This window comes from Bacillus sp. SKDU12, from assembly GCF_010093085.1.
Lineage (GTDB): Bacteria > Bacillota > Bacilli > Bacillales > Bacillaceae > Bacillus > Bacillus mexicanus.
In genome coordinates this window covers 1-41,346 of sequence record NZ_MSRC01000014.1, presented here as the reverse complement: position 1 = coordinate 41,346, position 41,346 = coordinate 1, and the positions used below count along the sequence as shown (strand labels likewise).

Below are 41,346 nucleotides of genomic sequence, written 5' to 3'. Positions count from 1 at the left end.
TAATTTCTGCATGGCATTTGGAATGCATATCTTTCGCAAACCAAAATAACAGCAATCATTTGAATTTATAATGGAGATCGATTGTGCCGTCTTCATGAATGACTATTTTATCAATAAGGACATTAAATGCCTCAAATAAATCTTGATCAGTGCTTTGTAATTGAGCAAAAGCATTCTTTATATTAGAAATATCAATCCGTTCTTCTTCTTCACGCTCAAGTAAGAACAGTTTGTCATTTAGTTGCTGAATTTGTTCTTCAGTCTCTTTTCTCTTCACCTGAAATTCTGCTTTAGTGATCAGCTGATCTTCCAGATATAATTCGATCAAACGTTGTTTCTTTTTTTCAGCGTTTTCAATTAGTTTTTTCGTTTGTTTGATACGGTTTTTCTTACGCTCTTCAAAATCAGCATTAATATTCAGTTTCAGTTTTCTTCCCTTTTGTTTCAGCTTTCTAATGACAAATGCCCGCAAGTCTTTATATTGGATTGGAGCATGATTTACACAGAGAGCCGTTCCTGCTCGACGATAAGCGCTGCATTTTAAATAATTGAACTCTTTCTTCTCTCGTTTTGAATTGTATTTGTATGATGGCAGCACAACCATATTACAGCCGCATACAGCACATTTCATAAGGCCGCGCATCTCATTTTTAGGATTAAATCGTTTTTTACGCATCTTGTGTTCTCTGTTGTTAGCTTTCTCGTACTCTTCTTCTGAAATGATTTTAGGACACCAGTCTCTATAGATGGTCCACTTTTCTTTTGGGTTTCTGATGAACTTTTTTCTGCCGCCTACTTTAACATGAGTATGCCTGTTTGCGATAAAAACACCACAGTAAATGGGATTCTTTAAGATTGTTTGAACAGTAGACAATTGCCAAAACTCCGCTTGTCTCGGCTTCTGAAGATTTCCGAGCGCTAATTCTTCATTAAGCTTCAGGACGATCCGCTTATGACCATAACCTTGATTGTTATAGAGATCGAATATATATCGAACAACCTTTGCTTCCTCTTCATGGACAGCAAGGAATTTCCCCTCTTTTTTATAGCCATATGGGATACGGCCAGAATGCTCACCACGTCGAGCTTTTGCTGCAAGCGCCCCACTTACTCCAACTGAGATTGTCTGCGGATATTGGGCTGCAAACATGGAAAACATTTCGAATTTCATTGAGTTTTTACCTTCATAAAGGCTGTCGTACCCTTCTTCAAGCGTTACAACCCTTACACCGTGCGCCAGCAAAACCTCACGAATTTCAAGAGCATCTTTCAGATCCCGGGCAAGTCGGCTGATTGACTTAAAGACAACCATTTTCAATTTTCTTCTTTGAGCCTTATCTAAAATAAGCTGCATCGCTTTCCGATCAAGCAGAACCGTTCCGCTTATCCCATCATCTAATTGAATTGCTTCCTCTTTCCATTCGTAATTATTTTTCTCTATCCAGTGATGACAAATATCAATTTGGTTAGCTATTGATGTCACCTGTTCATCTTTTTCTGAGGAAACCCGTGCGTAAACTGCATAAGGGTAATCTTCATATTTGATGATCTCCTGTGTTTCTGTCTCTTTGAAGAACACTAAACCACCCCATTATTTTGCATATGGTACATTTTAGTGTGATTATAGCATAATGATTACGAACCTCCTATACTTTTCCGGTTGATTTACGAACATTTGTTCCTGTATAATTTGTTCAAGGAGTGGTCAGAATGAACGAGGGTATCTACGACAAGAGATGGGAACAAAAATTTATTTTGCCTGAACAAAAGGCAGCGTTGTTAAATAGGAAGAAACAAGTCCAAAAAATTGAAAAACCCATCCTAGATGAATACCAACTGGAAGAAATGGCCCATGTTATTTGCGAGGCAATGGAGTTCAACTCGGTTCTGGTCTTTAGTGTATACAGAGACGGTTTTATTGAAGAAGTCACAGGACATGTTCATTACATAGATGAAGTTAAACAGAGGCTGCATGTGAAGAATTTAAAATGTGATACAAATTTTATTGCATTTGAGTCTCTTTTAACTGCCGAGACATATGAAGGTGAAGGATGAACAAAAGTAAGTATGTAATATATAAAGTCCCTCTCTAATGAGTTGGGACTTTTTTGTTTCATAAATCAGGAATAAAGACTCAGTTCGAATGAATCATTTTCTTGTAATACAAAGACTTGGCAATTGTTCTTCTTTTCTTCGTGATAAAATTTTGAGTGTGAAATTCCAAAAGAAGGGATATGAACATGAAAGTATTTGAAGCCAAAACACTGCTTTCAGAAGCAGATAAACGAGCAAAAGAATACAAGGAATTAAGAAGTCAGATGGTCAATCTAAAAAAGGCTTTTAAAGCTGTAGCTGATTTAGATGACAGTGAGTTTTCCGGAAAGGGCGCCGACAACATTAAAGCATTTTATCAAGATCACGCTGGTGTAGCTGACAATTGGATTGACTTACTTGATATGAAAATTGCTTTTTTGACAAGCATTTCCGGCACTTTAGAGGACGCCAGTTTATCTGATGCTTACATAGAAGAATCCTTCTTAGAACATGAGCTGGCTAATGCTTACACAAAATCAAAATCCATCATGTCTGAACAAAAGGAAGCGATGAAAGATATCCTACATGATATCGACGATATTCTTCCGCTTGATTTGTTCTCGACAGAAACCTTTAAAGACGAACTCGCCGATGCGGAGAACCAACGCAAAAAAACAGTCAATAAAGTAGGCAGCATTGACGAAGCACTTGTTTCTGAATATGTCCAGTCAGAGCCAAACGAGCAATTCATCAAGAAGGACTTTCAAAAGCTTGAGGAATCCACAGGCAAAGGCAAAAATGCTACGCCCATTCATTACAACGCCAAGGCGTACCGCGAAAGTGATATACATAAGAAAAAAGGCGATATGGAGAAACAGACTGAAGCCTATTTGAAGATCAAGAAAGACGAAGCGAAAGAACGAGAAATCGATAAACTGAAGGAAAGACTGAAAAATTACGATTATGCGGATGCTAGTGAGTTTTATTCAATTGCCCAAACCATTGGATATGAAAATCTCACTAAAGAACAGCAAAGCTATTTTACCCAGATTGAAAACACACGAGAGTTAATGGCTGGAGCAAAAGGCGCTGTTACTGCCCTTTATGATATGACAGCTGAAACATTGGACTATTTGGCACACAATGAACCAGTTGACATGATTATCGATTCTGCAGTTGCACTTTATCATTATGATTCCACATTCAACTCAATTAAAGATGCAATTGTCACTTCCTATATTAGAGACGTAAAGAACGGAGACGCAGAATCAACAGCTCATTGGATTACATGTGCAGCAGTAAACATCTTCGCTTTAAAAGGTGCTGGTTCAGTTGCTAAAATTGGAGTAAAAACAGCCGGAAAAGCAGCCGTTAAAAAAGTGTCTAAAAAACTGGATGAAACTCCTGATCCACTAACAGCAATTAAACCGTTTATCATGCGAGAAGATGTTGTTGTAGCAGGCGGCATGCCTTATAATGTCATCAATGATGTGAGCGCAAAAGACAGGCTGCTTCAGCTTGCTAAAAAACTAGATGAAACAAGAAAGCCATTTACAGGTCAGAAAGTAAATGTCCCTTGGTTAAATAAAGAAAAATATGAAGCATACGAAATAGGCGGCAAGGTAAAAGTTAAAGGGCAACCTAGAGATGTAAGCCGTAGAGTCTATACAATGAAAGATATTGATCTTAATCAAAAAAATCGGAAAGGCCTTACGAATCTTCAACTAATGAAAAATGGTAATGCTCCTTTTGCAAAAGATGGAACCCAAATTAATTTGCATCATTTAATTCAAGAAGAGCCTGGCAATATGCTCGAGATACCTGAAAGCTGGCACAATAAGTACAGTGATGTTTTGCATGGATTAAAAGAGAATGGACAGAGTTTTAGAAACGATCCAGTACTTGATAAACAATATAAAAGCTTTAGGAGAAGGTATTGGAGATGGAGAGCTCAGCAGTTTGAGAACCAAGAATAAGAGGTGAATTTTTAATGGATTATTCAAAAGTAAAAACTTTCTTCGATGAAAATAAAGAAAATTCAATTCTCACCGGGGGAGTCACTGAAGATCAGATTAGAGAAATAGAAGAGGATCTTAATGTAACCCTTCCAGACAGCTATAAATGGTTTTTAACTGAGTATGGTTCAGGGGGAGCATACGGGACAATGATACTCGGATATGACTCTCACGGTGCTGAAGTTGTCGAACAGACCGATGAATATAAAAAATATTATAACCTTTCCGATGGTCTTGTAGTGATCGAATATGTTGATGAATTTTCTTATTGTCTTGACACTAACAAGATGAAAGAAGGAGAATGCCCTGTCATCCTTTGGGATAACCAAGAAGGATATGGTAAACAAGTTGGTAGCACATTCCTAGAGTTTTTAATAGAAGAGCTTGAAGAAGCGAAAGACGACTGGATCGATGATGAAGACTGGGACGATTAAGTCAAAGGATTACAATTTAGAGCCCCTCATAATATGAGAGGCTCTTTTATTACTTTAATTTCACTTCAATTTTCGCTTTAGTCTTAGGTCCATAAATACCGTCAGCAGTCAGGCCATTTACTGACTGGAACCGTTTGACCGCGTTTGCTGTTTTCGGGCCGTACACGCCGTCAATGCCGTTATTCTTTGCCCCTTTATCCGGGTAGAAATAAAGAGCAACCAGAGCATTTTGAATCTGCCTTACGTCATCCCCTTTTCGCATAGGGCTTGTTACTCTAATGACACCAGATGGCAGCGCATATGACGTTTTTTTGCTGCTTGGTTTAGCGCTTGAAACACTTGAGCCTGTGAGCTTTAATACTTGGCCGACCTTGATCAAGTTCGGGTTCTTAATTCCGTTCAATTTTTGAAGGGTTGCCATACTTACGCCTGTTTTCTGTGCAATGACAGAAAGAGCATCACCTTTCTTGACGGTGTACGTTGCCCCGTTGGTCTTTGCGATTGTTTTCGCCGGAGAAGATACTTTTTTACCACCAAGGCCTTCTAATTCTGCAGCAATAGCTGCCTTCACTTGTTCCCATCTTCCCTCTGACAAAATACGGTGCGGGCAATACTTTCCGCTCCAATCTTGGTGCTTCCGCACTCGATCAATACCCCATCCGCGTTCTTTAAGCAGCTGAGCAACAAACTTGATTGCCAACTTTTCAGCAGCGTAGTATTTAGCCCCTCCCGACTTGCTGTAGCAGATTTCAACGCCGATAGATTTACGGTTCCCAGTGCCGTTTGTTCCGTCTCCTGTGTGCCAAGCATTGCGATCTGTTGGGATGCCCTGCCTTACCTCTTTGTCATCGACTGCAAAGTGAAAACTCGTTGAATTGGTATTTCCGATCATATAGCTGACCTCATTAGCAGCAGGTGCATCATTGTAAGTGTTATGAATGGTGATGTATTCAGCGTCCATATGATTAGGGCATTTCAAGCCATATTTTGATGTTGATACAAGATTCTTTTTCAATGTGATTGTCATGAAAATCTCTCCTATTCTGTTTTTGAAATAGAAAAAGCCGCCAGCTGGCAGCTCATTTGGTTAGATCGTGATTTTTCAGGACGGCTTTTTGCTTGTGTCCTTTTGCTGTCACGTAGTTGTTTTTGAACCATGCAGCAAGTGTCGTACCGATAGTGAAGATCAGAGAGCCGGCAGTGTATAGCGCATCCGCCAGTTGGTTCACCTGTGCATCAGTGATATCCAAGGGTGATTTACCGAACATCAGCATTGTTTGATTGATAAGCGCAATTAAAAGAAGCGCAGTCCGAACGACTGTGCCTTTGTCAAAGTTTTTCATATGTTATTTTCCTCCTTAATGTTGCAACACGTTATAAAAAATAGCGATTAATCCCCCTATAACTCCGGTGGAAATCGCTGTAATGATAGCGCCTGTGATTGTGCGCTTGATCCAAGTTGTATTCTCTTCAATTTTGTTGAGCTTTTCGTTCAGCGTCATGATTTGCTGATCTTGTCGGTCAGATACTCTTTCCAGTGCGGAAACTCGCTGCTCAAGCGATTTATGCTCACCTTTCATGACTGTTAAATCCTGCTGAAACACATTCATATCTGGTACCTCCGTCAATTGTGACATTAGTACGCCCCCCTTTTATCTATTTCATTCGATTTCACCTCCTTTGAGGCAAAATAAAAACACCTACTCGTTTACAGGTGTGATTTCTGGTTCACTTACATTGTCTTGGTCTAAATGTCCTTTATTTAGCTGCTGTACCAATGCATCTCTTTTCTGTGCTGTAAAGGTATAAAGGGCCTTATATTCGGCAAGCTCCTTATTCTTTTGATCCAATTCTTGTTGTAATGAGGCAGACTTATAGATTTCAATCTGCAACTGCTCCTGAAGTTGCTCTTTCGTCATTTCTTCCATTCTGAACACTCCTTTATGCTTGATCTGGATACGCGTCGCCGCGTTCCATAGCAGTGATTTGATCGTATTCTGATTGAGTTATTCTTCCTTTTTCCACGGCTTGTTTCATTTCGATAGTTAAGACAGTGCCATTCCTCCAACAATCCTCAAAAAACCCATAGAGTGTGCTTCGACTTTCCATAGGGCTCCCTCCGATTATTGTGATTGATTCGCCATTAAGACATTGCATACACGTTGAAGATCTAGAATCTGCTCTTTCAACTGTTCAACTTCTGTTTTTTCGCTCTTTGGATCTGGTTTAGGATTTACAACTGTTGGTTCAAGTTTCATTTTTCTTCTCCTCATCTTCTCTGCACATAAATATTGTGCCTTCTCTGGTGCCATCTGGTGATACCCTCACTGATACAGGAAAAGAAATCAAGATGTTTTTGCCTTCATAAGTACAATAACTTTTCCCGTCAAGGTAAGCTTTACTTAGAGAAAGGGACGCAATCTCTTTTTCTCTATTTAAATCTAACCATAGGACATATTCGACCCTGAAAGTGTCGTCCGACGTTAAATCAAAATACGCAGCATCAACAGGATATGTTTTCCCTTCGATCTCCGCATCCCTTAGTTCTCCAGCCGTAATTTCAATACCTGTTTCGCTCTCTTTAATTTCCGCAGTATAAAACCAACCTGGATTAGCAAAAATTATTTCAATCATATAGTTTCCCCTTCTTACTTCGGTTCTATGAAAACAGCAAACCTGACTTTAAACGTCTTACCAAGTATGGCTGTTGAACTTCCTGTTCCTCTCAACCAGACCCGGAATGCTGAAGATGATGACTGGCTAGTAACATGTGCTTGAACATGATCAGCATAAGAGCCGTATACGGTAGGAAGTATCAAGAATACATTCTCAATACTAGAGATGTCTAACAAATAAACATCAGCTCCAACTCCTGTATGGGCATCTCCTTTTGATGGCATCGTTATTTCTTTTTCCATCAACCGGACTATAGCATTTGTGTTTAGTGCTCCATGCGTTTTTACAATTGACTGGTCAACTTGAATGCCCAACAAAGGTACGTGTGGTGTTCCGGGACTATTCCCCACCCGCATCCTTACTGCATTTTCTCCACCCGGTCTTAAAGTTATAGGACCTGAACCCCCTATAACTTCAATATCTATTCCCGTTTTCGCTCTCAACATAATGTTTTTCTCTGCAAACACACGATGAGAGTTATCCACGTGTTGAAAATAGTCAGAGCCCCTAGTATTAAATGTGAAAACCTTGTCTGAACTAGCCTCAGGGACAAAGCTCCCCATATACATTGTGGTTGCTCCGCCTCTTTTCATACGTAACCATGCGGAAGATTCCGATCCCTTCAATGCGTCCCAATCGTTACAATACATTTGTATTTCAGAGTAATCTTTTTGCGTGGTATTACCTGACATATTTACCGAGGCGTCCGACAATTTCAAATACCGCAAAGGTACGTCTGTTCCCGTTTCTCTACTACCTGTTACCATAGAAATTTGACCGCTTGTAATAGTCATTTCGTCATATCTTTTAGATATAATAGTTGAGCTTGATCTATAGTCAAATCGCTGATAAATTTTATTGCCTTCAATATAAGACTTATAGGCAGATGACTCGTTCAACGGTTCAAAGCGCCCGCCCTTAATCAGAGACCCTGTAATATCAATAGCTTTGATTGTCCCCGACGTAATTTTGTCGGCTGACAAACTCCCAATCTTTGCATTGGTGATAGCTCCATCAATAATATGTGCGGTATCAATAATTGCTGTCTTTAAATGCGCCTTTGTTATCGCTGCATTTTGAATTGCTGCTGTACCTACGGCAGCCTCAGCTATTTTTGCCGATGTAATTGCTGCATCTGCTATTTTTGCTGAATTGATGGCGGCGTTTTGTATGTGAGCCGACCCAATAGCAGCCTTTGCAATAAAATCAGATGTAACGGAACCATCTGTCAAAAGTACATCGAATGGACTGAAGGTGTACTCTTTTTTCACAGTACCCCTTCTGATTTGAAGTTTCCGTATAGAAAAAGTCCCCGAGGCAGTTACGTCTTTAACATTCCCGCCTAGCAGCAAATGAATAGTATCACTTGATAATGGCGATTCAAATGACAAATCGACACGCACAAATTGATCCGCAGGATTTTTAGTCAGATCAGAAATGCTTGAAGTATTAATCTGATTATACTCAGAATTTTTATTGGTGGATCTCAAATTTAAATAAGTTATGCCAGGTATATCACCGCGTTTCAGCTCAAATGAGATAGTATAAGTCTGACCCTTTACCAAAGAAAGTGTTTTCCTGGGCGATGTACTTATTCCAAATAAGGAGTTATCCGTTCTCGTTTTAGTTACTTTTAATTCATTGTGTTCACCGTTTTTCGTAACAGATATATCGGAACTATTAAGACCGTTAATGTCACTTGCTCTAAACAATGAACCGGGCAGAATATTAGCCTCTGAAAAATCACGTGAGAGCTTATCTGCTGTCACTGCCAAGTCTGCCAATCGATCCGATATAATACCGCCGTACATAATGTCATCAGTTAGAATTCTTCGTGTAGTGGCCGAGAACTCATCTGTAAAATCGCTTGCTGTGCCTCTTGTATTGATTGCTCGAAGGCGGTAATACCAAACTTCATTCACACCTGTAAAATGCTCATATCCGCTTGTTTTCCCACGAAAAATTCTATTTTCTGTTAGAGGTGTGAACCCCTTGATCTGAGAAGCATAAATTTCATAGGCAGCAATATAGCTCGATGGATCATAGTCCCATGTTAAGGTGATATTTTGAAACATTGACTTTACTTCAACATTTTTAGGTACTGGTGGTTTTTTATCCGGGAAACTGCCGTCAGTGACTTCGCCAGCTTCCGGTTTCCTTTCCCATGTGCCACGATTCTTGTCGAGTATATTTTCTATCTGATCAACCCGATCATCATCTTGGAGCACTGATAAAAACTGCCCTATTTCTACAACACAGGTGTTGTCCGGATCTGTGATGTCATATTCCATTGATATGATGCGCTGCGACGTTTCTATCGGAATAGCAAAGTTTCGGTCTATGGCAATTGTCGTATCGCCCAGCTCAACATGTTCATGCTCATAACCAGGTACATTCTGAAGCAATTGTACTGACAGCTCATAATTCACCTCAGTTTTTGATGCTGTCATAATGAGATGATTGTATGTGGCTTTTAAAAGCTCCGCTGGATCAGTTATATCTTCATTGTTATATTGTCCTTCTCTGTGGATCAATTCACCATTTTTAAGGCGTCCAAGCCTTTTTAATAAATCCGGATCGCCAACCCATTCCTGCCCCAGTGGTTTATCAACAGGATCACCTTTTGATTTCTCCCACTCTACTTCCGAGAAGTCGATAAACCGCGAATAACCGCCCGTTTCCTCTCCGTCTTCGTCTGTTGAGGCGATAGAGGCACCATATCCCCAAAGAGCTGTCAATGGGTAGCTGATGACTGTTCTTTTAATATTCTCTGTATCTTTATCTATCTCAAAGCGTTTCCCGCTGTCTTTTCCTCGTCGTGGCAATATCTTGATAATTCTCTTTGTGATCTTGTTTCCATCAAATTCGATAGAATCTTGAAGCTCGCCGCCCCAGATGTTTATCACTTCAGCAATACACTCTAAAGCTGTTTTCTTATAAAACGTAGTAGAGTTCTTACCAAGTTCAGCGCTTACCTCCGCCACCCAACGAGAACGAGCAAGCACGTTGTCTAAAACAAATTGTGCTGTTTTGTCAGTTGGCCGGAAGTCTTTCACAAACGTTTCCGCCAACTCCATCATGGCAGCTTCACATGTTACGAGTGTATTAACCTCTGAGTTTTCGTCTGTATCATCAAGTTCCTTAATTACAAACAATCGGAGAATACCGTCTTTATCCCTAAAAACAAGCTGATTCTCTTCAAACAAATAGCGCGCATCAGGATGGGAAGCATCTGCTACAAAAGAAAAAGAAGAGCCTTTATTCAGCTCTTCTTTGTATTTGGCATCCCAAAATCTGCACGCTTCTTGTCCGTCGCTGGACAGCACTGTCAGGACTTGATCATCTGGTGAAAGAATATACATGTCAGCCATTAACGGACCTCCTTACAAATAAGCCTCATTGAATTTGATGCTGCTTGCGTGGCTTAACTTCAATTTTGTTGGTACTTTTGGTGGCAACGTGAACCACTCAGATTGTATTTGCAGAGCAGTCATGATCAATTTACCGCTGCATGTCACTTTTCTCTTTGCTGAATCAATAATGAGGGTATCGCCGGCAATGAAGTTGTACACGACTTTTATTGTCTTAGAAACAGATTCATCACCATTTAAAAGAGCCACCTCATATGAAGAGGCCGCCTCTTTAAAAACGCATACGATTTTTGGTTCAATCTCCGCATACCCCGGGTTTGTGAAAACCTGCACCCCGGCATTCAGTTCTGATTCCGAAGCCGCTCCATACTTTTTTGGATCAGGACAGATAAAGGTCAATGTAGCCTGTTGAAAGCCATCCTTTTCTTCGCCTTCAGAAACACTCTCAAAAATTGCATAATAGGTTCTGTCAGGCTCATCATGGAAAATGAGTGGCTTCGGCTCCTCTGCATGCAGAATATAAGTCAGTTCCTCTTGTTTCTTCTTCAATTCCTCTTCACTGCTGAAAGCAAAAAGGACATCTATCGTTATCGTTCTAATTGGTAGTCTAGTGCCACGATAGAAACCGCCCGGACGGTTCCCGATCGTGGCTGTATTTACCTCTCGGCTCATTACTCCCCGCCCAGTGGTTGATTTCACATAAAAGAAGGGTGAAATATCGATTCCATTGAATGTGATTTTCCATTGGTTGGGCAAAATCTCCTGATAGTTGATCAATTAATTCTCACCCTCCTTGCATTTGATCTCCTTTGCGCGTCTGTCACAGGCTTCTCTACGCCCTGCCCGACTTTCTTGCTGTCCATTTCAATAACGATAGTTCTTTCGGGCAGTTCAAGGTTTTTGACATCTGCACTCAACTCTTTTCTGACAATGCCCAAATCGCTTCTAGATATGGATGTATCGTAAGCAAGATTCATATCTTTCTGCTCGATATACATGGTATCGCTGATTGTACTTATTGCATTCTGAACTGCATTGACCCCATACTGAATCCCCGCTGCAATATTAGTAGAAACCGTATTGCCTATATCGAAGCTTTGAAGAGTTGTCTTCTTTTCTATCGTCTGAAGCATCTTGCTGTAAGTATCTACAGCAGTGTTTTGGGCTTCAAAACTAATCATTGTACTGCTTACTTTATTGTTCACTTCTACCGCAGCCGCTCTCTGTGCAATCTTAGCCGTACTGGCTGCAGCCGATTTCACTTTGGCCTGCGATTTATCAATACCAGCTGCCATACCGGTGCCGACGTGATAACCGACCTTATCGCGCATAACTCTTGATGGCGAGTGAATTCCTAGAAGTTTTTTCATGCCATTAGGGATCGCATTTGCCATTGATTTAATTTTTCTAGCTAATGCCCCCGCCATGCCACTGATACCATTTATCAGGCCTTGGATAATATTGCGGCCAATGGTTTTCAGGTTGATTCCTTTGAAAAACTTCATCACGCCGTTCCAAATACTCACTATCTTTTCCCGGGTGGCAATTATGCGATTTGCGATCTGATTTTTCATGTAGAGGAACGCATTTGACGCCGCTGATTTTATCCCGTTCCAGATGGATTGAACCTTACTCTTAATTGCATTCCAAGTGCTAAGTATTTTTTCACGTGTCGCCAAAATCCGGTTTGCTATTTGGTTCTTCATGTACAAAAAAGCGTTTGATGCTGCAGATTTTAGTGCATTCCATATCGCAGACACTTTGCTCTTTATGGCATTCCAGACACTGAGTATCTTTTCTCTAGTTGCTAGAATTCTGTTTGCAATCTGGTTTTTCATATAGAGAAACGCTGTTGACGCTGCATTTTTCAAACCATTCCAGATGTTTGTGACGGTGTTTTTGATTCCGTTCCAAACTTTTGAAGCAAATGATTTCACGGCATTCCAGACGGTCATGACGATCTTTTTTTGCAACTCGAAATTTGCCTTTATAAGCGTGACAAGAGCTGACCATACTTTCGAAGCCGCATTCTTAATCCCTGTCCAAGCAGATGAAAGCCATTTAGAAACAACGCCCCAGACTTTGATTGTATAAGCCTTGATCTTATCCCAGTTCGCAATGATCAGGACAACCAAAGCTACTACAGCCGCTGTTATCCATCCAATAGGACCCATAGCAATGACCCAAGATGCTGCCATTCTCGCCGCGTTTGCAGCCGCCTGAGCCGCTAAGACAACCAGACGCGCTCCGAAAGCAATCATCTGTTTGATTCCAGCTGCCAACATAGATGAAAATGAGCTGATTTGTGCTGCCGTCCACGCCGCTGCCATACGTGCCGCTTGTGCCACAGACTGAGCAGCCATGACAACCATCTGTTTGATCCAAAGTCCCATCTGCACTATCCCAGCTCTAAGGGAAGTTACAAAAGAGCTTATTTTCATGATTGTCCATGCTGTTGCCGTTCGTGTTGCCTGTGCAGTCGACTGCGCCGCCATAACAGTCATATTCTTGATCCACAAACCCATTTGAACTATGCCGCTCTTTAGGGAAGATACAAGAGCAGAGATTTTCATCGCTGTCCAAGATGCTGCCATTTTAACTGCATTTGCTGTGGCTTGAGCAGCCATGACCGTGTATTTTGCGATGAATCGACCGATAGCTGCAGTGGCTCCTTTTAATTGAGTTATCAACCCGGCCAACTTAATGCCGGCAGCTGTATCTTTGAACCCACGCAAGTATTGAGCAGCGTCTTTAAAATCTTTAAATCCATTTGTTACTGCACTAACTGCGGCAATCGCAGGAACTATCGCTCTTAATGCACCCAGCAATGAAATGCCAACCGCAATGAATTGCCCGATAGCAGGGTTAGCTTGCATTGCTGCGTTTGTGAATTTTAAAAATCCATTTACCGTTTGTAAGATGGATTGCCCTAACGGCGCCATACCAACAAGCAAATTGATGATTGTTTTGGCGATTTCACCAATCGTACTCCAAACAGTCGGACCGTTCGTTTTAATATAGTCAATAAACGACTGAAATTCTTTCGTTTTCGTGACGCTGCCGGCCCATTCATTAAACCTTTTAGTCATGTTGACAAGGGATGTCATCATGTCCTGAGACATAGGGGCGAATCCAGTAAACAGCTTTGTAAGACCGCCCGAAAAGTTTGTAATGATCTGCAATAATTTAGGACCGTTTGTTTTGACATATTCAATAAACGTTTGGAACTTCTTCGAAGAACCTAAATTGGCTGACCACTTCACCCATGAAGCTGTGGCCTTTTCCAGACTGGCCGACATGTCATTTCCAAGAGGTCCAAAAGCAACAATCAGATTCATAACTGTTCTGAGGACGTTGCCGGCTATTTTCCCAAACGTAACGAAGGCCTGACCAGCGTTTTTGTTCATGTAATCTATAAAGCGTCGCATGTCGGTGTCTTTAAACGCCGCATTCATGCTTTTTGCTAATGTAACGCCGCCATTTGCCACGCTTTTGAACATAGGTCTCAAACTATTCAGAACGCCCTTAAACGTCGTCAGCGAGCTCGTGAACGTTTTTAAAATCGGTTTCTGTACAGATTGAGCAATATCATGCCAGTTGCTTTTGAAGTCCTCCAATGTGTCCAGCGCTTTTTTCTCTTCTTTTCCAAGAGATTTTTGCAGATTATTGATCTGCTCCATGATTTTAGCGCGCTCTTTTGCATTTGTAGCATTATCCAGCTTCTCTTGCAGCTTTGAAAGGTCTTCAGATGCTTTAAATACATCTCCTATGGAAGTCACAGCAAGGGCTCCAAAAGCCACCGCACCTGTTCCCGCTGTTGCAAATGCACTGGTTAACCCCATAACTCCGCCGGCTGCCACTCCGAGCATAGGGCCCAAGGCACCAATTGCCCCAGTTATGCTGGCAAGAACCGGAGAAATTGCAGGCAATGCAGATGTAAAAGCCCCAGCAAGCGAATGACCTATGACAGTTGAAACAGAGTTAGTGATTTTCGCAAGACGATTCATTGAGTTTTCGAATCGATCCGTACGGGCTTCAATGAAGATCCATACTCTATTCGGTAAGGATCTCGTCTCAGTTTGTGCAGTAGCGACTGCACGAGTTAAATCTGATGTATTCCCGTTAATATTGGTTGTTACCCGGTTGGGCAATGATGCAAGTTCTGCTCGTGCGGCTGATACGGCCCTTTGTACGTCGTCAGAGTCTGCGTCTAGATCGACTCGGGTTCTTTCGTGCCGATGAATAAAGTTATCGATCTGCTGCTCAGCTTGTCTAACTCGCGCTTGGAAGCTTGCAATTTCCGCTTCGACTTCAACAGTATGAGTATCAGCCATGCGCCGCATCATGTCATTGACTCGGTCCATACTTCTGTTGAACCTCTGCGTCTGAGCTTCTATAACAGCAGTAAGCCTCTCGATCATGCCCTCACCCCTTTTCTTTGGTTTGTATTCCGAAATAAGACCGCACAGCGTCATTTAACATCTGTACGCCTTTCGCTCTCGGACCAAGCTTGTTTACGTCTGATTCACGCCATTTGTTTTCCTCGCTTGTCAGAGACCGCTCAAGCTCTCTACGCGCTTTTCTAGCGTCAAACATCTTTGATTCTTTTGGTCTCTTTTCGTTTAATGCATAGCGATGAAACATAGCATTTCTCGCCAACAACTCTATTTCGTCAATTTCACGCAGCTTGGCTGCTTTTAGCTTCCGTTTATACTCGTTTGGAGTCCATGACATAATGACATCGTTGTCATAGACACCCATCCAACGAGCTGCATTTTCAATTACTTGGAGATAGTCGATCCCGTCTTCTCTTTGTAGGCTTCCTCCATCGTCTTCAGCATGCCCTTGTTCATTTCGTCTTCCTCTAGACGTTTCGCTTCCATTTCCGGAGTCTCGTTCGGGCTGACCTTCTTCGGTTTCGACAGTTTGCTCATCATCTTCCATTGCTGACGGATCTTTCCTTTGAAAAAACCTGCTGAATCCAGTGTGTTAAAAGCTTCTTTCACCATCTCATCAACGGCGTTTCCAGTTTCATCTTCTTCAATGATTTTTGCAATAGCATCCTCGATCTGTTCAACAGACGGTTTGCCTTTTTTCAAGTGAGCAAGTGCGCAATCCCAAAAAGCAGAAAGATAAACAGCATCATCATTAAGTAAGCTGTTGTAAATCGTTAATGTGCCGCCTGATTTGTCACCGTTTTTATCTTCTTTCGCATATTTCTCGTTTGCTGTTCTATCGAATGCAAAATCACAGCGCGCAGCATAATCTTTTCCGTCAATTGTTAAGTGAGCCATTTAAATAAAACCTCCAAATTTTCGTATTAAAAAGAGCCCTAGCAACAGCCGAGCTCCTATGTTTCTTTATTTGTGCGGGGGTACTTTAAGATGTAACCGCTTGTGTTTGCGTAACAATTTCAGTCATCGAGGATTCGCCCGCGATGTTCACAGCAGAGACATTGACCGTCAGTTTCGTATCAGCTGTAATATCTTTCAAGGTGTGGGATGTATCTGTGACAGTTGCGTCCAGTTGCTTGCTCGCTCCCCTGTATACCTTATATGAAGATGCCCCATCTACCGCATCCCATTTCACGGTCACACTGTCAGTCGTAGCCGTGAACGATAGATTTTGGGGCGCCTTAGGGTGTAGTTGTGTTGCCGAAGTCCTCAAATTTAGTCGCGCCGGCGGATGATTCAATTGCTGCTAACACTTCGTCCGGCAGAGGGGGCAATTCACCTTTAAATGTTTTTCCGAGTACAGGAAGAGTTATCGAAACTTCAACAAACCCATCTTGCGGCTGACTGAATTCCAAACTTTCAATAATTGCATGACCATAGACAGCATTGTGTTTATCATTTTTATTTTTGTTTTTATTGACCTTCCAGACCTTAATTGCCTTTTCATTGTCGTAAGCTGTCTCAATTGCTTCCTGTCCCGGGTCTGAAACAGCAGCATAATAAGTCAGCTCAAAAGATTCGTTTTTTGTTCCGTAACCGACAATACGGCCTGACTTTGTGGATTCATCCAACGTGTCCTGTTCTTTTGTATGTGAACCTTCTGTTTGAAAGGCGATGAACAGTCCGTCTGTTCCTTTTGCATCCATCGGCTGCACAAAATAAATCTCATCTTTACCGTTCAATAATTCCGGCATTTTGTTCATCCTCTCAATTGTTTATTGTAAAGCGCATTCTCAGAATGCCGTGACGCGTGTACCCGTCAATATCGGCGATTACCTGCATGCTGCGCATCTCAGAACGGCATAAAGAAAAGCCCTCTATTTCTAGGGGCTCTCTCGTTATTGCTTGCAGCATCAAATCAAGGATTTGCATCGCTTCTTTTTTGCCGTTGTAATCGCTCCAGCAATGGAGAACAACATTGATGATCTCACCTTTAGACGTTTTTGTTTCAAATGGCGAAACGTCATCATCGCCCGTTGTTACATATGGCTTTTTCTGATCTTTCGAGACTGCATCAAGCACACCAGTAACGCGTGCATTCAGCTCTTCATCAGTTGATAGCCTTTGAAATATAGCCGTCTGCAACGGCCACATGGCTGACCGCATTATGACAGCCCCTTTCTATCACATTTGACTGGCGAAGTAGCGCATACCTTCCTCAATAGACGGATTCCAGAACGGCTGGGCCCGCATCCCCCGTGTCATAACCCATTTGTTAAGCTTGGTGTCATAATAGACCCAAGGAGTCTGCCGGCCGCCTCCGTCCTCCGCATAAATTCCGGTACCGTATTCGACATAAATTGCATACTCTGCACCGACAGAAATAACGGCCGTTAAGCCGCCGTCACGATAATCGATTTCTATTGAATTTTTCAAGTTCCCGCCATCTATCATGGCAGTTGGAGCATTTAAAACGGCGTTGCTATAAATCAGCTCGGCCGTGTCAGTTACAATCCGTTTGGCTTCTTCAATCACATTGTTCCTGAACTCTTCAGTCGCTCTGCGCATTTGCCGGACCCATCTGCCGCTAACTCTCGCCATTAGACTTCAGCACCCCCGACTCCTGACATTTCAAATTCAAGACCTCATGCATACCGCCTTGATCAATTGGCTCTGATTTGAGAATGAGGATCTTGTTCTCGTAAATAATCCTCATTGTTTTCTCGATATCAGTCCGATAAGGGAAATACACATTGCATTCAACCGGGTTTTGCAGTTGCTGAGCCTGATAAAACTCCCGGGAACTGACGCCACTGACTAAAGCTTCTGTTGTGATGTAATCGACATAGGCTTCTTCATAACCACCGCCGCCGTCCGGCACCTTGCCCATCCGCTGAAACGTGATTTCGTGGGGGAATTCCTCATAAATCATTTAACTCTCAGCCTTCGATATGGCGTAAGGTGTTTTGTGATGTACCGAGGAAATTCTGTGTTGTACGAATACGACACATCCCCCATGTTTCTTCCCGAGAGTCCAGAAGGAGTCATATTATATTCTGCAGCCTTCGCAACAAAAAGCTTCACGCCAGCTGGCAAAGCCTCCGGATCGAAACTGTTATTACAAAAGTCACTGGCATACTCAATCAAGTTAGGGACTATTTCAGACAAATATTCGTCATGTCTATCTGTCTTAATCCCTGTCATTCGCTTTACTTGTCCGATGTCCATTGAATCACCTACTCTTCCCCCAAGACAATCCTGATCAGTTCGTCTTTAGGCGCTTTGGGATCAAACTCGTATTCATTCTCTTTCAGGAAAGCAATAATCTCATCTTTGTTTACTTTCTGCAGCTGGGCCTCTGTCATATCAAGAAGATCGGCAGCTGGCTTCTTGACCTCATCCACTCTCTTAAAGCCGATATGAGAATAAACCACTTCAAAAGCCTTTTCAGTGCATTCTATTGTTTTAGAACCGTTAGATGCTTTCATATCACGCGCTTCCTCCTTCCAGTGCTTTCAGACGGTTTTCAATATCAGTGAGTTTGGCAGTTACATCATCACCAAGTTTGGCTAACGTAACAGCCTTTGCACCAATATTGGCATTTTGCACACTGCCAGTTCCGATGTTTCGGTTCTGAACAGATCCGTCACCGATATTGATGTTTTTCACTTCTCCATCGCCGATCATCTCAGAAGTAATACTTTTAGCAGCAGGCGTCGAACCGGGCAAGCCGGTCACTTTTGCGCCTGATTTAATTTCTAATTCGCCGCCGATCACCAATTTGTCGCCGTTATTTGTCTTATAGTTTTTAGATGTGTATCCCATACGCTTACGCCTCCGTTGCTGGAGCAATAGCTGCAAACGCATCATCAGTCAATGTCATGAAACCGACTTGCTGAGTCACACGAAGAGCAACCATGTCACGCTCATACAAGTTGATTGGGTTGCCATCAGCATCAACAATTGTTGTCAGTGTTGCATCCTCAGAGACTTTATATTCCATACCTTGTGGGATGCCGTAGCGCGTATAATTCCAGTCAGCCGCAAGTAATGCCGCTTTTTCGTAATCCCATGACTTAGAATCAACATATCCGATCGGAAGACCAAGAGCCTGTTGTGTTGCGCCATCTGTTGCATCGTTGAAGATTGGAAGCCCGTTACCATCCTTAGTACCGCGAAGTTTTTGACGGAATCGGCGTGTAGTAGTAAAGCCGTTTACATCCTTATCCGCATCCTCAACTAAAGCCATTACTCCATTAAGCTCGTCATATAGGTTGCCAAGTGAGTTTAAAGCAACAGTGTTACCGGATTCCTTAATTTTTTCAAATACAGAAACACCTTGACCAAATGGTGAATCGACACCGAATAACGCAGCCTGATCGAATTTAATAGCAAAGGCTTCAGCGATAGCCGGGCGCATTTGTGTGAAGAAATCTGTTACAGAGTAGCGCAAGAATTCTTTAGAAACAGGGATAATGACACCCAATTTCTTTGAAATCATTTTTGCTGTTAACCATTGAGCCTTAGAAGTTTGGATTCTCTCGCCTTCTCCAACCCAGTAAGCTCCTGGTCCAGAAGCCAAGTACGTGAATTCCTTCTCCGGCTTACTCATTTCTTCATATTTTGCGAGTTTCGTGACAGCTGATTGCGTCATAAACTCCTTTAAAACTAGCGTTCCTTGTTCAGTTGGGACCTTCCCGTTTACTGCGTCTTGCAATAATACATTGTTTGGATCGAATGTCGGCATATTAATAGCCCTCCTTATTTTCTAATACTTGCTTCAGCTGCAAGTGAGCTAATATCTAAATTTTGATTTGTCGGTTCATTGCTGCCGGACTGAACATCACGGCCATTCTCTTGAAACTTGGATTCAATCGCCTTTTGAAGTGCAGCATTGTACTTCTCTTCGAATGCTCCGAGGTTCTTCATCGTTGATTCTTCATCCTCACCGATAAAGAATTCCACTACATCTGCCGGCAGTTGCTTTTCAGAAGCATAAGAGACAGCTTTGTTTAAAAGCTTTTCCCGTTGCGCTGCTGTCTTTTGATCTTTCAGCTCCTTTTCGAGCTTCCTGATCCGCTTCTGCTCTTCTGTTTCTTCTGGATAAAGCTCTTTTACCTTTGCATCAATCAGAGCACCGAGGTTGTTCGCCTTCCACGTATCAAGCCCTTTTGTAAAATGAGAATCCAACCGAGGCTGAATGAGACGTTTTCCTTCTTCTGTATCTAAAAACCCATTCACCTTGTCAGCAGACACGGCAGAAAGTTCATTCAGATACGACTGTACTTCTTCGTTCTCTTTATTTTCTTCGAGAAATTTTTTCACATCTTCTAAAGTTGGCATTACGTTTCTTCCTCCTTCGCCCTCTACAGTGCGCGCCTGTTATGAGTGCATGAAAAATAAGCCTTTTCACGTCATGCTCAGGACAGGATAAAAATTTATTTGCTCTTTTCCTCAATGGATTTGTACCATTCTTCGTAGGTTTGGTAGGGGATAGTCTCCCCAGTGTCATTGCCTCGCTTACGAGCCCTTCTTGTATCCGGCAGCACGCCGTTTACTTTGAAAGCTATCGTACAACGGCAGTTAATATCATCCTTGGCATTATTCATGTGCCCCGGAGCCGGTCCGACGCCGCCATATATTGATTTGAATAGCCCATTTCGTTCAACAGTCTTGCCATCGAGCTTCCTGTGACCCGAACGAGTTTTCAGATCAAGAGTTGCATTCCACATCTTTTCGAGTTTGCTCTTTTTAGAAGCCTGTTCAGCGCTTTTCATCCTTGCCGAGACTTGTACCCTATGAGTTTCTGTTCTCGCCACGTCACGAGCCTTTCTGCGGGCAAATTCGGTCGTTTGCTCAATGCGCCGAGCAATCTTGGAGTAATCTTCACCAGCTTGAATGCCTTGAGCAATTGAAATCTGTATTTGTCGCACGTAGTCATCCCTGTGGCGCTTATACAAAGCTGAGAGAGTCAGTTCAGCTATCGGGTTTAATAAGGCCTGCTTGATTACTTCGACTGTAGGGATGCTGAAGCCTAAATCAACCGCAGCTTCCATCTCGTACAAATAGGCAGAGCGCATGTAACTCTCAAGGAATTGTTTAGCAGCCAATGCCTCAACGATTGTAAGGATGGTTTTGAATGCCTTGCTGGATTCCTCAGTCATGCGCTCCATTTCTTTTTTAAACCGGTTGTATTTATTCATATCAGCCATGGATAGCTGACCATCTCTGCTGTATTTCGCATAAAGAGCTGCGATTTGTTGATTGATCTCTTTCAGCCGTTGAGCAAAAACGACATCAATCTTTTTCGCGTCCTCTGTGATCATGTCATCCAGGTACTTATCAATATCATTCTGGTTCATCTTCATCACCGCCCGTATCTGTTTCGATATCAGTCAACGGTGGCATGCTGTTCCTGTACTCCTCTTCCTCCTCTTTCATCTTATGAAGCTCATACTGAACATCATCGACAAAGGACAAGAGAGAAAGGCGTGTTTCTTCGCTGACTAAGCCTTTTAGCTGCGATGTTGTCTGTGCCTCTTCAAGAACGTTGGCTGGAAGGTTCCGCTTAAAGCCAAACCAAACTTTTTTATAATCTTCCGCTGCCGCTTTCCTTTTAGTGCCCCATGCGGAAAAGATCAGTTTGTATTGATAACGCAGAGCAGCAGTCATCTTCCGTTCCATTGTGATGCATTTGTTTTCAAGTGACATCAATTTGTATTTCATCGCCACCCCTGAAACATTCCCGCCAAAAGATTCATCGGAGAAATTAACCGATTTCGCAAAACGGAGGATATTCTCTTCCAACCTGTCAAGATGGTTTTCTATGATGGCATCGTTTATATCCTTTGTCAGATAGCTTACGTCGTCCTTTTCGTCATACAATTCAAGGATTCCGGTCTTTTTGAGCTGATCAAGGGTCTCTTCATCAGCGCCAAGTCCTTTTAAAATCAGATATGCCAGTCGGTATTGCTCAATCTCATTCGATGCATCGGACAACGTGCGGTCATACGCATCAATTAACGAAAGAACCTTTTCGGCATCTCCCTTTAGTTCCTTGTTATTCGCTAAAGCGAATAAGGGGCAGCCGTCAAAAAGATGCAAGATTTTTTTATCAAAAGTGAAGGCCGAGCTGTCTTTCGTACTGAAATAATAAACATATTTTTGATCATAGAATTCTGCTTTGACCTTGCCGCCGTACACCGTGTAATATCGCAAAGCGTAAGTAGGTTCATGGATGCTTCCATCAGTAATAAAGGCGCATTCCCATGGATCAATATTTTTTATACGCTCGTTTCCAGAACGATCAACGTAAGCGAGGCGGGCGCCGTAACCGCAAATAGAGGCCATTTTCCCCCACTCGCTGTCTTCATCAGCAATGTTATTTTCCATATTAAAATCTTCGATCAGCTGTTTTACAGGTATTGCAGTGCTTGCCGCATCACTCTCATCAAACTCATATGAAATGGGATGGCCGAACAAATAGCCTACCTTTGTATCAATAATTTCAGAGTCAAACGAGTTGTTCAGCCTATTGTTTACTTTGTGATCAATACGTTTTAATTTCCCTGTTTCAAAATCCTCGTATTCAATGGCTTCTCTCGATAAGATCGGAACGCCTTGAACCTCAGCCTGGTACCTATCATAAAGATTTTTCATTCTGTCATGATCGTTTTTATGCGCTTCGATGATTTCTGCGATCAATTCAGGTGTAATGCCTGAAGCTTTGATCTTATCTATCAAATGATTCACATGATCACCCCTTCCCTTTTCGTCTCATTGGTTTGTTGTTCGTATAAAGGGCATAACGAACAGAGTCCAGAACATCGTCCCATTCCTTAACCGGTTCGCCTGTCTTCGGATTCCAGACGTACATAAAGATTTCTTTTTTAAACCGGTCAACTTTGTCTTCAACGACCAAAAGCTGTTCTTGTTTGAACAGCCGCGCTACTTCTTCTATACCAGATACGACAGCTTTATCAGCATTGATTGCCCGAAGTTTTTCACGTCGGAAACGAACAACATGCTCTGGACGTGCTGTATCACAATAGAAATTAATGTTTCCGTATCGTTCTTTGATGTCCTTTGCTATCTGCACCCAGTAATCAATCTCTTCATGCTGCTTGGAATGTTCCTCAAGCAAATAAAAACACCCTTGGTCATCTTGTCCGATTACGACAATAGAACCCGGGTGCTCATATCCCCAGTCAACGCCAGCAAAGTATTTTGTAAACCTGCCCTGTTTCTCTTTTAACTGGTCTGAACTGATATAGTGCTTGTCTTTGTTGAAATCCTTATATATTACACCTTCTGGAGCTACCCAATAGCCGTAAATGTCCCTGTCCGTAAACATGCCGCTCGGTGTTGAAGCAACAATACTTTCGACATATTCTGGATCGAGAAAGTTGTTATCAAACAACGAGAAGTGAAAAGACCGGATGTTCAGCCGGCCGTTTTTCAACCGCTGCCCGTCTTTGTCGATATAGTCCGTTTTGACGGTGTGCATCGGATTTTCAGGGTTTGTATCCATCATGACCATTGCGCCTTTATAGGAACAACGCGAGATGACTTCCTTCACGAATGAATCATGCAGGGCTGTCGCTTCGTTTAAGAATGCGCCAGCTGATGTGAAACCCCGCGCCTTTTTCCATGAGTCTGCATTTGCACCATCAAAGCAATAAACACGGTTGCCGAATATCTCAACAGCATTTGCTTTATCAAGGCGCAATTCTTTCCCCAAGATCAACTCTAAATCATTTAGGATATTCCGCTTTATAGAAGCCTGAGTTGCCCCGCCTATGATAAAAGAAAGCCCCATGTTTTGATACTTGCTTATGTGCCCGAGAAACGTCAAAAGGAGCACGAATGTTTTCCCTGCCCTTTTCGCCCCGCTGCATATTAAGATTTTCGGTTGCTCTTCAATAAAGCTGTTCCATACTTCTTGCTGCTTTGAGTTAAGTTCCATGAGGTTTCACCATTTCCCTCAACATGGCAGCAACTTCATTTTCTTTAGAGTTTCCGTTATCGCCGTTAATATCTTTCTTCGCTTTCTCGATATTCAAGCGCATTTGCTCCAATTTAAGGCGCCGTTCATCTTGCTCATGCGCCAGCTGGTCAAACTGCTTGATCAAGCCTCTCAGCTCCCCCATTGCCCGAGACTGAGCATTCAGGAAGGTTGCATGACGATCCCAAGCGAATTGAAACTCCCATTCTTGCTCATCGCCAAATGCACCCGGTTTCTCTTTTTTCAAAACCTTAGTCATGTCGTCTTTATCCTGCACGTGCATTATGCGCTGCGCTCTGATAATAGCTGCATATTGAAGCTGAATTTGATCCCATATCATATCAGCAGGCGAACGCGCCTGAATCTCTTCCATGATTTCAAGCGTTTCTTCTGGCAGGAATTTAGAGAAAAAGCCGTGAGTCACAGCGTTTTGATTCCTCTGTGGTGCGCCGCCGTTGTTCCCGACTGCATTTTTGTTGCTAGGTTGACCGCCTTTTTTTGTGTGCACACTTTTTTCAATGGGTGCACCCTTTTTCCTTTCCCAACCATGCCGCTGCTTCCACGATTTTATGGTGTTCACTGACACCCCGTATTTCTCAGCAAGGTCCTTGTATTTCATGCCTTTGACGTAATCCTTATACGCCTGAATGTGCTTTTCGGCCATCTACATTCACCGCCGCCCCCTTCTGATTCGTGTTGTTTTGGAGATTATTTTCTCGGGATGAACTCGTCATCGTGTGCAAGCTGATGAATAGTGCCTTTCCCTATTTCCGCAAGTCCCACAGCCTGCACATATGTTTCCGTGTCATGTATTGTCATTGTGGTGCCGTCTTTCATGTTGAAAGTAGCAACATAGCCATCTATCTCATGAAAGTTCTGCTCCATCCAATTAATCAGTCCGTTTGTAGGACCGGGAAAGACTCTTTTCACTTTGCTCAACGAATCATCTCCTTCATATTCTCTCTAAACCAAGCCCAAACTCAGAGGCTGTCAGCCGCCAATAGTCTGATCTGAGATTCACTGGACCCGGTTTACAGAGAACATAAAAAAGCACCCCGAAGGATGCTTAAATTTAAATGTTGTTCAAGTTATATGCGTTAACCACTTCTTCATCGAAAGACTGGATCAATTCCAATATTTGTTTATGGCTAGTTGCATTTTGAACCGAATTTATATACTCTCTCATCTTCTTAAGTTCTGAAATACTTATATTTTTATACCTACGCGCATGAAAGACATATATAGACATTGCATAAGCAATTCCTGCTTTCACTAAACTAATTTCATCAGCAATATTGAAATTATCTGCATTTGCCAAACCTGCAGGGTCTTCCGATCGATTGATCACTTTACCATTCAAAGATATACCAAATGCTCTTCTAATAAAAGTTTCGTATTCATAAGCAGCACCGTCCATGTTATCACCTCCTACCTATATATCGGCAGGAATCGTGACAAACGAACCAACTGCAAAATTTGTCGAACGAAAGCGTCCTTCATAAATAGGTGGCAACCGTAAGACGAAAGTCCTCTAAGATACTCTTGTTCATTTAATCCAATCCCTTATTTCTTTAATAGTTTTATAAGTCTTGGACCAAGCGCCATTCTCTTTTAAAAAGTGTTCACCCTTTTCAGTTAGTTCAGGACCTAGTTTATATAAATGCGGACGATTATCTGAATAAAAAACACCGATTAAATAATTTTCCCGTTTTAAAAAGTTCACTGCTTCATCAAAATGATCTTCGGAAACTTCAAAGTCCTTTTCTGTCAAAGGGGTGTTACCTTCATATATCTCTTTAGCTATAGCATATCTCAATTTTTCTTTATTCAATATCTTCTCTCCCAACTATCCTTTTATAAATTTTGTCAAACGAAGACTCAAGAGTCTCACTTTTTATTTCTTTTTTTTCTGTTCTTTTTTGTTTGTTTTTCTTTTTTTATATCTTCTGTTTGTCCATTTTTCTTTTCTTCAGTTTCTGATTCCTCTTCAATTATTTCTTCCAAAAGCATCTTATAACATCGTAATTTTGATGAAAATTCAGTTCTTTTTGTAGTGATTAGAAGCCAAATTCCCATTATTATAAAATACAGAAGAACAGCTAAAATAACAGCAACAGAACCTAAGTCTAATCCTCCATCTATAATCATTTGAAATAGCTCTGAAGGCTTAATTGTTTTCTTTTCATCTATGTCTAGCGCTATCTTTGAAAATGAATTAGCTGTTGCAGTGTAAAAAGCAATTAAACTTGTTATAATACTCACCGTACTTGTCATTACTGCTGTATTTATAGCGAAAGGAATCGGGGTTAAATTAGAAGTATCGTTAGAAACTTCTAAACTACCATCTAATTTATTAATTAATTTATTTAGCTGATTTTCTTTAAGCTTTTCTAGCCTAATTTTTGTTTTGAAATCTTCTTCATCCTTGATTGTAGATCCTTTTTTATAAGGTTTACCAAAGTATTCAAGATATTTTGTTACTTCTGTTATCTCATCAAAGGGTATCTTCTCAACTTCATTTTTCTTTCGGTTGTATATCTTTCTCCAGAAACCCACAAAAAAGTCCTTCATTTTTCCACCTCTTTTTATACTTGGGGGCCTATTATTTAGTTCTCTTTAAGGTATATCAGGACATAAAACACACCCATTATCCGGGTGCTCATTTCTTCCTATGCTTTTGGAATTCCAATATATCCTCTTTTATAAAAAGTCTGTCCCTCGGCATTTCTTTAACCGGTTCAAGTTGACCCGTTTTAATTAGCCGATTAAGATATTGACGAGTAAAGCCCAATATTTCAATTGCTTCGCTTGTATTAACAATCTCCTCATTTAAAAACCTTTTAATTGCATCACGTTCTTTTAGATTGTACATCAACATCGTCCTCTTTAAATTCCCTAATATTGAAAAAGTAACCAATATGATTATAACTATATCAAAAGTAGTTTTAAAGGATTTTTTCTTACTTTTAAATAAAACAAAAAGCCTATTCGGCTAAACAGAATAGACTGTGTTTCGCTCTATTTTTCATTTTCATACGGGAACGCTCAATGTTTTTCTGTACTGTTCCCTTCTTAATGTCCAGCAGCTGGGCGATCTCTTCAAAAGACATGTTTTGTACAGTATGCATGATGAAAATGTCTTTCTCTCTTTCAGTGAGAACAGAAAGGGCGTCAGCAATTCTTTCTTTGTCCCAATCGCTTACCTCTCCTTCTGGCTCTTGATTGATCGCATACGCTTCTGGCAGTGCATCAATGATACGAGGATCAGCTAGAATCGTTCTTTGATAAACGTCCCTTCTGTCAGCTCCTCGGCGTGCTCCTGGTTGTCTACCGTTCTGCAGCCATTCGAGAGTGAATTCAATATCGCTGATCATACTGCCAATGATCTTCTTATCGTTCTTTTGTTCTGCTGTCATTTCATTTTCTGGTGTTTCCGAGAATGCCCGGTACATCTTTCTCGCTTCTTTTAACGCTCTTTTGTATTCAATGATTAAATCCTGCATGTTTATCCTCCTCTTATTTACGCTTAAAAGCGCCGCCTTTGCCTCTTCTTAGTGTTTGCCTGTCTTGCCCCATCATTTGCCGCCAAAACCGCTCAGAACGCTCCTGCGCGTTTTTATTGGGCTTTTTCTTTTCCTGTTTCATGTCATCCCTCCGCTCAAATAAAAAACGGACACCGAACGAACAGCGCTAATGCTGTAAGTTCAGTGTCCGCAGGCTTTCCGTCTTGGACTTATTCAGTTAGAGCAACACGTATGTAGCAATGGTGCCGATAATAGATGTGATACATATTGCTGTTAAGTGATTCCGCAGCTGTGAATCCTTATCCTCGCCTATAACTCCCATAAGAGAGATAACCACAACCAGTAAGAGAACTATTTTCAAGGCTATTATCATTTGTTTTCCCTCTTCTCTATATACTTATCGATATCTTTAAAGTAAGCCGCAGCCGTGAATGAAATGATTACCCCTATCAAAGCAAGGTTCGCTTTCATGTCCGGCCGGTAATCGTGTTGGAAATATATCCAGAATCCGCATCCCATCAGCAGAAACAGTATCCTGAGAATCATAGGTTGCTCTCCATCACTCCGCGCCCTCCTTCAAAGCCCTTTGGTAAAAATAGTTCCTGTGTGGCTCTGCTTCTGGAAAGGCAGCACAGAACAATGACAACGTTTCATCCAAAGAAGCGATGACAACCTCTTGCAATGACTTAAATTCCTGATAGTATTTCTCTAAAAATTGTTTTCTTTCTTGGAAGTCATTCATTCCGCACCCTCCAATAACTCAGGATTATCGTAAATGTTGCCGATGATCTCCGTCGTATAAATTTCATTACTTTTGTATAACTCTTGAAGAGTTCCCTTGCGATCGGTTAGTATGCCGCGCTTGATGCAAAGGACTCCATCAATTTTTTCAAGCCAGTAGTTACGATAAATTTCTTTCATCTTAAAACCGCTTCCCTCAAAAACAATTTGCATAAATCGTATATTTTCACCCTCATCATTAAAAGCGAACTTGACGACATCCCCCTCATAAATCTCCTGGGCGTTCTTATCCTTCAATCCGGTGTATTGTCTAACCTTTACCCTTGGATGAGCTAAATGCTCATGAAAAAGCTGTTTAATACTCTCCCAGTTATACATTTGTTCAGCATCTAAATCCCATGCCTGAAATTTAATCTCTCTCATTCCGTCGCCTCCCATCATTTCACCCTTTGCATTCAGGACATTCTTTGTACTCACTCAGCGCCCTCCTTATCTTCTTCCGTTGTCCTCTTAAATAATTGAGCCGATACAAGAATTTCTTTAAAATGTGACATTGCATGATCCCATCCGCTATAATGTCGAGGAGAATATGAGCGTTGGATGTTTTCACGTGCAGCCTCCATTTCATTGAATCCTTTGATAATTTTTTTGATATTTTGATTGTCGTCCAGTGATTGGATAGCTGCTTCCAGATAGACTGCATGATCAAGAGTTTCTTCAAGCGCATGCTGCAACCAGCCGCGCAGGTCATAGGCACTAACTTGGACGGGCTGGCCGTACTTGGCAAGCCCCTTTTCTTGTTGTGCGTTTAGTTTGCTGATAACGCCTGAAATGATCGGGTTGTCAATGTGGTTCATCAATATCCCTCCTGCTGCCGTTGATGATTGACGGCGTTTTTGTCCATGTATGCAGCTTCGATTTGTTCAGGCGTGAACCCAAGTGTTTCCCCTAATGCGTTAAATAAAGAAAATAGATTTTCATAATTATAATGAGCTAATTCGTTATCTATTATTGTTGTGCATATCACTTCATCATTTAGATATACAATTGCATTGAATACATCCATAAAGGCATGTACACCCGTTCCTTTTGTGGTAGTTCGTTTAAGCTCGTCAACAGATTCATTATTTTTTAAGTATCCAATCCGGTTCCCGATACTCAAGATAAAATGCAGGCAGTCCACGTATTCCTCAAGTAGAGGGTTTCCGCCTTTTCTGAAAGCACCATTAGGAGAAGTTTCTAACGGGTGCTTTGTTCTCGGCTCCCGGTCATTACTCCAATGCTTAAAGCCGCGCCATTCATTTGCACACTCGGCCAGCTTCACCTGTAAAGCGAGAATGAGGTTTGGCAGCAAGTCCTGACCTTCCAGCCCCTTTTCTTTGATGATCCGTTCATCAAGCGCCTTCTGCATTTCGAACATTTTTTCAAGATTCATTTCGCATCCTCCTGAATATCTTTTTTGATCACTTTTAAAGCGAATGAAGCCATATCTTTCACGTCTACTTTCTGCAAACAATTTCTACTTTCTGTATCGCACACTGGTATTTTTATGGCTATGTTGGATTGTTCATAGATTTTATACGAGTAAGTTTTACTATTGCATACTGCACATGGCTTTTTTTCTGATGATAAGACGCTATCTATTTTCACGCTATTTCCTCCTCAACGCCCATGCTGCAGCCGCATTTCGGGCAGCGTGCATGTGGACGGATTTTTATATCTAATTCGTTGTGACCACATTCAGGGCAGCTGTATTCGATCATGCTCATCTTTCCTTTTGTAATAAAGATTTAACAGAAATTCACTCTCCCATTTGTTACTATTAAACTAGTCAAGTATGTTTGGAGGTAAGTTTTTGGACTACATAAGATTTGTTCTTGAAAAACCACTGGCTGGAATTTTATTCAGTGTTTTAGCAGCTGCAGCCATTCTTTATTGTTTAACTCACTTTCCTTATGGGGCTTTATAAAAAGTCCCTATTCCCCTATTCCTGGCAGAACCGCAATTGCAAAGAATAAAACCAAAACCATCGCCCCAATGAGCCAACCGTTTGTCTTGTCTCTTTTTGCAATAATTGCGTCATTGCCTATCATTTTCAGATCATCAGCCTGAGCAACGATCATAGGCACTTCCTCGACATTAACCTTTAAGTGTTCCGCCGCCTCATAAACTGTCATCGCTTCGTCTTTTGTGGCTTTGACTGCCCGCTGAAGCTCAACTTGTAAAGGAATCATTCTGCATCCTCCTCCATGTCATAAACCTCAACCGGTGGCATTTCGCCAAGCCTGCTGAACGTGTGCTTTCTTTGCTCCATGAGACATTTATCAAAAACAGCCGTACTGTGCTTATTGATTATTTTGATTAAATCCTTACCAACGCTCTCGAAAAATTTCAACGTGTCCTCTTTGTCGATTGTCATCTGATAGATTTTAGAGGTCATCGGAATTTTAAGAACCTGTAGTCCAGTTGTTACCTCTGATACGTTAATATGATCAAACGATGGAATAGCGCAGAAACGATATTTTCCTACTTGAATTTCATGACCAACCGCCGGCTTCCATTTGCTATCCTCTGGCTTACGTGTATTACTAAGGGCTAGATAGAACTTCTTCACTTTTTTGTCTACTGTAATTTTCATTTCACATCACCCTCCAATTCATTTTGAGCAACTGTTATCGCAAAATTGAGATTGGTAATGATCTTCTCTAATGCCTGTTTGTATCGCTTCCTATCACCGCTTAGTTGCTGAATGTCCTTTTGAGCCTGCCGGAATTGATGGACCGTTACTTCCTGCTGGCGCTTGTTTTCCTCAATGATTTCCTGCTGCTTAACAGACAGCTCCGCTTGCTCTATAAGCCAAGCAATGTCATTCTGCGGAATGTATGTCAGTTTTTTCAGACGTTCAATTCTCTCTTTCATGCCGTTCCTCCCCCGCAGGGGAAAGCCCCTGCTATTTGAATTTGTGGCCGATCCTGTAATCTAAACGAGACAGACCGCCCTTAATTGTTTGAATGATTGTTTCACCGTGTTCTGGGGCTTCAAGGACATGTGCAGTGCCCTCGTTCCCATCTAAAATAAGAATCTGTATTTTGCCCGGCTTAATTGCCTGTTCAATTGTTATATCTTTGCTTAAATTAATTTCTCTTGGGTTGTACATTCTTAGCGCCCCCTGTGCTATGATAGAAGTACCAGTTCGTATCAGAGCATCGGGGCTTACGCTTCGGTGCTTTTTTTGTGTTTAATAGTGATCCGGTTTCCATCCGGCCATCGTGAATGCCGGCGATGGTTTCAGATCCTCCCGGTAAACGATCGGATGCTTTTTCACGTATTCGGCCAGCTGTTCCGGCGTCATCTTCCATTCTTCAACCGGTCCTGGCTTGTAAGGATTGATGCTTTGCTGTTCCATGGTATCTGCCTCCTCCATTGATTTTGGGTATCTCTGTGCCGCCGAGCTTCTTGCAATCAGAACCCATTCGGCTGGCGCATGCCTTAAACTGAGAGCAACGTGTCATACAGGCCATGAGCTTATCTTCTTCCTGAACCCACAACGGCCGATCGTCTGCGATTACCACGTTTAGCAGTGGACTTTCCCGCCTTTCTTTTGAGTTTTTTCAGCTCGTCCAGCTCGATGAAGCCAAGTGACTTATCCAGAGCCAGCACCTTGAGTGGCGTATCGTAAATCCGCTCATACAACTTGCGCTTGATGGAGAATTCCTTTGTTTCCACGCCCTTGATGTCAATGATCTCGATGCTGCCGTCCAAGTTATGAACCTCAAAGTCTGCAATATATTCAATCTTCCGAAAAGTTTTGCCGTTCTTTTTGAATGCTTCTTGTAGCAGGAACCGTGGCTGCATCTTAAAATCTTTGATCTGCTTGCTCACCTTGAGCCATTTCAGTTGCTCATAGTATTTGGCTTCGGCCCGGCTATCGAACGTGATGCCGTCCACCTGTGTTTTTCTGGCGCCGTACTTATTTGCTGGCATGTGATGCCTCCCGAAGCTTATTCTTTTGTTTCCTAATCTCTAGTTCGTTCATGCCGCAATCTACACAATATTCATAGTCAGGCATCTGCAAATGATCTTCACCCGGCATGGTGCAGTAACTCATTTCCATGTGCTTATGTTCACAGGATTCTTGACGTTTTTTCTGTTCTAGCTCTCTGACAACCGAGCAGTATACTCTTTCGTGCAACCTCGCTCCGTGCTTTGTCATCAGCCGCTTTCCACAATGTTCACACTGATAAAGTATCTGATTCTCTAAAACTTTCATTCCGTCGCCTCCATCTCTGACTATTACCTTATCGGCCCGTTTCCCCGTGCCGTCGTTACCTCCCGTCAATCTGTTCCCAATGCTGAATCTGCTTTTCTTTTGCTGGCGCCGTCAGTATGATGGCCGGCAGCAGGATCACCGCTTTAAGCACTGCGCATCAGCTCCATTTGTCTGATCTTTTCTTCAAGCACCCGGATAGCCGGTGTTAGGTCCTTGCCGCTCTTTTGTTCAGCAGGCCCGAACAAATACATTCCTTCGGATCCTTTAACGTTCGTTTTCTCGTTCAATCCCAATCACCCAATCTATGATTTAATTCCATCCGGTTGCCCTGAATGATCACCGTGTAATACTTGCACATCTGGTAAATCCGTGACCCGAGCGCCTCGTCAACGTCCAGCAGATCGTCCGTTGTGAGCTCAGAAGAGATCAGCAGAGGTTTATGGTTCAGATAGCGATAATTCACAACTGACTGAATCTGTTCGACTTGCCATTCGGTTGCCCTTGGCTTCCCGTCAACTGGCTTGAATAGGTCATCAATGAACAACACATCTGCTTTTCTCATGGCGTTCAGCTTTGTTTCCAGCTGGTCAAAGTCAGTTTTCAGATCACTCATGCCCTCAACGTAAGGGAAGTACAGACAATGAGTCGATTTCTTCTTAATGAGATTGTTCATGATGGCAGTTAACAGATGGGTTTTGCCGCTACCTGGCTGTCCCAGCAGAGCAATGCTATTGGCACGCTCTCCCTTGATCTTTTCAAAGTCTTTGAAGTATTCGACCGCACATTCATAGGCATCTTTGATCATTTGGGGCTTACCGTTTAATTTGAAGTTGCCGAACAACAGTTTTTCGAACTTTTCTGTAATGCCGCTGGCTGCCATAAGCTTCGCTATTTTCTTTTGTTTCACACACTCACATTGTTTGGAATACGTCGTTTTCCATTCCCGAGCCTTATCCGGCGTGCAAACCTTTCCCGCAAGATAATCTTCTTCAAGAACCATTTCATCAAGTGATAGGCTGTCCAATGGCTTGTGTTCTTTTCTCAACCGCAGCTCAGTGTCTTTGTGGATGCGGTAGATCACAACGCCGCGATCCTTGCACTCAGAGCATTCATACTCAACCTTTTCTTCTGATGCGGCCTGTTCTGTTTCCCAAGAACGCGATCTTGCTTGAAGCCCCTTCATCATTGTTTGGAACGCTGTGTCTATGCTGACTGCTTTGTTTATTGCCATACTGTTGTTTCTCCTTTCTCTTTTGGCTTAATGGATTGGACAGGATTGCCTCAATGTAGCTCAAGCCAACGTTGCTGCCTTTATTTCTGAAAGCCTTTTTCATTGCCTCTATGACCTTCTCTTCGCCGTAATCATCCACCATGTAGCCGATTCTTTGCGCTTCGATGGTACCAATAGAACGAGCGACCTTATTTTCAAATAGCTCAAAAGCATTTTTCATTTTTGGATCAACCTCCTGCGTTTCTTGGGGTAATAGTGTCGGTTCGGGAACTGGCTTTTCAGATGGTTTCCGCTCCGATACAGACGTTTCAAACGAGACCAGCCTGTATTGCCCTGCTTTCCTGCCCTGAGGCTTATATTCGATTCTTTTAAGATCAATCAGCATCTTTCGGTGTTTGATCAACGTGTTTTCAGAAATCTCAATCTTTGCTTGCAGAGTAGTATTTGAAGTTGTGAACCACTCCCGCCACCCTGCCTTGTTGTTGATGTGCAAAAGATGAAACCATAATGCTTGAGTTGTAGCAGACAACGGATTCGTTTCTAGCCAATTCATGAAGCCGTTTATTTCTTTCAGGTAGTTCATGGCTCACCTACTTCCTTTCGCACAATGCTGTCATTCCGCTGATGCGGACTAAACGTAAATCAGGTTCATTTGTTCTGAGATAGCCTTCGACATAAGCACGGAACAGCTGCGCGCGATTCGGCGCCCCTTCCGTCAGCCACTTGTAACAGAAGGGGATGCCGACCTTAATGGAAATGGGAGGTCATCTTTGCTGATGTCTACAGGCTTACCGTCAAAAGGATCAGCAGCCTGCGCACTTGGTTTTTCATTTGGCTGTTCAGGCTCACTCAAAAGCTGATTTCCGCCTAAATCTAAAACATTATCGTCATATACGGATTGAGCTTCTGCTGTTACATCCTTCCGAACCGTCTCATCTTGTGCAACTTGTTGCTGAATTTCTATGCTGATCGGAAGGTATTTCCACATTCTCCGAATGACTGTTTTCTTTGCCATTTCTTCATAGTCTGTTTGCCAAGGTCCGTTATCACTTGCTTTGCTTCGTTTGCGTGTTTTTTCAATATCTTCTTTGCTGAACACCTCGAATTGATAACCGCCATCTTTGAAGTGAGCAACTGCATAAACATGTGTTATCTCACCTCTTTGTCCTGTAGCCGGCTTATGAACCAGCTTAGGATGCAAGCCCAGTTCGTAGTCGAATTTATCTGATTCGTAAACGGCATGAGCATAGATGCTTTCGATATGTCCTGATCGTCTTGCAAGGTCAATCATTCCTTTGTATCCTATGATGAATTGCACATCGCGCCTTTTTTCTTTGTTATTCCAGAAAGGAACAAAGTAACAATGACCAATTAGACCAGGCTCTAGTCCTAATTGAGCTGACTGCATAACTGCTCCTAGAAGAGACGGAACACTACATTCTAAAAGTGCCGGGTTAGTGCGTATTGTCGTTAATGCAATACGCGCCAAGCGATCTGGCTTAATGTGATCTGGCAATGCTTTTTGGATCTCCGGTGCCATTTTTTCTAGATATGCCGTTATAGTTTGAGCTGGTGTCGGCGGCTTCTCAGTAGGCGCGCCGCCTGCTCTGTTTTGCAGTTTATTTCTGATATCCTCGTTTTTAGCCATTGTCTTTTAACTCCTTCACATTGAATCGTCTATGAGTCGATACTTTATTGAATTTTTCAAAGAGCTCAGGGTGTTCAGCAGCAAATGCTTTTGTATCAAAACGGTTTGTCGTAACGGTTTTCCAAGTAACAAGCGCTTTTTCAGCATTGCCTACCTCATACTCCCCGAGCATCCCTTTTAATTGGTTTTCAGCTTCTTTGAGCCTTTCTTTGGCTTCTTTCTCCTTATCCTTAGCTGATTTGTATTGCTCAATGAGCTTATTTGCCGACAGAGGAAGCTCTGTTTCATCTTCGAACCCTACAGGGTACATATGCGTTAAAAGCTCGGCAGAAGCCTCAGAACCATCAAACATAGGAGGGATCTCATTCTCAACATGGTTTTTCCAAAAGTCCTGTTCAATTTGAATCAGGTATGCAATGAGCTCTTCGTCTCGTTCAACCTTTTTATAAACGAACTTGTTGCCGCCAATCAGAACAGCGATCCACCAAGCGCTCAACCCGGTAACAGCCATATAATGCTGACATTGGACCAGATACGCGTCCGGCACCTCCTCGCCGTCCCATTCACCTTTCAAGTATTCTGATGCTGTTTTGCATTCCAGTCCTGCTCGTTCGCCAACTACTAATCTATCAACGTTCGCAAGCATAAACGGGTAATCAGGATGCTGTAAGATTGCTTTCCGCCGCCGCACCTTCTTTCCAGTCCTCTTTGAAAATTCCCGGGCAACGGTTTCTTCGTGAATATGCCCCCAATATGCCGCCTCACTGGTTATATGCTCTTGAGGTGCCTGTCCGAGCTTATCCAGATAAACTGACATTGGCGTTTTCCACTTACTCAGCCCAGCAATTGCCGCAGCATCGGAACCCCCGATGCCAGCACGCCGAGCCTCAAGCCATTGATCCTCCGTCATGTTGTCCGTAGGCATGTAAACCTGTGCAAGCATCAGAGAATCCCTACCTTTCTCTTGTATGCTTCTGCACCAAGCCGCTGCCATTCCCGGTAGTGATCCATAGAAGGGAAACTAAACTGCGCTTTACCGGTTTTGGCGAATACAATTGAACCGCCGACCTGTCTCAAACGTTGCTGATCCTCCGCACGCTCGCTGAATTCCACTTTTACTGCTTTAGCCATGTATAAAACCTCCATTGATTTTCTTGAGGCTATCTGGTAGAATATTGTTATATGAGTTTTCAAATAGCCTTTAATTAAGTCCACTTGCCAGAGTGGGCTTTTTTATTGCTCATTTTTAAATTCAAAACCAAGATGCTCCTTTAAGTACCGCTCAAGGTTTTCTCTCAAGATGACTTCACCCTCAGCGTTATCTATCACGTAATCATCGACTGGCGTAACTTCATCCCCGAAAAAATCCTTTTGCGTTTCCGGCTCAGTCAGCCTGTCGTGCCAGTTGTTCAGAATCATTGGGTTTTCGACGCTCATCGCACATACCTACTTATCACTGCCAAATTGATTCCACGCTGTTGCATTTTCAGAACAGTTTCATGTAATCGTCCTTTATTTTCCATACGGCTGATATCCTCAGAAAGAACTTTGATGCTTCCAGCTAGACTCATAGCCTCTTCGTAATCTCCATCACGCAAAGCCTCTAACAACATGATTGAAAGCTCTTCCGCTGAGTTAATTTTTCTTGTAGCTGACTCTACATCTGCCTTTAAAAATTGATTGGTTTTCATACTAATACCGCCTTTCTTTCTTCTTGTTTTGACATTGCAACCTGATCCATTAACGCTTTGCGCGTCCACCTGTCAGCCAATTCAGGCATCTTCAAACCGTAGTTCCGAACTAGTGAGTAAATGAGTGTTTTGTTTGCTGGTATCAAATCAAAAATTTGCTTGATTTCATTCATCGGTAGTTCTCCGGTTCTGCCTGGCCGGTCATTTGCCAACCATCGTGCAAGATGCCTTGTAGCTTGTAATGCTTCTTCAAGTTGATGAATCATATTGATAACCGCGCTGCTTGCGCTCTCATTTAATGCCGGATCAATAGGCGCCGCTGCTGTCGGATGAAGCTTAAACAAGAAATGTACGAGATCAATATGTTCATAGGCTCCGCAAGTTTCAAACCACTTGATACACAGATCAGGCGTAAGAGGAAAAATACCGTTTTCCACATTGGAGACATACGATTGATCTCTATTCCCAATCACCTTGCCAATTTGATACTGCGACAATCCTGCCCTTTTGCGTTCTCGCCTGAGAATGCTTGGTAAATTGTCCATATTGTATGGATTGTTCGACATATGTTTGCCCCCTGATATATTTAGTTTTAACTGGTAAAATTTAAATAATGAAGGAACTAGCTGGCTTGCTGTTTTTTCAGCTTATTGATGATGAAGGCTTGTCCCTTCGGAGTGATGCGCATTGTCAGCCAGGATTTCGGCGTCCCGTTTACTTGGCGCACCCCCTGTGCGATCTCAAAGAAACCTCGCTCAATGTATTCCTGGTATGGCTCATTCTTTTTGGCCATGATCATCTTCCATTCGCGCAGCTTCTGAAACAGTCGCTTTTCACCAATCATGATGCCGTTTTTCGAAGCAAGCTTTGCCAGTTCTCTCACAAGCAATGATTTTTCAGCCGCCATGCAACTCTGTGCAAAGTTGACCAATGGTTCCTGAATTTTCACTGTTTGTTCAAGTCTCTGCCGTTCTTCCTCTTCGCTGATCCATCGCTTTGCCCGGCTAACTGGATCTTCGATCATGTAGGACGGTTCATTTAATTGTTGAATGTAATCTTTCATTCTCTTGAACTCGTTGATAAATCTAATTTTCATTTTCATGGCTTCTGGCGTTACATAGGCCATGACAACCAATGTGAATGCATCTTCTGTTAAATTGTATTTGCGATATTCTCGGCCGCGCCCATTCTCATAAGTTGACTCCGCAAAGTTGTGGAGTGAGAATTCCTTTTCGCCGGCTTGTTGAATTTTTTCAATTTGAACTTCAATGTCTCGCAGAACTGTGTCGTGACGTTTTCCGAATACATCAGCCACTGTCAGGCTGTCAGTTACGGCTTGGTTGCCTTCAATAAAAACAATTTGATTCATGCTGTTACCTCCTTGCTTGTCCACCAAAAAAAGGTGAAGCAGAATATTAAGCGTGAAGCCTTAATTCTTTTTTAGAAGTGAAGTACGGCTCAAGAGCTTTACGGAAACACTCTTCTCTGTCCATCGTTCCGTAATATTCTTTGCCCATCTTGATGTTTGTTGTTTTTTTCTTAGTTTGTTTCGCCATGTGATCACCTCACGTCAGTGTATTCGTGTTGGACGGTTGGACTAACCATATTTTCACTCCCTATGCTGTGTGGGATTTTTGTTTCGTTTTGTGGCAATCCTCTTCAAAAAAAAGGTCTGGGAACAACTTTTCAGCCTTTTCGTTGAAGTGATTTGACATTTTAACCATTAGCTTAACACCTGGGTTTCTGTCTCCAATCTCCATTGCCGATAAGTATTGTCGAGAAATTCCTAGCTTTTTAGAAACTAAAGACTGAGAGCCTTCTCTTTTTCTTAAAGCTGTTAGTAGCTGCCGACTATTTATTTTACTCATTTGATTCACACCTCCGTTTGCCACATATCGTAACAAGTTGTTGACTTCATTCTAATGCAACAAATTGTGGCTGTCAATAATTTTCGGCTCATTTTGTTGCAAATATATTTTTGCTACAATGTGTGGCGTATAATAATAGTGGTTGTTCATAGTGAAAGTAGGTGATTTTATGCTTGGTAAAAGAATAACTTCTTTGAGAAAACAAGATGGACTAACACAAGAAGGTTTAGCTAAAAAGCTAAATATTACACGATCTGCTTTATCGCAATATGAATTAGGTACCCGAGAACCTAATTATGATCTTCTTATAAAGATTGCTGATTATTTCGATGTTTCAATCGACTTCTTACTTAGAGGCGAAAACAAAGAGACTCAAGATAAAATCTTCAACGAAGAAGCAAGAAAGATTCTTGAAGATCCTGATACTCTGATAGCTGCTGCTGACGGGAAAATAACAGCTTCAATTTTAGAGGCAGCTCAAAGAATTATTGCTGATCAACTAAAATCAGGTAGACAACCCGGAGATATAAAAAACGGAAACAAAAAATAATTACACATAATAATCTCTTTATCTTTATTTATTATTATTGTTTTGTTTAGTTTAATTAATACTGAACACTTCGCCGCAAAATTTGAGGTAAACTATTCAGCTGAAACCATTTCAATCTCAAAAATTGAGGTGATGCGTGAGGTTGTTTCTACATTCAACCTCAAATTTTGAGGTGATCAATTAAGCTAATTCACCAACTTCACCCTCGGGAATTTTATGAATCTATTAACATTTTTGGGGAAATCCTCTTGAATTTTTGTCAGTTTTAACCGATTATTAATAGGTATTCTAATTTATGAACTGGGGGAATTAGGTTGAAAAAGTTTTTCGTTTTATTCATGTCTTTAGGGCTATCACTTGCGTTAGCAGCATGTAGCTCGACAGACGATGTCTCTACAGGGAGTAGTGATTCAAAAGACAAAAAAACTGAAGAGACTAAAGATGACGGCTCTAAAAAATTCGATGCGAGCAAACAATCTGCTGAAGCTCTTGGAATGAAGGTTAATCTAGGCGATATAAAGATCATGAAAGACAAGATAAACGTTGGAATAAACATTGAGAATACTACTGACAAGGTTCTTAATTTTTATCCAGATCAAGGAAATGCAGTTATTGGCAGCATGCAGTTATCGGCAAACATGTTCTTGACTGATGGAGAAGTTGGCGGTGAAGTTCAAGGCGGCGTTAAACAAGAAGGAGTTCTTGAGTTTTCAGCTCCTGACGGAAAAGAAATTGATGTTAATAGCGTTAAAGAAATCAAATTGAACTTCGGTGATGTTACAACTGATGACTTCATGAATAATAAAGCAGTAACAATCAAAGTACCAGTTAAGTAAGGAGAATTGAAATGAAAAGAACAACTGAATTTGTTTTAGGTCTGATTGGTGGAATTTTTGGATTTATTGGAGCCTTTTTGGCGTTAATCATTGGTGGTCTTGACGCCTCTTTTAACTCATCTGGCACAAGTGAAATCATCGGTTTAGGTTGGGGCGCTATCTTCCTCTCCATCCTTGGTATTGTTGCTTCTGTAATTGTTAGAAAGAAAGGAAAGCTAGGTGGAATTTTACTCATAATTTCCGGTGTCGGTGGCATAATTTGTATTTCTTTATTCTACTTACTTCCTGCTGTACTTCTTATTATCCCTGGTATCATGGGACTCGTTAGAAAAGACAAATCTCAGACAACAGCAGCGTAACGAAGAGCCCTTCAAAGGGCTTTTCTTTCACACCAAAATAAGAACGTACGTTTGCTTTTATATTTACCAATAGACAATTGGATTAATTCACAGCTATGAAAGAAGGATTTTTTCCTATAATAACAATACAATCAATCGTTTCAGGGGGTATGACATCTTGAGGTATACGAACAGTCATTTAGAAGATTGGATTGAACAGTTATATAGAGACATCAACATTACAAGGCCAGAGGAAATTAATTTTGATCGCATTGCGGAAGCACTGGACATCTTAATTGCTTACAATCCAGATACGAGCTTTGCTTTGCGATTCAATGGCATGTATACAATTATTTTAGATTCACGAAAGACACGACAGGAACAGTGGCTGGATTTTGCTCATGAAGTTTGCCACGATTTTAGACACATGAACGATGATAAGATCATGCCCGCTTCGTGGAAACGTTATTTAGAGTACCAGGCCAATTATTTTGCTTATCACTTTTGTATACCTACTTTCATGCTCCGAATAATTGACATCCCCCGTAATCAATACGTCGCAGCTCAAGTTATTGCCGATGCCTTCAAGGTACCAGAGTCATTTGCGATGACCCGCATCAATATGTACTTCAATAAAAAACGACTCATCATATAAAAAAAGAGCCTCTAAAGGGCTCTTGGTTTGCGACCGGTATGCATCTCATTTGAAATATGGTTTCGA

General features: G+C 41.9%; 67 protein-coding genes. 7 read left to right on the top strand and 60 right to left on the bottom strand.

The features are described 5' to 3' along the window. Nucleotides 1-55 precede the first annotated feature (55 nt). On the bottom strand, nucleotides 56-1,579 hold the full coding sequence (locus tag BTW01_RS12400; protein ID WP_162103274.1) for a recombinase family protein: 1,524 nt from the start codon (nucleotides 1,577-1,579) through the stop codon (nucleotides 56-58). A 131-nt stretch (nucleotides 1,580-1,710) separates the two neighbouring features. Here BTW01_RS12400 and BTW01_RS12395 point away from each other — a divergent pair, with 131 nt between their 5' ends. The 3 genes from BTW01_RS12395 (at nucleotide 1,711) to BTW01_RS12385 (ending at nucleotide 4,483) form a co-directional block, all read left to right on the top strand. Beyond that, nucleotides 1,711-2,055: a YolD-like family protein gene (locus tag BTW01_RS12395; RefSeq protein WP_162103273.1), complete on the top strand. Its 345-nt coding sequence runs from the start codon at nucleotides 1,711-1,713 to the stop codon at nucleotides 2,053-2,055. A 185-nt stretch (nucleotides 2,056-2,240) separates the two neighbouring features. Then, nucleotides 2,241-4,010, top strand: a complete 1,770-nt coding sequence (locus BTW01_RS12390) for a T7SS effector LXG polymorphic toxin (RefSeq protein ID WP_162103272.1) — start codon at nucleotides 2,241-2,243, stop codon at nucleotides 4,008-4,010. A gap of 14 nt (nucleotides 4,011-4,024) precedes the next feature. Next, nucleotides 4,025-4,483, top strand: coding sequence for an SMI1/KNR4 family protein (locus tag BTW01_RS12385; protein WP_162103271.1), 459 nt, complete (start codon nucleotides 4,025-4,027; stop codon nucleotides 4,481-4,483). A 49-nt stretch (nucleotides 4,484-4,532) separates the two neighbouring features. On the opposite strand, the gene BTW01_RS12380 is transcribed toward BTW01_RS12385, so the two are convergent. The 59 genes from BTW01_RS12380 to BTW01_RS12110 all read right to left on the bottom strand — a co-directional run bounded on the left by BTW01_RS12380 (nucleotide 4,533) and on the right by BTW01_RS12110 (nucleotide 38,901). Then, nucleotides 4,533-5,510, bottom strand: coding sequence for an N-acetylmuramoyl-L-alanine amidase (locus tag BTW01_RS12380; protein ID WP_162103270.1), 978 nt, complete (start codon nucleotides 5,508-5,510; stop codon nucleotides 4,533-4,535). Between the two features lie 52 nt (nucleotides 5,511-5,562). Then, nucleotides 5,563-5,826: a phage holin gene (locus BTW01_RS12375; protein WP_100276292.1), complete on the bottom strand. Its 264-nt coding sequence runs from the start codon at nucleotides 5,824-5,826 to the stop codon at nucleotides 5,563-5,565. Nucleotides 5,827-5,841: 15 nt separating this feature from the next. After that, complete coding sequence (locus tag BTW01_RS12370; RefSeq protein ID WP_419724071.1) at nucleotides 5,842-6,120, bottom strand: hemolysin XhlA family protein; 279 nt, start codon at nucleotides 6,118-6,120, stop codon at nucleotides 5,842-5,844. A 63-nt stretch (nucleotides 6,121-6,183) separates the two neighbouring features. Continuing rightward, complete coding sequence (locus BTW01_RS12365) at nucleotides 6,184-6,411, bottom strand: hypothetical protein (RefSeq protein ID WP_162103269.1); 228 nt, start codon at nucleotides 6,409-6,411, stop codon at nucleotides 6,184-6,186. Nucleotides 6,412-6,424: 13 nt separating this feature from the next. Further along, nucleotides 6,425-6,592, bottom strand: a complete 168-nt coding sequence (locus BTW01_RS12360) for an XkdX family protein (protein WP_162103268.1) — start codon at nucleotides 6,590-6,592, stop codon at nucleotides 6,425-6,427. A 14-nt stretch (nucleotides 6,593-6,606) separates the two neighbouring features. Then, the gene (locus BTW01_RS18630) at nucleotides 6,607-6,741 is read right to left on the bottom strand and encodes a hypothetical protein (RefSeq protein ID WP_274379692.1); all 135 of its coding nucleotides are present in this window, start codon (nucleotides 6,739-6,741) and stop codon (nucleotides 6,607-6,609) included. After that, nucleotides 6,731-7,117, bottom strand: coding sequence for a hypothetical protein (locus tag BTW01_RS12355; RefSeq protein WP_162103267.1), 387 nt, complete (start codon nucleotides 7,115-7,117; stop codon nucleotides 6,731-6,733). Before BTW01_RS12355 ends, BTW01_RS18630 begins: the two co-directional genes overlap by 11 nt. A gap of 14 nt (nucleotides 7,118-7,131) precedes the next feature. Further along, nucleotides 7,132-10,530: a prophage endopeptidase tail family protein gene (locus tag BTW01_RS12350; RefSeq protein WP_162103266.1), complete on the bottom strand. Its 3,399-nt coding sequence runs from the start codon at nucleotides 10,528-10,530 to the stop codon at nucleotides 7,132-7,134. 12 nt (nucleotides 10,531-10,542) lie between these two features. After that, nucleotides 10,543-11,307: a distal tail protein Dit gene (locus BTW01_RS12345; RefSeq protein ID WP_162103265.1), complete on the bottom strand. Its 765-nt coding sequence runs from the start codon at nucleotides 11,305-11,307 to the stop codon at nucleotides 10,543-10,545. After that, nucleotides 11,304-14,951, bottom strand: coding sequence for a tail tape measure protein (locus BTW01_RS12340; protein WP_162103264.1), 3,648 nt, complete (start codon nucleotides 14,949-14,951; stop codon nucleotides 11,304-11,306). Before BTW01_RS12340 ends, BTW01_RS12345 begins: the two co-directional genes overlap by 4 nt. A gap of 4 nt (nucleotides 14,952-14,955) precedes the next feature. Then, nucleotides 14,956-15,291 carry a hypothetical protein gene (locus BTW01_RS12335; protein WP_238391422.1) on the bottom strand — a complete coding sequence of 112 codons (336 nt, stop codon included), beginning with the start codon at nucleotides 15,289-15,291 and terminating at the stop codon, nucleotides 14,956-14,958. Between the two features lie 20 nt (nucleotides 15,292-15,311). Then, nucleotides 15,312-15,824 carry a tail assembly chaperone gene (locus BTW01_RS12330; protein ID WP_162103263.1) on the bottom strand — a complete coding sequence of 171 codons (513 nt, stop codon included), beginning with the start codon at nucleotides 15,822-15,824 and terminating at the stop codon, nucleotides 15,312-15,314. Between the two features lie 85 nt (nucleotides 15,825-15,909). Beyond that, on the bottom strand, nucleotides 15,910-16,224 hold the full coding sequence (locus BTW01_RS12325; RefSeq protein WP_162103262.1) for a fibronectin type III domain-containing protein: 315 nt from the start codon (nucleotides 16,222-16,224) through the stop codon (nucleotides 15,910-15,912). Next, nucleotides 16,166-16,678, bottom strand: coding sequence for a phage major tail protein, TP901-1 family (locus BTW01_RS12320; RefSeq protein ID WP_162103261.1), 513 nt, complete (start codon nucleotides 16,676-16,678; stop codon nucleotides 16,166-16,168). Before BTW01_RS12320 ends, BTW01_RS12325 begins: the two co-directional genes overlap by 59 nt. Before the next feature lie 13 nt (nucleotides 16,679-16,691). Next, a complete protein-coding gene (locus BTW01_RS12315) occupies nucleotides 16,692-17,090 on the bottom strand; it encodes a DUF3168 domain-containing protein (protein ID WP_162103260.1) in 399 nt (132 codons plus the stop codon). Between the two features lie 18 nt (nucleotides 17,091-17,108). Beyond that, nucleotides 17,109-17,525 carry an HK97 gp10 family phage protein gene (locus BTW01_RS12310; protein WP_162103259.1) on the bottom strand — a complete coding sequence of 139 codons (417 nt, stop codon included), beginning with the start codon at nucleotides 17,523-17,525 and terminating at the stop codon, nucleotides 17,109-17,111. Further along, nucleotides 17,512-17,856 (bottom strand): phage head closure protein, encoded by a 345-nt coding sequence (locus BTW01_RS12305; protein ID WP_162103258.1) that lies wholly within the window; start codon nucleotides 17,854-17,856, stop codon nucleotides 17,512-17,514. The genes BTW01_RS12310 and BTW01_RS12305 overlap by 14 nt, the downstream gene beginning before the upstream one ends. Continuing rightward, on the bottom strand, nucleotides 17,853-18,152 hold the full coding sequence (locus tag BTW01_RS12300) for a phage head-tail connector protein (protein WP_162103257.1): 300 nt from the start codon (nucleotides 18,150-18,152) through the stop codon (nucleotides 17,853-17,855). The genes BTW01_RS12305 and BTW01_RS12300 overlap by 4 nt, the downstream gene beginning before the upstream one ends. A gap of 8 nt (nucleotides 18,153-18,160) precedes the next feature. Beyond that, a complete protein-coding gene (locus tag BTW01_RS12295) occupies nucleotides 18,161-18,412 on the bottom strand; it encodes a hypothetical protein (RefSeq protein WP_162103256.1) in 252 nt (83 codons plus the stop codon). A gap of 1 nt (nucleotide 18,413) precedes the next feature. Further along, a complete protein-coding gene (locus BTW01_RS12290) occupies nucleotides 18,414-18,749 on the bottom strand; it encodes a hypothetical protein (protein WP_162103255.1) in 336 nt (111 codons plus the stop codon). Between the two features lie 4 nt (nucleotides 18,750-18,753). Next, nucleotides 18,754-19,671 (bottom strand): phage major capsid protein, encoded by a 918-nt coding sequence (locus BTW01_RS12285; protein ID WP_162103254.1) that lies wholly within the window; start codon nucleotides 19,669-19,671, stop codon nucleotides 18,754-18,756. A 14-nt stretch (nucleotides 19,672-19,685) separates the two neighbouring features. Then, the gene (locus tag BTW01_RS12280; protein WP_162103253.1) at nucleotides 19,686-20,267 is read right to left on the bottom strand and encodes a DUF4355 domain-containing protein; all 582 of its coding nucleotides are present in this window, start codon (nucleotides 20,265-20,267) and stop codon (nucleotides 19,686-19,688) included. A gap of 95 nt (nucleotides 20,268-20,362) precedes the next feature. Further along, nucleotides 20,363-21,286 (bottom strand): phage minor head protein, encoded by a 924-nt coding sequence (locus BTW01_RS12275; RefSeq protein WP_162103252.1) that lies wholly within the window; start codon nucleotides 21,284-21,286, stop codon nucleotides 20,363-20,365. Next, nucleotides 21,273-22,676, bottom strand: a complete 1,404-nt coding sequence (locus BTW01_RS12270; RefSeq protein WP_162103251.1) for a phage portal protein — start codon at nucleotides 22,674-22,676, stop codon at nucleotides 21,273-21,275. The genes BTW01_RS12275 and BTW01_RS12270 overlap by 14 nt, the downstream gene beginning before the upstream one ends. 4 nt (nucleotides 22,677-22,680) lie before the next feature. After that, entirely contained in the window at nucleotides 22,681-23,889 is a 1,209-nt protein-coding gene (locus BTW01_RS12265) for a PBSX family phage terminase large subunit (RefSeq protein WP_162103250.1), read from the bottom strand. Then, entirely contained in the window at nucleotides 23,879-24,592 is a 714-nt protein-coding gene (gene terS, locus BTW01_RS12260; protein WP_162103249.1) for a phage terminase small subunit, read from the bottom strand. The genes BTW01_RS12265 and terS overlap by 11 nt, the downstream gene beginning before the upstream one ends. A gap of 44 nt (nucleotides 24,593-24,636) precedes the next feature. Beyond that, entirely contained in the window at nucleotides 24,637-24,858 is a 222-nt protein-coding gene (locus BTW01_RS12255) for a hypothetical protein (protein ID WP_238391423.1), read from the bottom strand. Nucleotides 24,859-25,000: 142 nt separating this feature from the next. Beyond that, nucleotides 25,001-25,345 (bottom strand): hypothetical protein, encoded by a 345-nt coding sequence (locus BTW01_RS12250; protein ID WP_162103247.1) that lies wholly within the window; start codon nucleotides 25,343-25,345, stop codon nucleotides 25,001-25,003. A gap of 129 nt (nucleotides 25,346-25,474) precedes the next feature. Beyond that, complete coding sequence (locus BTW01_RS12245) at nucleotides 25,475-25,759, bottom strand: YjcQ family protein (protein ID WP_162103246.1); 285 nt, start codon at nucleotides 25,757-25,759, stop codon at nucleotides 25,475-25,477. 56 nt (nucleotides 25,760-25,815) lie between these two features. After that, nucleotides 25,816-26,499 carry a hypothetical protein gene (locus BTW01_RS12240; RefSeq protein ID WP_162103245.1) on the bottom strand — a complete coding sequence of 228 codons (684 nt, stop codon included), beginning with the start codon at nucleotides 26,497-26,499 and terminating at the stop codon, nucleotides 25,816-25,818. 88 nt (nucleotides 26,500-26,587) lie between these two features. Beyond that, on the bottom strand, nucleotides 26,588-26,800 hold the full coding sequence (locus BTW01_RS12235; protein ID WP_061187545.1) for a helix-turn-helix domain-containing protein: 213 nt from the start codon (nucleotides 26,798-26,800) through the stop codon (nucleotides 26,588-26,590). Between the two features lie 112 nt (nucleotides 26,801-26,912). Next, complete coding sequence (locus tag BTW01_RS12230; RefSeq protein ID WP_162103244.1) at nucleotides 26,913-27,431, bottom strand: sigma-70 family RNA polymerase sigma factor; 519 nt, start codon at nucleotides 27,429-27,431, stop codon at nucleotides 26,913-26,915. 13 nt (nucleotides 27,432-27,444) lie between these two features. Then, entirely contained in the window at nucleotides 27,445-27,573 is a 129-nt protein-coding gene (locus BTW01_RS18625; RefSeq protein ID WP_015715375.1) for a hypothetical protein, read from the bottom strand. A 96-nt stretch (nucleotides 27,574-27,669) separates the two neighbouring features. After that, nucleotides 27,670-27,825: a hypothetical protein gene (locus BTW01_RS12225; protein ID WP_162103243.1), complete on the bottom strand. Its 156-nt coding sequence runs from the start codon at nucleotides 27,823-27,825 to the stop codon at nucleotides 27,670-27,672. Continuing rightward, the gene (locus BTW01_RS12220; RefSeq protein WP_162103219.1) at nucleotides 27,822-27,998 is read right to left on the bottom strand and encodes a hypothetical protein; all 177 of its coding nucleotides are present in this window, start codon (nucleotides 27,996-27,998) and stop codon (nucleotides 27,822-27,824) included. The genes BTW01_RS12225 and BTW01_RS12220 overlap by 4 nt, the downstream gene beginning before the upstream one ends. Nucleotides 27,999-28,011: 13 nt before the next feature. After that, nucleotides 28,012-28,194, bottom strand: a complete 183-nt coding sequence (locus tag BTW01_RS12215; RefSeq protein ID WP_162103242.1) for a hypothetical protein — start codon at nucleotides 28,192-28,194, stop codon at nucleotides 28,012-28,014. Then, nucleotides 28,191-28,670, bottom strand: a complete 480-nt coding sequence (locus BTW01_RS12210) for a YopX family protein (protein ID WP_238391421.1) — start codon at nucleotides 28,668-28,670, stop codon at nucleotides 28,191-28,193. The genes BTW01_RS12215 and BTW01_RS12210 overlap by 4 nt, the downstream gene beginning before the upstream one ends. Further along, a complete protein-coding gene (locus BTW01_RS12205) occupies nucleotides 28,667-29,050 on the bottom strand; it encodes a hypothetical protein (RefSeq protein ID WP_162103241.1) in 384 nt (127 codons plus the stop codon). The genes BTW01_RS12210 and BTW01_RS12205 overlap by 4 nt, the downstream gene beginning before the upstream one ends. Further along, a complete protein-coding gene (locus BTW01_RS12200) occupies nucleotides 29,050-29,628 on the bottom strand; it encodes a dUTP diphosphatase (protein WP_162103240.1) in 579 nt (192 codons plus the stop codon). The genes BTW01_RS12205 and BTW01_RS12200 overlap by 1 nt, the downstream gene beginning before the upstream one ends. Beyond that, on the bottom strand, nucleotides 29,625-29,843 hold the full coding sequence (locus BTW01_RS12195) for a hypothetical protein (protein ID WP_162103239.1): 219 nt from the start codon (nucleotides 29,841-29,843) through the stop codon (nucleotides 29,625-29,627). Before BTW01_RS12195 ends, BTW01_RS12200 begins: the two co-directional genes overlap by 4 nt. A gap of 326 nt (nucleotides 29,844-30,169) precedes the next feature. After that, on the bottom strand, nucleotides 30,170-30,427 hold the full coding sequence (locus tag BTW01_RS12190; protein WP_162103238.1) for a hypothetical protein: 258 nt from the start codon (nucleotides 30,425-30,427) through the stop codon (nucleotides 30,170-30,172). Further along, nucleotides 30,424-30,831 (bottom strand): hypothetical protein, encoded by a 408-nt coding sequence (locus BTW01_RS12185; RefSeq protein WP_162103237.1) that lies wholly within the window; start codon nucleotides 30,829-30,831, stop codon nucleotides 30,424-30,426. Before BTW01_RS12185 ends, BTW01_RS12190 begins: the two co-directional genes overlap by 4 nt. After that, nucleotides 30,828-31,112, bottom strand: coding sequence for a hypothetical protein (locus BTW01_RS12180; protein WP_162103236.1), 285 nt, complete (start codon nucleotides 31,110-31,112; stop codon nucleotides 30,828-30,830). Before BTW01_RS12180 ends, BTW01_RS12185 begins: the two co-directional genes overlap by 4 nt. A 31-nt stretch (nucleotides 31,113-31,143) precedes the next feature. After that, nucleotides 31,144-31,350, bottom strand: a complete 207-nt coding sequence (locus BTW01_RS12175) for an XtrA/YqaO family protein (protein WP_162103235.1) — start codon at nucleotides 31,348-31,350, stop codon at nucleotides 31,144-31,146. Between the two features lie 81 nt (nucleotides 31,351-31,431). Further along, nucleotides 31,432-31,599 carry a hypothetical protein gene (locus BTW01_RS18300; protein WP_017697393.1) on the bottom strand — a complete coding sequence of 56 codons (168 nt, stop codon included), beginning with the start codon at nucleotides 31,597-31,599 and terminating at the stop codon, nucleotides 31,432-31,434. Nucleotides 31,600-31,718: 119 nt separating this feature from the next. Next, nucleotides 31,719-32,177, bottom strand: coding sequence for a DUF1064 domain-containing protein (locus BTW01_RS12170; RefSeq protein WP_162103234.1), 459 nt, complete (start codon nucleotides 32,175-32,177; stop codon nucleotides 31,719-31,721). Continuing rightward, nucleotides 32,164-32,463 carry a hypothetical protein gene (locus tag BTW01_RS12165; protein WP_162103233.1) on the bottom strand — a complete coding sequence of 100 codons (300 nt, stop codon included), beginning with the start codon at nucleotides 32,461-32,463 and terminating at the stop codon, nucleotides 32,164-32,166. The genes BTW01_RS12170 and BTW01_RS12165 overlap by 14 nt, the downstream gene beginning before the upstream one ends. Before the next feature lie 143 nt (nucleotides 32,464-32,606). Next, nucleotides 32,607-32,750 (bottom strand): hypothetical protein, encoded by a 144-nt coding sequence (locus tag BTW01_RS12160; protein ID WP_162103218.1) that lies wholly within the window; start codon nucleotides 32,748-32,750, stop codon nucleotides 32,607-32,609. Then, a complete protein-coding gene (locus BTW01_RS12155; RefSeq protein ID WP_162103232.1) occupies nucleotides 32,747-33,694 on the bottom strand; it encodes an ATP-binding protein in 948 nt (315 codons plus the stop codon). The genes BTW01_RS12160 and BTW01_RS12155 overlap by 4 nt, the downstream gene beginning before the upstream one ends. Then, on the bottom strand, nucleotides 33,579-34,277 hold the full coding sequence (locus tag BTW01_RS12150; protein WP_162103231.1) for a DnaD domain protein: 699 nt from the start codon (nucleotides 34,275-34,277) through the stop codon (nucleotides 33,579-33,581). The genes BTW01_RS12155 and BTW01_RS12150 overlap by 116 nt, the downstream gene beginning before the upstream one ends. A 132-nt stretch (nucleotides 34,278-34,409) precedes the next feature. Further along, nucleotides 34,410-35,342, bottom strand: coding sequence for a recombination protein RecT (gene recT, locus BTW01_RS12145; RefSeq protein WP_162103230.1), 933 nt, complete (start codon nucleotides 35,340-35,342; stop codon nucleotides 34,410-34,412). Continuing rightward, a complete protein-coding gene (locus tag BTW01_RS12140; RefSeq protein WP_162103229.1) occupies nucleotides 35,335-36,285 on the bottom strand; it encodes a YqaJ viral recombinase family protein in 951 nt (316 codons plus the stop codon). The genes recT and BTW01_RS12140 overlap by 8 nt, the downstream gene beginning before the upstream one ends. Then, nucleotides 36,285-36,473, bottom strand: a complete 189-nt coding sequence (locus BTW01_RS12135) for a hypothetical protein (RefSeq protein ID WP_162103228.1) — start codon at nucleotides 36,471-36,473, stop codon at nucleotides 36,285-36,287. Before BTW01_RS12135 ends, BTW01_RS12140 begins: the two co-directional genes overlap by 1 nt. A gap of 102 nt (nucleotides 36,474-36,575) precedes the next feature. Continuing rightward, nucleotides 36,576-36,779: a YqaI family protein gene (locus tag BTW01_RS12130; RefSeq protein ID WP_162103227.1), complete on the bottom strand. Its 204-nt coding sequence runs from the start codon at nucleotides 36,777-36,779 to the stop codon at nucleotides 36,576-36,578. Then, nucleotides 36,776-37,033 carry a YqaH family protein gene (locus BTW01_RS12125; RefSeq protein ID WP_162103226.1) on the bottom strand — a complete coding sequence of 86 codons (258 nt, stop codon included), beginning with the start codon at nucleotides 37,031-37,033 and terminating at the stop codon, nucleotides 36,776-36,778. The genes BTW01_RS12130 and BTW01_RS12125 overlap by 4 nt, the downstream gene beginning before the upstream one ends. Next, nucleotides 37,030-37,599: a helix-turn-helix domain-containing protein gene (locus BTW01_RS12120; protein ID WP_162103225.1), complete on the bottom strand. Its 570-nt coding sequence runs from the start codon at nucleotides 37,597-37,599 to the stop codon at nucleotides 37,030-37,032. Before BTW01_RS12120 ends, BTW01_RS12125 begins: the two co-directional genes overlap by 4 nt. A 56-nt stretch (nucleotides 37,600-37,655) precedes the next feature. Then, nucleotides 37,656-38,402, bottom strand: a complete 747-nt coding sequence (locus BTW01_RS12115) for a Rha family transcriptional regulator (protein ID WP_162103224.1) — start codon at nucleotides 38,400-38,402, stop codon at nucleotides 37,656-37,658. A 46-nt stretch (nucleotides 38,403-38,448) separates the two neighbouring features. Beyond that, entirely contained in the window at nucleotides 38,449-38,589 is a 141-nt protein-coding gene (locus BTW01_RS18295; RefSeq protein ID WP_017696669.1) for a hypothetical protein, read from the bottom strand. A gap of 60 nt (nucleotides 38,590-38,649) precedes the next feature. Further along, the gene (locus tag BTW01_RS12110; protein ID WP_162103223.1) at nucleotides 38,650-38,901 is read right to left on the bottom strand and encodes a helix-turn-helix transcriptional regulator; all 252 of its coding nucleotides are present in this window, start codon (nucleotides 38,899-38,901) and stop codon (nucleotides 38,650-38,652) included. A 151-nt stretch (nucleotides 38,902-39,052) separates the two neighbouring features. Between BTW01_RS12110 and BTW01_RS12105 the strand changes: the two genes are divergently transcribed. From BTW01_RS12105 to BTW01_RS12090, 4 genes are all read left to right on the top strand, one after another. Then, complete coding sequence (locus tag BTW01_RS12105) at nucleotides 39,053-39,451, top strand: helix-turn-helix domain-containing protein (RefSeq protein ID WP_419724070.1); 399 nt, start codon at nucleotides 39,053-39,055, stop codon at nucleotides 39,449-39,451. Nucleotides 39,452-39,765: 314 nt separating this feature from the next. Next, the gene (locus BTW01_RS12100) at nucleotides 39,766-40,287 is read left to right on the top strand and encodes a hypothetical protein (protein WP_162103222.1); all 522 of its coding nucleotides are present in this window, start codon (nucleotides 39,766-39,768) and stop codon (nucleotides 40,285-40,287) included. A gap of 11 nt (nucleotides 40,288-40,298) precedes the next feature. Continuing rightward, nucleotides 40,299-40,646: a DUF4064 domain-containing protein gene (locus tag BTW01_RS12095; RefSeq protein ID WP_162103221.1), complete on the top strand. Its 348-nt coding sequence runs from the start codon at nucleotides 40,299-40,301 to the stop codon at nucleotides 40,644-40,646. Between the two features lie 157 nt (nucleotides 40,647-40,803). Beyond that, nucleotides 40,804-41,280 carry an ImmA/IrrE family metallo-endopeptidase gene (locus BTW01_RS12090; RefSeq protein ID WP_162103220.1) on the top strand — a complete coding sequence of 159 codons (477 nt, stop codon included), beginning with the start codon at nucleotides 40,804-40,806 and terminating at the stop codon, nucleotides 41,278-41,280. Nucleotides 41,281-41,346 lie beyond the last annotated feature (66 nt).

What these genes read in the sequence shown, in the direction of transcription:
- BTW01_RS18625 (WP_015715375.1), bottom strand. Translation starts at nt 27,573, where the DNA reads ATGAAACAGGAAAAGAAAAAGCCCAATAAAAACGCGCAGGAGCGTTCT.
- BTW01_RS12235 (WP_061187545.1), bottom strand. Translation starts at nt 26,800, where the DNA reads ATGTACAATCTAAAAGAACGTGATGCAATTAAAAGGTTTTTAAATGAG.
- BTW01_RS12205 (WP_162103241.1), bottom strand. Translation starts at nt 29,050, where the DNA reads ATGAACCACATTGACAACCCGATCATTTCAGGCGTTATCAGCAAACTA.
- BTW01_RS12370 (WP_419724071.1), bottom strand. Translation starts at nt 6,120, where the DNA reads ATGTCACAATTGACGGAGGTACCAGATATGAATGTGTTTCAGCAGGAT.
- BTW01_RS12295 (WP_162103256.1), bottom strand. Translation starts at nt 18,412, where the DNA reads ATGAAAGCATCTAACGGTTCTAAAACAATAGAATGCACTGAAAAGGCT.
- BTW01_RS12290 (WP_162103255.1), bottom strand. Translation starts at nt 18,749, where the DNA reads ATGGGATACACATCTAAAAACTATAAGACAAATAACGGCGACAAATTG.
- BTW01_RS12335 (WP_238391422.1), bottom strand. Translation starts at nt 15,291, where the DNA reads ATGGGTGTCTATGACAACGATGTCATTATGTCATGGACTCCAAACGAG.
- BTW01_RS12115 (WP_162103224.1), bottom strand. Translation starts at nt 38,402, where the DNA reads ATGAATCAAATTGTTTTTATTGAAGGCAACCAAGCCGTAACTGACAGC.
- BTW01_RS12175 (WP_162103235.1), bottom strand. Translation starts at nt 31,350, where the DNA reads ATGTACAACCCAAGAGAAATTAATTTAAGCAAAGATATAACAATTGAA.
- BTW01_RS12225 (WP_162103243.1), bottom strand. Translation starts at nt 27,825, where the DNA reads ATGATAATAGCCTTGAAAATAGTTCTCTTACTGGTTGTGGTTATCTCT.
- BTW01_RS12200 (WP_162103240.1), bottom strand. Translation starts at nt 29,628, where the DNA reads ATGAATCTTGAAAAAATGTTCGAAATGCAGAAGGCGCTTGATGAACGG.
- BTW01_RS12185 (WP_162103237.1), bottom strand. Translation starts at nt 30,831, where the DNA reads ATGAAAATTACAGTAGACAAAAAAGTGAAGAAGTTCTATCTAGCCCTT.
- BTW01_RS12340 (WP_162103264.1), bottom strand. Translation starts at nt 14,951, where the DNA reads ATGATCGAGAGGCTTACTGCTGTTATAGAAGCTCAGACGCAGAGGTTC.
- BTW01_RS12365 (WP_162103269.1), bottom strand. Translation starts at nt 6,411, where the DNA reads ATGGAAGAAATGACGAAAGAGCAACTTCAGGAGCAGTTGCAGATTGAA.
- terS (WP_162103249.1), bottom strand. Translation starts at nt 24,592, where the DNA reads ATGGCCGAAAAGCACATTCAGGCGTATAAGGATTACGTCAAAGGCATG.
- BTW01_RS12220 (WP_162103219.1), bottom strand. Translation starts at nt 27,998, where the DNA reads ATGATTCTCAGGATACTGTTTCTGCTGATGGGATGCGGATTCTGGATA.
- BTW01_RS12215 (WP_162103242.1), bottom strand. Translation starts at nt 28,194, where the DNA reads ATGAATGACTTCCAAGAAAGAAAACAATTTTTAGAGAAATACTATCAG.
- recT (WP_162103230.1), bottom strand. Translation starts at nt 35,342, where the DNA reads ATGGCTAAAAACGAGGATATCAGAAATAAACTGCAAAACAGAGCAGGC.
- BTW01_RS12285 (WP_162103254.1), bottom strand. Translation starts at nt 19,671, where the DNA reads ATGCCGACATTCGATCCAAACAATGTATTATTGCAAGACGCAGTAAAC.
- BTW01_RS18295 (WP_017696669.1), bottom strand. Translation starts at nt 38,589, where the DNA reads ATGGCGAAACAAACTAAGAAAAAAACAACAAACATCAAGATGGGCAAA.
- BTW01_RS12395 (WP_162103273.1), top strand. Translation starts at nt 1,711, where the DNA reads ATGAACGAGGGTATCTACGACAAGAGATGGGAACAAAAATTTATTTTG.
- BTW01_RS12230 (WP_162103244.1), bottom strand. Translation starts at nt 27,431, where the DNA reads ATGCAGGATTTAATCATTGAATACAAAAGAGCGTTAAAAGAAGCGAGA.
- BTW01_RS12390 (WP_162103272.1), top strand. Translation starts at nt 2,241, where the DNA reads ATGAAAGTATTTGAAGCCAAAACACTGCTTTCAGAAGCAGATAAACGA.
- BTW01_RS12305 (WP_162103258.1), bottom strand. Translation starts at nt 17,856, where the DNA reads ATGATTTATGAGGAATTCCCCCACGAAATCACGTTTCAGCGGATGGGC.
- BTW01_RS12140 (WP_162103229.1), bottom strand. Translation starts at nt 36,285, where the DNA reads ATGCTTGCACAGGTTTACATGCCTACGGACAACATGACGGAGGATCAA.
- BTW01_RS12110 (WP_162103223.1), bottom strand. Translation starts at nt 38,901, where the DNA reads ATGAGTAAAATAAATAGTCGGCAGCTACTAACAGCTTTAAGAAAAAGA.
- BTW01_RS12385 (WP_162103271.1), top strand. Translation starts at nt 4,025, where the DNA reads ATGGATTATTCAAAAGTAAAAACTTTCTTCGATGAAAATAAAGAAAAT.
- BTW01_RS18300 (WP_017697393.1), bottom strand. Translation starts at nt 31,599, where the DNA reads ATGGAACAGCAAAGCATCAATCCTTACAAGCCAGGACCGGTTGAAGAA.
- BTW01_RS12240 (WP_162103245.1), bottom strand. Translation starts at nt 26,499, where the DNA reads ATGAAGGACTTTTTTGTGGGTTTCTGGAGAAAGATATACAACCGAAAG.
- BTW01_RS12250 (WP_162103247.1), bottom strand. Translation starts at nt 25,345, where the DNA reads ATGGACGGTGCTGCTTATGAATACGAAACTTTTATTAGAAGAGCATTT.
- BTW01_RS12125 (WP_162103226.1), bottom strand. Translation starts at nt 37,033, where the DNA reads ATGAAAACCAATCAATTTTTAAAGGCAGATGTAGAGTCAGCTACAAGA.
- BTW01_RS12180 (WP_162103236.1), bottom strand. Translation starts at nt 31,112, where the DNA reads ATGAAAGAGAGAATTGAACGTCTGAAAAAACTGACATACATTCCGCAG.
- BTW01_RS12355 (WP_162103267.1), bottom strand. Translation starts at nt 7,117, where the DNA reads ATGATTGAAATAATTTTTGCTAATCCAGGTTGGTTTTATACTGCGGAA.
- BTW01_RS12300 (WP_162103257.1), bottom strand. Translation starts at nt 18,152, where the DNA reads ATGGACATCGGACAAGTAAAGCGAATGACAGGGATTAAGACAGATAGA.
- BTW01_RS12320 (WP_162103261.1), bottom strand. Translation starts at nt 16,678, where the DNA reads ATGCCGGAATTATTGAACGGTAAAGATGAGATTTATTTTGTGCAGCCG.
- BTW01_RS12280 (WP_162103253.1), bottom strand. Translation starts at nt 20,267, where the DNA reads ATGCCAACTTTAGAAGATGTGAAAAAATTTCTCGAAGAAAATAAAGAG.
- BTW01_RS12350 (WP_162103266.1), bottom strand. Translation starts at nt 10,530, where the DNA reads ATGGCTGACATGTATATTCTTTCACCAGATGATCAAGTCCTGACAGTG.
- BTW01_RS18630 (WP_274379692.1), bottom strand. Translation starts at nt 6,741, where the DNA reads ATGAAACTTGAACCAACAGTTGTAAATCCTAAACCAGATCCAAAGAGC.
- BTW01_RS12265 (WP_162103250.1), bottom strand. Translation starts at nt 23,889, where the DNA reads ATGGAACTTAACTCAAAGCAGCAAGAAGTATGGAACAGCTTTATTGAA.
- BTW01_RS12150 (WP_162103231.1), bottom strand. Translation starts at nt 34,277, where the DNA reads ATGAACTACCTGAAAGAAATAAACGGCTTCATGAATTGGCTAGAAACG.
- BTW01_RS12130 (WP_162103227.1), bottom strand. Translation starts at nt 36,779, where the DNA reads ATGAGCGTCGAAAACCCAATGATTCTGAACAACTGGCACGACAGGCTG.
- BTW01_RS12120 (WP_162103225.1), bottom strand. Translation starts at nt 37,599, where the DNA reads ATGTCGAACAATCCATACAATATGGACAATTTACCAAGCATTCTCAGG.
- BTW01_RS12095 (WP_162103221.1), top strand. Translation starts at nt 40,299, where the DNA reads ATGAAAAGAACAACTGAATTTGTTTTAGGTCTGATTGGTGGAATTTTT.
- BTW01_RS12315 (WP_162103260.1), bottom strand. Translation starts at nt 17,090, where the DNA reads ATGCGGTCAGCCATGTGGCCGTTGCAGACGGCTATATTTCAAAGGCTA.
- BTW01_RS12190 (WP_162103238.1), bottom strand. Translation starts at nt 30,427, where the DNA reads ATGATTCCTTTACAAGTTGAGCTTCAGCGGGCAGTCAAAGCCACAAAA.
- BTW01_RS12155 (WP_162103232.1), bottom strand. Translation starts at nt 33,694, where the DNA reads ATGGCAATAAACAAAGCAGTCAGCATAGACACAGCGTTCCAAACAATG.
- BTW01_RS12165 (WP_162103233.1), bottom strand. Translation starts at nt 32,463, where the DNA reads ATGAAAGTTTTAGAGAATCAGATACTTTATCAGTGTGAACATTGTGGA.
- BTW01_RS12380 (WP_162103270.1), bottom strand. Translation starts at nt 5,510, where the DNA reads ATGACAATCACATTGAAAAAGAATCTTGTATCAACATCAAAATATGGC.
- BTW01_RS12360 (WP_162103268.1), bottom strand. Translation starts at nt 6,592, where the DNA reads ATGGAAAGTCGAAGCACACTCTATGGGTTTTTTGAGGATTGTTGGAGG.
- BTW01_RS12135 (WP_162103228.1), bottom strand. Translation starts at nt 36,473, where the DNA reads ATGGCTAAAGCAGTAAAAGTGGAATTCAGCGAGCGTGCGGAGGATCAG.
- BTW01_RS12310 (WP_162103259.1), bottom strand. Translation starts at nt 17,525, where the DNA reads ATGGCGAGAGTTAGCGGCAGATGGGTCCGGCAAATGCGCAGAGCGACT.
- BTW01_RS12375 (WP_100276292.1), bottom strand. Translation starts at nt 5,826, where the DNA reads ATGAAAAACTTTGACAAAGGCACAGTCGTTCGGACTGCGCTTCTTTTA.
- BTW01_RS12330 (WP_162103263.1), bottom strand. Translation starts at nt 15,824, where the DNA reads ATGGCTCACTTAACAATTGACGGAAAAGATTATGCTGCGCGCTGTGAT.
- BTW01_RS12275 (WP_162103252.1), bottom strand. Translation starts at nt 21,286, where the DNA reads ATGAACCAGAATGATATTGATAAGTACCTGGATGACATGATCACAGAG.
- BTW01_RS12170 (WP_162103234.1), bottom strand. Translation starts at nt 32,177, where the DNA reads ATGCCAGCAAATAAGTACGGCGCCAGAAAAACACAGGTGGACGGCATC.